Annotated in this window: 45 protein-coding genes and 3 riboswitches (2 of these 48 only partly in view); of the genes, 35 read left to right on the top strand and 10 right to left on the bottom strand. The window is 29.4% G+C overall.

What is annotated here, in order from left to right; genetic code table 11:
• From ACTG45_RS15720 to ACTG45_RS15710, 3 genes are all read left to right on the top strand, one after another.
• Window positions 1-627, top strand: the 3' portion of a protein-coding gene (locus ACTG45_RS15720) for an ABC transporter ATP-binding protein (protein ID WP_479919346.1). 378 nt of this gene lie to the left of the window's left edge; only the last 627 of its 1,005 coding nucleotides appear in the window; its start codon lies beyond the left edge, outside the window; its stop codon occupies window positions 625-627.
• Window positions 608-1,591 carry an ABC transporter ATP-binding protein gene (locus ACTG45_RS15715; RefSeq protein ID WP_479919345.1) on the top strand — a complete coding sequence of 328 codons (984 nt, stop codon included), beginning with the start codon at window positions 608-610 and terminating at the stop codon, window positions 1,589-1,591. Before ACTG45_RS15720 ends, ACTG45_RS15715 begins: the two co-directional genes overlap by 20 nt.
• A 322-nt stretch (window positions 1,592-1,913) precedes the next feature.
• Complete coding sequence (locus tag ACTG45_RS15710) at window positions 1,914-4,688, top strand: calcium-translocating P-type ATPase, PMCA-type (RefSeq protein WP_479919344.1); 2,775 nt, start codon at window positions 1,914-1,916, stop codon at window positions 4,686-4,688.
• Between the two features lie 114 nt (window positions 4,689-4,802).
• Here ACTG45_RS15710 and ACTG45_RS15705 read toward each other — a convergent pair whose 3' ends face one another.
• On the bottom strand, window positions 4,803-5,342 hold the full coding sequence (locus ACTG45_RS15705) for a prolyl-tRNA synthetase associated domain-containing protein (protein ID WP_479919343.1): 540 nt from the start codon (window positions 5,340-5,342) through the stop codon (window positions 4,803-4,805).
• Window positions 5,343-5,492: 150 nt separating this feature from the next.
• Here ACTG45_RS15705 and ACTG45_RS15700 point away from each other — a divergent pair, with 150 nt between their 5' ends.
• The 5 genes from ACTG45_RS15700 (at window position 5,493) to ACTG45_RS15680 (ending at window position 13,933) form a co-directional block, all read left to right on the top strand.
• Complete coding sequence (locus ACTG45_RS15700; RefSeq protein ID WP_479919342.1) at window positions 5,493-6,335, top strand: LysR family transcriptional regulator; 843 nt, start codon at window positions 5,493-5,495, stop codon at window positions 6,333-6,335.
• A 308-nt stretch (window positions 6,336-6,643) separates the two neighbouring features.
• Window positions 6,644-8,263, top strand: a complete 1,620-nt coding sequence (locus tag ACTG45_RS15695) for an alpha/beta hydrolase family protein (protein ID WP_479919341.1) — start codon at window positions 6,644-6,646, stop codon at window positions 8,261-8,263.
• Between the two features lie 232 nt (window positions 8,264-8,495).
• Window positions 8,496-9,674, top strand: a complete 1,179-nt coding sequence (locus tag ACTG45_RS15690) for a cation diffusion facilitator family transporter (protein WP_479919340.1) — start codon at window positions 8,496-8,498, stop codon at window positions 9,672-9,674.
• Window positions 9,675-9,799: 125 nt separating this feature from the next.
• A riboswitch (cyclic di-GMP riboswitch) is annotated at window positions 9,800-9,885 on the top strand.
• 112 nt (window positions 9,886-9,997) lie between these two features.
• Window positions 9,998-12,901, top strand: a complete 2,904-nt coding sequence (locus tag ACTG45_RS15685; RefSeq protein WP_479919339.1) for an SrtB-anchored collagen-binding adhesin — start codon at window positions 9,998-10,000, stop codon at window positions 12,899-12,901.
• Window positions 12,902-13,085: 184 nt separating this feature from the next.
• Window positions 13,086-13,171: riboswitch (cyclic di-GMP riboswitch) on the top strand.
• A 99-nt stretch (window positions 13,172-13,270) separates the two neighbouring features.
• The gene (locus ACTG45_RS15680; protein WP_479919338.1) at window positions 13,271-13,933 is read left to right on the top strand and encodes an anthrax toxin lethal factor-related metalloendopeptidase; all 663 of its coding nucleotides are present in this window, start codon (window positions 13,271-13,273) and stop codon (window positions 13,931-13,933) included.
• Between the two features lie 120 nt (window positions 13,934-14,053).
• Here the strand turns inward: ACTG45_RS15680 and ACTG45_RS15675 are convergent, their stop codons facing one another.
• Window positions 14,054-15,016 carry a DMT family transporter gene (locus ACTG45_RS15675; RefSeq protein WP_479917375.1) on the bottom strand — a complete coding sequence of 321 codons (963 nt, stop codon included), beginning with the start codon at window positions 15,014-15,016 and terminating at the stop codon, window positions 14,054-14,056.
• Window positions 15,017-15,183: 167 nt separating this feature from the next.
• Entirely contained in the window at window positions 15,184-16,374 is a 1,191-nt protein-coding gene (locus ACTG45_RS15670; protein ID WP_479919337.1) for a pyridoxal phosphate-dependent aminotransferase, read from the bottom strand.
• Window positions 16,375-16,678: 304 nt separating this feature from the next.
• On the opposite strand from ACTG45_RS15670, the gene bilQ reads away from it, so the two are divergent.
• The 4 genes from bilQ (at window position 16,679) to ACTG45_RS15650 (ending at window position 20,028) form a co-directional block, all read left to right on the top strand.
• Complete coding sequence (bilQ, locus tag ACTG45_RS15665; RefSeq protein WP_021385790.1) at window positions 16,679-17,125, top strand: bilirubin utilization transcriptional regulator BilQ; 447 nt, start codon at window positions 16,679-16,681, stop codon at window positions 17,123-17,125.
• 1 nt (window position 17,126) lies between these two features.
• Window positions 17,127-18,221 carry a bilirubin reductase gene (gene bilR, locus ACTG45_RS15660; RefSeq protein WP_479919336.1) on the top strand — a complete coding sequence of 365 codons (1,095 nt, stop codon included), beginning with the start codon at window positions 17,127-17,129 and terminating at the stop codon, window positions 18,219-18,221.
• Window positions 18,222-18,306: 85 nt separating this feature from the next.
• Entirely contained in the window at window positions 18,307-18,837 is a 531-nt protein-coding gene (bilS, locus tag ACTG45_RS15655; RefSeq protein ID WP_479919335.1) for a flavodoxin family protein BilS, read from the top strand.
• Between the two features lie 333 nt (window positions 18,838-19,170).
• Complete coding sequence (locus ACTG45_RS15650; RefSeq protein WP_479919334.1) at window positions 19,171-20,028, top strand: MerR family transcriptional regulator; 858 nt, start codon at window positions 19,171-19,173, stop codon at window positions 20,026-20,028.
• A 247-nt stretch (window positions 20,029-20,275) separates the two neighbouring features.
• Here the strand turns inward: ACTG45_RS15650 and ACTG45_RS15645 are convergent, their stop codons facing one another.
• Window positions 20,276-21,637 (bottom strand): hypothetical protein, encoded by a 1,362-nt coding sequence (locus ACTG45_RS15645; protein ID WP_479919333.1) that lies wholly within the window; start codon window positions 21,635-21,637, stop codon window positions 20,276-20,278.
• A gap of 267 nt (window positions 21,638-21,904) precedes the next feature.
• Here ACTG45_RS15645 and ACTG45_RS15640 point away from each other — a divergent pair, with 267 nt between their 5' ends.
• The 3 genes from ACTG45_RS15640 to ACTG45_RS15630 are packed head-to-tail and all read left to right on the top strand — an operon-like array spanning window position 21,905 to window position 24,249.
• A complete protein-coding gene (locus tag ACTG45_RS15640) occupies window positions 21,905-23,077 on the top strand; it encodes a M20 family metallopeptidase (protein WP_479919332.1) in 1,173 nt (390 codons plus the stop codon).
• Between the two features lie 13 nt (window positions 23,078-23,090).
• Entirely contained in the window at window positions 23,091-23,738 is a 648-nt protein-coding gene (locus tag ACTG45_RS15635; protein ID WP_479919331.1) for a nucleoside recognition domain-containing protein, read from the top strand.
• Window position 23,739: 1 nt separating this feature from the next.
• Window positions 23,740-24,249, top strand: coding sequence for a nucleoside recognition domain-containing protein (locus ACTG45_RS15630; protein ID WP_021385742.1), 510 nt, complete (start codon window positions 23,740-23,742; stop codon window positions 24,247-24,249).
• A 230-nt stretch (window positions 24,250-24,479) separates the two neighbouring features.
• On the opposite strand, the gene ACTG45_RS15625 is transcribed toward ACTG45_RS15630, so the two are convergent.
• Window positions 24,480-25,592, bottom strand: coding sequence for an alanine racemase (locus tag ACTG45_RS15625; protein WP_479919330.1), 1,113 nt, complete (start codon window positions 25,590-25,592; stop codon window positions 24,480-24,482).
• A gap of 315 nt (window positions 25,593-25,907) precedes the next feature.
• Here ACTG45_RS15625 and ACTG45_RS15620 point away from each other — a divergent pair, with 315 nt between their 5' ends.
• The 3 genes from ACTG45_RS15620 to ACTG45_RS15610 all read left to right on the top strand — a co-directional run bounded on the left by ACTG45_RS15620 (window position 25,908) and on the right by ACTG45_RS15610 (window position 30,215).
• Window positions 25,908-26,447, top strand: coding sequence for a dihydrofolate reductase family protein (locus ACTG45_RS15620; protein ID WP_479919329.1), 540 nt, complete (start codon window positions 25,908-25,910; stop codon window positions 26,445-26,447).
• A 250-nt stretch (window positions 26,448-26,697) separates the two neighbouring features.
• A complete protein-coding gene (locus ACTG45_RS15615) occupies window positions 26,698-28,425 on the top strand; it encodes an ABC transporter ATP-binding protein (RefSeq protein ID WP_479919328.1) in 1,728 nt (575 codons plus the stop codon).
• Window positions 28,425-30,215: an ABC transporter ATP-binding protein gene (locus ACTG45_RS15610; RefSeq protein ID WP_479919327.1), complete on the top strand. Its 1,791-nt coding sequence runs from the start codon at window positions 28,425-28,427 to the stop codon at window positions 30,213-30,215. The genes ACTG45_RS15615 and ACTG45_RS15610 overlap by 1 nt, the downstream gene beginning before the upstream one ends.
• Before the next feature lie 145 nt (window positions 30,216-30,360).
• Here the strand turns inward: ACTG45_RS15610 and ACTG45_RS15605 are convergent, their stop codons facing one another.
• From ACTG45_RS15605 to ACTG45_RS15595, 3 genes are all read right to left on the bottom strand, one after another.
• A complete protein-coding gene (locus tag ACTG45_RS15605) occupies window positions 30,361-30,669 on the bottom strand; it encodes a hypothetical protein (RefSeq protein WP_021385744.1) in 309 nt (102 codons plus the stop codon).
• A 261-nt stretch (window positions 30,670-30,930) separates the two neighbouring features.
• The gene (locus ACTG45_RS15600; RefSeq protein WP_479919326.1) at window positions 30,931-31,479 is read right to left on the bottom strand and encodes a hypothetical protein; all 549 of its coding nucleotides are present in this window, start codon (window positions 31,477-31,479) and stop codon (window positions 30,931-30,933) included.
• Window positions 31,480-31,573: 94 nt separating this feature from the next.
• The gene (locus tag ACTG45_RS15595) at window positions 31,574-32,245 is read right to left on the bottom strand and encodes a GntR family transcriptional regulator (RefSeq protein ID WP_479917362.1); all 672 of its coding nucleotides are present in this window, start codon (window positions 32,243-32,245) and stop codon (window positions 31,574-31,576) included.
• A gap of 376 nt (window positions 32,246-32,621) precedes the next feature.
• Between ACTG45_RS15595 and garR the strand changes: the two genes are divergently transcribed.
• The 3 genes from garR (at window position 32,622) to ACTG45_RS15580 (ending at window position 36,554) form a co-directional block, all read left to right on the top strand.
• Window positions 32,622-33,527 (top strand): 2-hydroxy-3-oxopropionate reductase, encoded by a 906-nt coding sequence (garR, locus tag ACTG45_RS15590; protein ID WP_479919325.1) that lies wholly within the window; start codon window positions 32,622-32,624, stop codon window positions 33,525-33,527.
• A 136-nt stretch (window positions 33,528-33,663) separates the two neighbouring features.
• Entirely contained in the window at window positions 33,664-35,046 is a 1,383-nt protein-coding gene (locus tag ACTG45_RS15585) for a GntP family permease (protein WP_479917360.1), read from the top strand.
• A 71-nt stretch (window positions 35,047-35,117) separates the two neighbouring features.
• Window positions 35,118-36,554, top strand: a complete 1,437-nt coding sequence (locus ACTG45_RS15580) for a four-carbon acid sugar kinase family protein (protein ID WP_479919324.1) — start codon at window positions 35,118-35,120, stop codon at window positions 36,552-36,554.
• 193 nt (window positions 36,555-36,747) lie between these two features.
• Here ACTG45_RS15580 and ACTG45_RS15575 read toward each other — a convergent pair whose 3' ends face one another.
• Together ACTG45_RS15575 and ACTG45_RS15570 are read right to left on the bottom strand one after the other, a co-directional pair.
• Complete coding sequence (locus ACTG45_RS15575) at window positions 36,748-37,602, bottom strand: putative ABC transporter permease (RefSeq protein ID WP_021385758.1); 855 nt, start codon at window positions 37,600-37,602, stop codon at window positions 36,748-36,750.
• Between the two features lie 265 nt (window positions 37,603-37,867).
• Window positions 37,868-38,197 (bottom strand): DUF1540 domain-containing protein, encoded by a 330-nt coding sequence (locus ACTG45_RS15570; RefSeq protein ID WP_021385749.1) that lies wholly within the window; start codon window positions 38,195-38,197, stop codon window positions 37,868-37,870.
• A 202-nt stretch (window positions 38,198-38,399) separates the two neighbouring features.
• On the opposite strand from ACTG45_RS15570, the gene ACTG45_RS15565 reads away from it, so the two are divergent.
• From ACTG45_RS15565 to ACTG45_RS15500, 14 genes are all read left to right on the top strand, one after another.
• Window positions 38,400-39,029 (top strand): hypothetical protein, encoded by a 630-nt coding sequence (locus ACTG45_RS15565; RefSeq protein WP_479919323.1) that lies wholly within the window; start codon window positions 38,400-38,402, stop codon window positions 39,027-39,029.
• Window positions 39,030-39,281: 252 nt separating this feature from the next.
• The gene (gene ruvC, locus ACTG45_RS15560; RefSeq protein WP_021385741.1) at window positions 39,282-39,791 is read left to right on the top strand and encodes a crossover junction endodeoxyribonuclease RuvC; all 510 of its coding nucleotides are present in this window, start codon (window positions 39,282-39,284) and stop codon (window positions 39,789-39,791) included.
• On the top strand, window positions 39,784-40,386 hold the full coding sequence (ruvA, locus tag ACTG45_RS15555; protein ID WP_479917356.1) for a Holliday junction branch migration protein RuvA: 603 nt from the start codon (window positions 39,784-39,786) through the stop codon (window positions 40,384-40,386). Before ruvC ends, ruvA begins: the two co-directional genes overlap by 8 nt.
• An 89-nt stretch (window positions 40,387-40,475) precedes the next feature.
• On the top strand, window positions 40,476-41,495 hold the full coding sequence (ruvB, locus tag ACTG45_RS15550; protein ID WP_021385734.1) for a Holliday junction branch migration DNA helicase RuvB: 1,020 nt from the start codon (window positions 40,476-40,478) through the stop codon (window positions 41,493-41,495).
• A 317-nt stretch (window positions 41,496-41,812) separates the two neighbouring features.
• Window positions 41,813-42,838, top strand: a complete 1,026-nt coding sequence (gene queA / locus ACTG45_RS15545) for a tRNA preQ1(34) S-adenosylmethionine ribosyltransferase-isomerase QueA (protein ID WP_479919322.1) — start codon at window positions 41,813-41,815, stop codon at window positions 42,836-42,838.
• An 11-nt stretch (window positions 42,839-42,849) separates the two neighbouring features.
• A complete protein-coding gene (locus ACTG45_RS15540; RefSeq protein ID WP_021385759.1) occupies window positions 42,850-43,335 on the top strand; it encodes a phosphate-starvation-inducible PsiE family protein in 486 nt (161 codons plus the stop codon).
• A gap of 78 nt (window positions 43,336-43,413) precedes the next feature.
• Complete coding sequence (gene tgt, locus ACTG45_RS15535; RefSeq protein WP_021385739.1) at window positions 43,414-44,535, top strand: tRNA guanosine(34) transglycosylase Tgt; 1,122 nt, start codon at window positions 43,414-43,416, stop codon at window positions 44,533-44,535.
• A gap of 133 nt (window positions 44,536-44,668) precedes the next feature.
• Window positions 44,669-44,962, top strand: a complete 294-nt coding sequence (gene yajC / locus ACTG45_RS15530) for a preprotein translocase subunit YajC (protein WP_021385756.1) — start codon at window positions 44,669-44,671, stop codon at window positions 44,960-44,962.
• A 57-nt stretch (window positions 44,963-45,019) separates the two neighbouring features.
• Window positions 45,020-45,382, top strand: a complete 363-nt coding sequence (locus tag ACTG45_RS15525; RefSeq protein WP_021385745.1) for a TIGR04086 family membrane protein — start codon at window positions 45,020-45,022, stop codon at window positions 45,380-45,382.
• Between the two features lie 65 nt (window positions 45,383-45,447).
• Window positions 45,448-45,591 (top strand): six-cysteine ranthipeptide SCIFF, encoded by a 144-nt coding sequence (gene scfA, locus ACTG45_RS15520; RefSeq protein ID WP_009891067.1) that lies wholly within the window; start codon window positions 45,448-45,450, stop codon window positions 45,589-45,591.
• Window positions 45,592-45,946: 355 nt separating this feature from the next.
• The gene (locus ACTG45_RS15515; protein WP_479919321.1) at window positions 45,947-47,842 is read left to right on the top strand and encodes a cell wall-binding repeat-containing protein; all 1,896 of its coding nucleotides are present in this window, start codon (window positions 45,947-45,949) and stop codon (window positions 47,840-47,842) included.
• Between the two features lie 483 nt (window positions 47,843-48,325).
• Window positions 48,326-49,729 carry a cell wall-binding protein Cwp9 gene (locus ACTG45_RS15510; RefSeq protein WP_479919320.1) on the top strand — a complete coding sequence of 468 codons (1,404 nt, stop codon included), beginning with the start codon at window positions 48,326-48,328 and terminating at the stop codon, window positions 49,727-49,729.
• A 218-nt stretch (window positions 49,730-49,947) separates the two neighbouring features.
• Window positions 49,948-50,033, top strand: a riboswitch (cyclic di-GMP riboswitch).
• Window positions 50,034-50,154: 121 nt separating this feature from the next.
• The gene (locus tag ACTG45_RS15505; protein ID WP_479919319.1) at window positions 50,155-56,082 is read left to right on the top strand and encodes a M60 family metallopeptidase; all 5,928 of its coding nucleotides are present in this window, start codon (window positions 50,155-50,157) and stop codon (window positions 56,080-56,082) included.
• Window positions 56,083-56,289: 207 nt separating this feature from the next.
• Window positions 56,290-57,671, top strand: the 5' portion of a protein-coding gene (locus tag ACTG45_RS15500) for a cell wall-binding repeat-containing protein (RefSeq protein ID WP_479919318.1). 493 nt of this gene lie beyond the right edge of the window; the window shows 1,382 of its 1,875 coding nt (coding positions 1-1,382); its start codon is at window positions 56,290-56,292; its stop codon lies off the right edge, out of view.

Below are 57,671 nucleotides of genomic sequence, written 5' to 3'. Positions count from 1 at the left end.
TCTGATTGTAAACAAGAGGCAGTTAGACTACTTGAAATGGTACAGATACCAAATGCTGCACTACAAGCAGAGCAGTACCCTCATCAATTTTCAGGAGGTATGCGACAACGTGTAATGATTGCTATGGCTTTGGCATGTAATCCGAAACTACTTATTGCAGACGAACCAACAACAGCTCTTGATGTTACTACACAACTGCAAATCTTGAAACTGATTGCCAAAATCAGAAAAGAGATGGGGACAGCTGTGCTTTTGATTACCCATGATTTTGGTGTTGTGGCAAACTTGGCAGACCGTGTAGCAGTGATGTATGCTGGAAAAATTGTGGAAGAGAGTGATGTGAAAGAACTTTTTAGTAAAGCAATACACCCATATACACAAGCATTGTTAAGAACACTCCCTACATCAGGTGGTATGGGTGAACGCATATATATATTGGGAAGTCCACCAAATTTATCTGATTTGCCAGTCGGTTGTTCTTTTTCAAAGAGGTGTCCATATTGTATGCAGATTTGTTTGAGAGAAGAGCCTCCTTTGTTTAAGGTGTCAAATAGTCATAGTGCTTCTTGTTGGCGTCTGCATGAAAGTTTTCCAAAGGAGGAATTGGATGATGGAAAAATTACTTGAATTAAATAATGTATCCAAGAGCTTTCCTTTAGGAAGAAAGCGCAAAAATATTGCTGTCAATCACGTTAACCTAACTATTTATAAAGGTGAAACTTTAGGGCTTGTTGGAGAATCTGGTTGTGGAAAATCAACTCTTGCAAGAGTTATTATGGGTGTATATCCATCAAGCGAAGGTGAAATATTATTTCAAGGCAAAAAACTAGAGCTACATCGACAAAGTAGAAGAAAGGCATTTGCACAACATACACAAATGATATTCCAGGACCCATATATGTCTTTAGACCCACATATGACAGTGGAGTCTATTATTGCAGAAAATTTGAAGGTTCATGGCATGCTGGATAAAAATACAAGAACACAAAAAGTATATGAATTGTTAGAAATGACTGGGCTTTTGCGAGAGCATGCAGGACGTTTTCCACATGAGTTTTCAGGAGGCCAAAGACAAAGGATTAGTATTGCACGTGCACTCGTGGTTCAGCCAGATTTCATTATATGTGATGAACCAGTGTCAGCACTAGACAATTCTATCCAGAGTCAGATTATAAACCTTTTGTACAAATTAAAGATAGAACTTGGGCTTACTTATCTATTTATTTCACATGACCTAAATATGGTGCGTTATATTTCTGATAGGATAGCAGTGATGTATGCTGGTAGAATCGTGGAGATTGGGAATGCTGAGGAGGTTTACAAGACACCTTTACATCCGTATACACAGATGCTTTTACGTGCAGTTTTGACTCCAAATCCGAATGAGAGAAATACATTAGATGAAGAAATAGACGTACAAGACGAAGTTAAAATTTTTTCAAGTTGTGAAAAAGGATGTCCTTTTGTGGAGCGTTGTCCAATATCAACAGGATATTGTAGGAAAGAAATACCTGAATTATTTGAACACAGGCAGAATCATCTAGTTGCTTGTCACATGACAAGCAAAGGATTTAGCTATTATAAAGAGTAAATTTTTGGTGTAATGATAACTAGTATTTTAACATAGTGATAAATGGGAGACGTGTAAATAGATTTGTTTTTATATAATTTTATCTAAAAATATAGATGCTTTATTTCTTGTACTCAAATTTTTTCAATATTAAAACCTTAAAATATTAATTTAAAAAAGTAGTAAAAAAATAACATGTAAAAAATTTAAAAGAGGAGTTGAACTTAAAATTTGATTGGAAAAAATCAATTTTGAGACAACTCCTTATTTTTTTTGAAAAGTAATATACAAGCTATCATAAGCATATAATTCTCTATAGATAATTAACAAGGGGGATAAAGCTATGAGGTATTATAATAAACCTACCAAAGAAGTATTAAAATACTTAAAGACAAATCCAGAAGTTGGACTTGCTGATGATGAGGTAGAAGAGAGGAAGCTTAGATATGGATTAAATGAATTTACGATAAAAGAAGGACGAACATTTTGGGACGAGTTGGGAGAAAGTCTGACAGAACCCATGATATTAATTCTTATAGGAGCAGCAGTAATAAGTTCATTTGTTGGAGAACTGCATGATGCATTAGGTATTTTAGGAGCTATTTTTATTGGTATTTCTATAGGTATAATAACTGAAGGAAAATCTAAAAAAGCAGCTCATGCTCTATCAAAATTAACAGAGAATATAGAAGTAAAAGTACTTAGAAATGGAAAGATAGTTAAAATATCAAAAAATGATTTAGTACCAGGAGATATCGTATATATAGAAACGGGAGATATGATACCAGCAGATGGAAGGCTTATACAATCTATAAATTTGAAGCTTAGAGAAGATATGCTAACAGGAGAGTCTGATGATGTAGCTAAAAATGCTGATGCTATACTGGATATGGAGGTAGTTTATTCTAAAACAGAAATAATTGAACAGGATACAATACCTGCAAAGCAAATAAATATGGTATTTGGAGGAACTCTTGTAGCATATGGTAGAGGTATAATGGTTGTTACTCATATTGGTGATAAGACAGAGATGGGTAAGATAGCACAGAATTTATCAAATGATGACCAGCAAACTCCACTTCAAATTAAGCTAGGTAAGTTAGGCGCTAAAATAGCAGGAATATCAGGGATAATAGCTACTTTATTGTGTATGTTCATGATTATACAGATGCAGAGAAAAGGACTGTTGATTTTGGATACAAGCAGTATCTTGTCTTTTTTACAATCATTAGAACCAGCTAAGAATGCATATATGGTTTGTATTGCTTTAATAGTTGCAACTGTTCCAGAAGGTCTACCAACTATGATAAATATCACCTTAGCTATAACGATGCAAAAAATGGCAAAGATAAATGCTCTAGTAACAAAGAAAGAAGCCTGTGAAACTATAGGCTCTGTTTCTGTAATATGTTCTGATAAGACAGGTACTTTAACACAAAATAAAATGATGGTAGAAGTAGCATATGTTGATGGTAAGTATATAAATAGTGGAGAATATCAAAGTAATAGCTATTTTGAACAAAACTGTATAGTAAATTCAACAGCAGATATCGAAAAGGAAGATAATTCATTTAAATACATAGGAAGTGCAACAGAGTGTGCATTACTTTTATATCATAATGATAAGAACTATAATGAAATGAGAAAACAAACTTATTTAATATCACAAATACCATTTAGTTCAGAAGAAAAGAAAATGTCAACATTAATCCGTCAAGAGGATTCAGATATACTGCTTTCAAAAGGAGCACCAGAAGTACTATTAAAGAAATGTTCTTATGTACAACAAGGAAAAAGTATTGTTCCAATAACTCCCAAAATAGAAAAAAATATTTTGGATGAAATAAAAAAGCTACAAATTAAATCTATGAGAACATTAGGGTTTGCCTATAAAAAGATGACTAAATCTAGGACAGAAGTTGCAATAACTTCAGAAGGAGAATTGAATTTAATAGGAAATCCAAGAGGCTATGAAAAGGAAGATAATTTGGTATTTAGTGGATTTGTAGGAATAGTAGACCCATTGAGAGAAGGGGTTAAAGAATCTATTGATAAGGCATTTAATGCAGGAGTAGATGTAAAAATGCTTACAGGAGATAATATCAATACAGCCACTGCTATTGGAGATGAATTAGGTTTATTGAGTGATGGGAAAAAGGCAGTTGAGGCAACCTATATAGATGTACTGACAGATGAAGAGTTAAGGGAAGAAATAAAAGGAATATCTATTGTGGCAAGAAGTAAACCAGATACAAAGATGAGAATAGTTTCTGCACTTCAAAAAAGTGGTGAAGTTGTAGCTGTAACAGGTGATGGTATAAACGATGCCCCAGCTCTTAGTCAAGCAGATGTTGGTATTGCGATGGGAATCTCAGGTACAGAAGTATCTAAAAATGCAGCGGATATAATATTGACTGATGATAGCTTTAGTACAATAGTAGAAGGAATAAAATGGGGAAGAGGTATTTATGAAAACTTCCAAAGATTTATACAGTTCCAGCTTACTGTAAATATAGTAGCATTTATAATTGCTATAATATCTCAGCTTACTGGTAAAGATATGCCATTTACCACAATACAACTATTATGGGTAAACATAATAATGGATGGTCCTCCAGCTCTTGCATTAGGACTAGAACCTGTTAGAGATTATGTATTGAAAAGAAAACCAATAAATAGACACTCTGGAATAATAGCTAGGTCTATGTCTATAAATATTATTATAAATGCTATCCTTATAATTACAATTGTATTTACACAATCAGCTTTTAATATATTGGGGGCCGCACCAGATGAGCAAGGTACTGTTATATTTTCTTTATTTGCATTCAGTGCCCTTTTTAATGCATTGAATTGTAGAGAGTTTGGCTTTAATAGTACAATACCGAATTTCTTTAAAAATAAGCTGGCATTACAAATAATTGTTGTTACAGGTGTAATCCAGATAATATTTACACAAGTATTCCAGAGTTTCTTTAACTCTGTTTCTTTAGACTTTAATATGTGGATAAAAATAATACTATTTGCATCAACTATTTTGTTATCAAATGAATTTGTCAAATTAATTCTTAGAACACTAAAAAATAGCAGAACTACGAATCTTAGTATTAAAAGTTAATTTTTGTAAGACCGCAAAGTAGCATATATTATGACTTTGCGGTTTTGTGTTTTATACAAGTATTTTTGAGGCATTTTAATATTATATGGTTTCTTTCTATAGTATTTCATTATATTACAATTCGATTATAGATGGTGTATGATTTACGAAAGGTAAAAAATCGTGAATGATTTGTTTTGTTTTAATTTTCATGTAACTGGTAGTAGTACCATCACTACATCCATACCATTCTTCATTGACAACGTCTTTGTCAAAAACGATTTGTACAGTATTATCACTGTCAAGTATAGCACTGAAAATAGTTGCTGCACCAATTTTAGTTCCTAACATTGTTTCCATGAATTCAGCAGGAGCAAAAGAAACTCTAGACACTCCTAATGCGTTGCTAAAATTAGTTGATTTAAATGGTTTATCCCCTGGCATAATAAATAGATAAAAATCTGTTTTTTGTCTATTACAAAGAAATAGAGTCTTTACCATTTTCATATCCAATTTTTTATCAATCTGAACACAGTCTTCCATTGTAATTGCTTCATCTGTCTCAACGCGTTCAAATTCAATATTCAAATTTTGTAATATTTCGTATACCTCTTTTTGTAATGGAGTATCAAATTTAACTGGTGCTTCTGTATAAATATCACTTATAAAAAACATGATTTATTTCCTTCCTTTCCGTTTAAAATCCTATGGGCATAGTGTATCATAAGGTTATAAATTATAAAAGCGAATGTTTATCATAGAAAATATGACAAAATCAGATGGATGTGAGGTATACATAGTATGGATATGAATATTCAAAAATATATGGCATTTGTTAAGGCTGTTGAATCTGGAAGTTTTACAAAGGCAGCGGATATGTTAAAGTATTCGCAATCTGGCATTAGCCGTATGATTAATGATTTAGAAAAAGAATGGGGGGTATCACTATTAGAACGTAGACGTTCTGGGGTAAAATTAACTTCTGATGGTATGAAATTATTACCTTTTGCTAAAGGTGTATGTAATGAATATTATAAATTACAAATGCAAATAGAGGAATTGAATGGATTGAAATCAGGGATTATACGAATAGGAACCTTTTCAAGTGTGGCAACTCATTGGCTTCCAAATATTATTAGAGAGTTTCAAAAGGACTATCCTAATATTGACTATGAATTATTACTTGGTGATTATACAGAAATAGAAAATTGGATTCTAGATGGTAGAGTTGATTGTGGTTTTTTAAGACTGCCTACGCTTCCAGAGTTTGAAACTATTTTTTTAGAGCAGGATAAATTACTTGTGGTTTTACCTGAAAACCATCCTCTTGTAGAGTGTGAATACTTTCCAATTGATGAACTTTGTAATTATCCTTTTATGTTATTAGAAAAAGGTGCAAAAACAGAGATTTCTGAGATATTTGAACGCCACAATATTTGTCCTAAAGTTCATTTTACAACATGGGATGATTATGCAATTATGTCTATGGTGGAAAGTGGCTTGGGTATTAGCATATTACCTCAGCTTATTTTACAACGTATTCCTTATCGTATTGTGGCAAAGGAGTTGGAAGTACCAGCTTATCGAAATATTGGTATGGTATTAAGGGACAAAAAGAGCACATCACTTGCAGTGAAGAAGTTTATAGATTATATAAAGTATAAATAAATACAAAAAAAATCAATGAAAAAACTGTTTTATATGTAAAAAAATTATATAAAAGTAAAATTTTAGAGCTTTAAATTAAAAGATATCAGAAATAAAAAATAATATTATAAATAATACTTGGGAAAAATAATAGCATGACAATGAATCTATGAAGAAAAGGAACTAATAGTATAAGGTTACTTTAATAGAATTGAAATAGATTATCCGAATAGATAGAAAGATTAATAAATAGATATTAAATTATAAAGAAAATTTACTATAAGTCTAATAAATCAAATCAAAATGGATATATAGAAAGGAATAAATTTATGAAATTTAAAAAATGGATTAGTATGATTTTATCTATATCAGTAATAAGTGCTCTGTTTGTAGGTTGTACAAATAAAGCTAATTCTAATGAAACTTCAAATGAAAAAATATCATACGAAATAAATTCAACAAAAAATAATGATAATAAGATTGAATCTAATAAATTTAGTTTAGGAACATCAGAAATAGTTATAAGAGAAAAGACAATACCTTTTAAGATAGAAGGTATAATATCAGCTCCTAAAGAGATAAAAGAAAAAGCACCTGTAGTATTAATCTTTCATGGACAACATGGAGATGGAGAAAATGATTTTGAAGATGGATTTAAATATCTTACTGAGGATTTAGCGAAAAATGGTATTATAGGAGTATCTATTGATACTTCAGTAAACTATACTTTTAAGTATGGAGAACCTGTAGAAAACGAGAGAATCACATACTTAACTCAGGCTTATATAAAAGCATTTCAAGATGCAAATGATGGAAATAAAAACGGATTTGGAGTATATCTTAAAGATAAAGTTGATTTAAATAATATTGGTCTTATAGGTCATTCTGTAGCTGGTTCCGGTGTATTCAAAATAGCACAAGACCAAATACAAAAAGGGTTTAAGGGAATAAAAGGAATTATATCACTTACACCAGCCTATAATAGTCCGATAGAAAAGTTTCCAGATATACCAACAACAATAATAGTATCAGAGTACGATGGAGATGTTATTCACAGTGGAGATGATATTTTTCATGCTATATCCTTAGATAAAAATAGAAAAAGCCCATTGGGATTAACTTATTTAGTAGGTGGAAATCACAATGCATATAACTCAGTTTTGGGAGAAAAGGAATTTTCTGCACCACGAGATACGGATGGGACTTATCCTGAAAAATTAAGTAAAGAAGAACATAGAGATTTCTTTTCTAATTATGCAGTTGACTATATGAAATCTATTTTTGACTTTGATGATAGCGAATCACCTATTTTTAGTAAAAAGGGATTGCCATATAAAATGTATGGGTATCAGACATTAAACAAAGTTAAATATAATGGTTCTTTAGATTTATTCAATCAAAAATCATTTAAAGATATAGATTCAAGTGATGTTGATACAAAAGAGGTAGTTGAATCAGAGCGATTAGATAAAGATACTGCAAAACTTTTTAGTAATATAAGCTCAAGTGAAGATGTTGATTTATTGCAAGTTGATTGGAAATCTAAAGATGCAAAAATAGAGTTACCCTTAAGTAATAAAAATTTAAAAGATTACTCTGCACTAAAATTTAGATGGGCGTTGAATTCTCCTAGTGAGTTAAATAGTAAAGATAAGAAGGTTTCAGTTAAACTTAGCTTAATTGATTCTAAAGGAAAAGAAAGTAGTGTAATAATGGATAATAATAAAGTGTCTGCTATAAAATATTTTGAGGGTAAAGCTGTGAGAGATGAATATGTAGAAGGAAAATTTATGGAGTTTTGGTCAAGATATACTCCAGTAAGTGATACAATAATACCTATTGAAAAGTTTAAAAACATAGATTTATCTAATGTAAAAGGTATTAAATTTGAATTTGAAAATCCAGATACAGGTTCAATTATGTTAAATAAAATAGTTGGTATAAAATAGTAATATAAGTCCTAGGTAAAATTATAAAATATCTAGGGCTAATTTTGTTAAACTTCAAGAATTTAAACTGAAAATATGTTGCTTTTATAATGGATGTATGAAAATAAGGCTAATAATATCTTATTAAGATAGAGTAACTTTTAAGAATTTTATATACAAATTATGTTATCATAAATAAAGATATAAATTCTAAAATTTGTTAATAAAATAGAAGACAAGGAGGGTAAGTTTTATGTTTTCAAAAATCCTAGTCAAAACATTTATCAAAGATAGTGAAAATGTTCAAAATAGAGATGTTAGAAATAAGTATGGTTATGTAGCTGGTGTAGTAGGTATATTATCTAATTTACTTTTATTTGTAGTAAAGGTGTCTATAGGTATGCTCACAGCAAGTATAGCCATAATGGCTGATGCATTTAACAATCTTTCTGATATGGCATCTTCAGCAATAACTATGATAGGTTTCAAATTAGCAAGTAAGCCAGCTGATAAAGAGCATCCTTTTGGACATGGAAGAATAGAATATTTATCCGCATTAATAGTAGCATTTATGGTGATGTTGGTAGGACTTCAATTTATAAAGTCATCTGTAGAAAGGATAGTAAATCCAGTACCTATAAAATTTGAAGTAATACCTCTTGTACTTTTAATTGCTTCTATAATGATTAAAGTTTGGTTAAGTAAATTTAATAAATTTATGGGAAATAAAATTGATTCTTCAGCATTAAAAGCAGTTTCACTTGATGCTTTAGGAGACGTATTCACATCGAGTTGTGTAGTAATATCATTTGTTATAGCTAGGTTTACTAGTTTTCCTATAGATGGCTATGTTGGTATTGTAGTATCACTAGTAATACTTTATGCTGGATTTTCACTTGTAAAAGATACTATAAATCCTCTTCTAGGAGAAGCCCCAGATGAAGAAATGGTAAAATCCATTATAGAATTATTACTATCTTATAAACATATTATAGGGACACATGATTTAATAATTCATAACTATGGAGTTGGACGATGTATTGCATCTATACATGCAGAAATTCCATCAAATATAGATATAATGGAAATTCATGAAATCATAGATACTGCTGAGAGAGAAATATCTGAAAAATTGGATATATATTTGGTAATTCACATGGACCCTATATGTCTTGAAGATGAAGAAGTTATGTCAGCAAAGGAAGAACTTGAAAAAATACTTAAGAAAAATAGTCTCGTAAAATCTATGCATGATTTTAGAATAGTTGGAAAAGGAAATAAGAAAAATTTAGTGTTTGATATAGTAGTTAATCCTTCTGAGTTCTCTAAAAATATGTCAGAAGAAGATTTAAAAGAAGATATAACGAGATTAGTTAAGGAGATGAATCCTGAATATAATTGTGTAATTGTTGTGGATAAGGATTTTATTTAATGATTACTTAAAATTGTTATAAGGAAAAAAATGTAAAATATATAGACAATAATATATAGTCATTATATAATATAAATATATAATTGTATTTAGTATGAATATAACAATTTTAATTGTTTTTTATAAAATATTATAGAGATGTTGATGTATGTCTTATTATTGGGCGCCTTATGGACATACTGAGTCAGTGGTGCAACCGGCTATGAATATAAATTTATTTATTTTCATAGCTTTTTTTGTATAATTTTTTGATAAAAATTAATTTAAATGGGATATCAATGGAAGTTTATAAACTATAGACAGTATAGAGGGGAGAAATCTATATGAAGAAGGGTAATAAAAGGGCATTATTAATAAGCTTAATTATGATTTTAAGTATGGTAGTATCTACAATATATCCAACTGTATCTTATGCTTCGGAATTAGGAGATAACAGTCAGAGTCAAAATAGCTCAACTAGTTCATCAAGTGGGGAAGAGAAGCCATCAGATAATAAAAAACCAGAGCAGACTCCAGAAGGAGAGAAGCCATCAGATAATAAAAAACCAGAGCAGACTCCAGAAGAGGAGAAACCATCAGACAATAAAAAGCCGGAACAGACTCCAGAAGGAGAGAAACCATCAGACAATAAAAAACCAGAGCAGACTCCAGAAGAGGAGAAGCCATCAGACAATAAAAAGCCGGAACAAACTCCAGAAGGAGAAAAACCATCAGACAATAAAAAGCCAGAGCAGACTCCAGAAGAGGAGAAGCCATTAGACAATAAAAATACAGAGCAGATTCCAAAAGAAGAGAAGCCATTAGAAGATGAAAATCTATTAAAAACTTTAGAAGAAGAACTTAATGAAGAGAATGAAGATTATGGATTCATTATAAAAATTAATAATAGTACAATAGAAACTGAATCAATGAAAAAAATATCATTTAAATTAACTTATACTCCAACATCAAAGGGAATACAAGTAGGTGATTCAATAACTTTCAAGGTGCCAGATGTATTTAATAAAGTTAATTTAGATTATACAAGTGAATGTTTTGATAAAACAGAAAGTAATGGAGAATACACACTTACATTTAGAGAACTACCTAATGGTCAAAGTATAATGCAAGGGAAAATAGGTCTAGAAGCATATGTTAAAAAGGTTGACGAAGAAACAAATACAAAAATTCATATTGAAACTACTGGAAAGATAGAAAGTGGAAGTGGAGATGTGGATGTAGAAATAAAGCCTGGAGATAAGGACGATGTAGAAGAGGCTAAAGGAACACTTAAAAAGCTTGTTGAAGGAAGAAAATCAACTACTGTATTTATGCCAGTTAAAAATAAAGATATAAATTATACTATACAAGTAAATGAAAAACAGGAAGAATTAAAAGACATTACTTTGTATGATGAACTTCCTGAAGGATTGACATTGGTAAATAATTCTGTGAGTGTAGTAGCAAGTGATGGGAAAGAAGTGAGTGATTTTAACATTGAACAGAATACAAACTCTATCTCAGTTAATTTTGGGAATATAGATAAAGCGTATACAGTTAAATATAAAGCTAGAATTAGTGATGAAAATGCAAAACATGATAATAAATATAAAAATGTAGCTAGGATAGAATCTGATGGTAAGAAGGTACAAGAAGACGATGCTACTGTAAGTGTATTTGATAGAGGTAGCGATTATCTTTTGACTAAAGGGCATTCAGGAGCAACAAATATTACTCAAGTTGGTCAAGTAATAAACTATCAGATTTCAGTAAACGATGATAAGTCACCAATAAGTAATGTTGTTATAACAGATAACATACCAGAAGGTATGAGATTAACTACAGCAGGAGAAGCTGGACATGATTTTAGAGTTGTAGAAATTCCAATGAATGGTAGCTGGACTCCTTGGAGTAAAGAAAAAATTGCCAACAACATTTCGTATAAACTAGAAGAAAAAAGAAATGAAAGTGGTCAAGTAGATAAAGTTATAACTGGATTTACAATTAATCTTAGTAAAGAAGAAGTAGAATCAAAGTTTTATATAGCTTATACATTAAAGGTTATTAGTATTGAAGATAGCTATACAAATAGAGCTGTTCTTGACGCAAATAACAGTCAAGTTGATAAAAGCGATGAGATAAGTTTTAAGAAAAACTCTGGATTAATAAGCGCAAAAAAAGAAGTTGATAAAAAAGTTTTAAATAACAATGATAGTCAAATTGTTAAATACAAAATAAATATGTCAACTTATGGTGTTTATGATGCAGGTCAAGTAAATCTTTTGGATGAAGTAAACCCAGCTTTAAAAATATCTAATATAAAATATTCTGATAATCTTGAACTTAAAAAAGAAGCTGGAGATGGAAAAAACACTATAAGATTAGTAAATAAATATGAATTTAAGCAGATAAAAGAAGGCGAACCTGTGCAAAGTTGGGTTACATTTGATGCAGATTTCACAGATGTAAAAGTTGGGGAGACTATACAAAATGTAGCTCAGATTAATGGCTCAAGTCCTCCTGGAGTAGAAACTACTAAACAAGGTTATGCTTTTGAAGCTAAAAAAGTAGATGCTTTAGATAAAAGTACACTTTCAGGTGCTAAATTTAATTTAGAAGATGTATCTGGAAATGTAGTAGTTAAGAATTTAGTTAGTGATGAAGATGGTATAATTCAATCTAGTGTAAAAAAACCAGGAATATATTATTTAGTAGAAATAATGGCTCCAAGTGGATATGAAAAATTAAAGGACAAAATCAAAGTTAATATTGATAGGAAAGATATTGGTAGAATTGTGGATATTGGAAATATAGAAAATGTAAAACAAGAAAATCCACCAGTACCACCAAATCCAGATGAACCAGTAGTAAATCCACCAGTGCCACCAAGTACAGATAAACCAAGTAAACCATCAAAACCATCTGACACAAATGAAATAGTGGTGAATCCACCAGTACCTCCATCAGAGGATGTGGTAAATCCTCCGATACCAGAGGTAGTGAATCCACCAATACCACCATCAGATGATGTAATAGAAAAGCCTGTTAAACCAATTGTTCCAATACCAGAAGTAGTAAAACCATCAGTATCAGAAGAAAAAAATGATAAAGTGAAAGATGATACTTTAGTAAATCCACCAGTACCACCAAAGACAGGAGATAATACTACAATTACTGGAGAAATACTATTAGCTCTAGGAGCTATTATAGGTCTTATTATATTAAGACGAAATAAAAATACAAATTAGACCCTAACATTATAAAAATATAAGTAATATTAAAAAATATCTTCTAAAACAATATTTCATAGTGAGAATATTGTTAGAAGATATTTTTTTTTGGTGGATTATGTAAAAAAATAATAACTTTTTAGAAAAATAATCCAAAAATCTATAGACAATTAGAGAAATATAAGCTATAATATAAATATAAAATTAAATGAGGCAAAACTAGGGAAACCTAGTCACGCAAAGCTATAGGGGCTAAAGTTTAGTAAACCACGCCAGCCAGTTGCCGAAAAGAGTAAAAATTTCTTTTTGTATATACAAAGATACTCTTGGGTATCTTTTTTATTTTGAAATTTATTACTCCCGGCCTAACTCAAAGGAGGGAATAATATGAAACCAAGTAAAAAGTTATTAATCGCTATAATATCAATATTCTTAATAAGTTCAGTTCCAGTAAGTGCACATGCAGATAGTGCAACTATACAACATAATAAAGAAACACTTAATCAAATAGTTGTTCTTCCAACTGGAAATTACAATAAAAATGAAGCTAACGCTATGATAGGTAGATTAGCAAATATAGATGGAAAATATTTAAATGCTTTAAAACAAGATAACTTAAAAATAAAATTATTAAGTGGAAAATTAACAGATGAAAAAGAATATGCTTATTTAAAAGGTGTAGTTCCTAAGGGTTGGGAAGGCACTGGAAAAACTTGGGATGATGTTCCTGGTTTAGGTGGAAGTTCAGTAGCTCTTAGAATAGGATTTAGTAACAAAGGTAAAGGTCATGATGCAATAAACTTAGAATTACATGAAACAGCACATGCAGTAGACCATATCGCATTAAAGGATATTTCTAAATCAGCACAATTTAAACAAATATTTGCTAAAGAAGGACGTTCTTTAGGTAATGTAAATTACTTAGGTGTATATCCAGAAGAATTCTTTGCAGAAGCATTTGCATATTACTATTTAAATCAAGATACAAATAGTAAATTAAAAGCAGCTTGTCCACAAACTTATAGCTTTTTACAAAATTTAGCTAAATAGAGAATTAAAAAAATTTAAAATAAATGTAAAAAAGAGATGCTACTATAATAGCATCTCTTTTATATTTCGTTTAAAACTAATAAATTTACTCTTATGTATAAAACAATAGATTATCAGTTACTATTCTTTATACAATGCTTCAATGTGCTTATTATGTGCTTGAGTAATTATCGTAGGTATGATAGAAATTATTGAACCAAGTACTATAAATAAAATTCCTATAACCATATTAATAGGGATAATCTCTTTAAGTATTAATAAAGCTAGTATTGGAGATATTACTGGTTTAAAGAAGAATACTAAAGATGTAAGACTAGTAGATGTAGCCTCCATTGCCATGAAGTAAAGTGCATAACCAACACCTGTAACAAATACAAATACATAAATCATAATAGGCATATTGTGTAAAGTATAGCCACTAAAAATAGGTATATTTGCAAATACATGAAGTTTATTTTTGTTTAAGATATCTGCTATAAAATTAATTTTACTAAGTAAAACTAATATTAACATTTCTATACTACCAAATATAAAACTAAAACAAGTTACAACTATTCCACCAAATTTTAAAGTTTTTCTTTTTCCAAATACAGTATACATTGAAAAAATGATAGCAGAAGATAATGTCAGGAATATTCCGCTAAGAGTTAACTTTGTATGCAATGGATTTATGATAACTATAATTCCAAGTACTTCTAATATAAGAGAAATTACATTGTGCCTATATATTTTTTCCTTTAAAATTAAGTAAGCTAGAAGCATTACAAATACTGGATTACAACTAAACAAAACAGCAACTACAGATGCTTTTGTGTTTAGAACAGCCAGTTGATACAATGACATACTTACTACTACACACATAAAACCTAGAAATGCAAAGTATTTTAAGTCTGATTTTGTTATAGAAAGATTAAGAGATTTTAATTTTTTTATAGCAAAAGGTAGTAAGACTAAACCACCAACAAAAAATCTTGATAAAGTTATTTGTAAGGGATTAAAGTCATTAGTAACAGTTTTTAGACTAATTTCCATTGAACTAAAAAATAGGGTAGTCAGTATTATATAAACATAACCTTTTTTCAAGTCAAACACCTCCTTGTAATTTATATTAGTACTATATATTACAACATTCAAGTATATTGGTATAATATGGTATATAAAATATAGTACATAAAATTATAAACTACCTTAGTATAGAATACTTAGATTCTATACTAAGGTAGTTAATTATTTGAATTACCTTGATTTAATTATTTTAAATTATAAAGTTTAGCTAATTTTTCAAATGCTGGTAGAGAACTTTTAACTTTATCATAAGATACACAATATGATACTCTAAAGTGACCTGGACAACCAAAAGAAGAACCTGGCACTAATAATAAATTAAACTGTTTTGCATCATTACAGAATTTTTTATCGTCTTCAATTGGAGCTTTTGGGAATAAATAGAATGTACCACTAGGTTTAACACAAGAAAATCCCATATCTATTAAGCTATTATATAGAAGGTCAAAATTCTTTTTATAAATGTTAACATCAACTTCAGCATCTAAACTTCTTGCGATAACTCTTTGGAAAAGAGAAGGAGCATTTACAAATCCAAGTATTCTATTTGCAACATTTAATGAAGACATAACATCATCAAAATCATCCATTTGTCCATTAGCAACAATATATCCTATACGTTCACCAGGTAGAGATAATGATTTACTATAAGAGTATCCTATAAATGAGTTTTTATAGTATTTTAGTACACAAGGAACTTTCGCACCATCATAAATTATTTCTCTATATGGCTCATCAGAAATTAGATATATATTTGTATTTAATTCTTTTTGTTTTGAGTCTAATAGCTCTCCAAGATTTTTTAATAATTCTTCAGAATAGATTACACCAGTAGGATTATTTGGAGTGTTTATTATTAAAGCTCTTGTCTTTGAAGTAATGGCATTTTTTAGAGCATCTAAATCTGGTTCAAAAGTTTCTATATTTGTAGGAACTTCTATTAATTTTCCATCATAATTTTCTGTATAGTTTTTGTACTCACCAAAATACGGTGCAAAAGCAATAACTTCATCATTAGGATTTAAAAGAGTTTTTAAAATAATATTCAGACCACCAGCAGCACCACAAGTCATAATTAGATTTTCTCTTGTAAGGTTTAATCCATCTTTTTTATTTATGTGCTCAGCAATAGCATCTCTTACATCTTCATATCCTGAGTTATTCATGTAGCCATGAACTAGATTTGGAGATTCTTCATTTAAAATATCATTTATAACTGCTTTAATAGTCTCTGGAGGTTCAACACTTGGATTTCCTATGCTAAAATCAAAAACATTTTCTTCTCCATAAATATCGGAAAGTTTCTTTCCTTCTTCAAACATGGCTCTTATAACAGAGCTGTTTGCAACTAAAGTTTGCATTTTATTAGATATCATATGTAACACTCCCTTTTATAGATTTATATTGCTTATGTATATCTTACCATATTTTTACAGAATTTAGACAATTTTCGAAAAATTATTTGTTTGAAAATATAAACTTTTATATAAAATATATTTATGTGAAGTGAGTATTAAAAATTCCAATTTCGAACTTAATCATAGTTATTTATCATAATAACTTTATAAAAAATTAATAAAAGATATATTTATAAAGCAAAATATTCTTGACTATATTAATTGTTTAATATAATATAGTTGATATAGTCAAATATATTGAATTATAGAGGGGAAATTTAAGATGGATTTTAGAAATTTACAGTATGAAAGTTTGTCATATATTATCTGTAACTTACAAAAAAACTTTAAACTTTATTGTGAAAAATGCTTAAAGCCATACAAACTTACGAATGGTTTGTATTTCTATTTAATTTATATCAATAAAAATAGAAATTGTTCTTTGAATGATGTTTCGACAGAATTTGAAGTTGATAAAGCACATACAACAAGAACTATATCTAGATTAGAGCAAGACGGATACATAGAAAAAATTCAAAACCCTAATGACAGCAGGGCTTTTCAGTTGAGAGTAACAGATAAGGGTGAGGAAGTATTAGGAGATATAAAAAATATATTTTCAAAGTGGGATAATAGTATAAAAAAAGAGTTTTCAGATGAAGAGTATAAAGAATTAGTGAAAAAATTACATATAGTAAAGGATATAAAGACAACAGTGGAGGAAGAATAGGATGTATTGCAATTTGTTGAAGCCAATTAAAATTGGAAACTTAGAATTAAAAAATAGAGTATCATTTGCACCTACAAGTATGGGTCTTAAATTTGAAGAAAAAATTAAAAAGTTTTGTGATATCGCCAAATCAGGTGTAGCTCTGATTACTTTAGGAGATGTGTCTGTTAGACCTAGTTTTCATAAGATGGCTTTAAGTTTATCAGATGAAGATGGAGTTATGAAATATAAGAAGATTGTGGATGAGATACACAATTCTGGTGCAAAGGTGTCAGCACAAATATTCTGTTCAGATTATGATATTAATTTAATTAAAGATACTATGAAGACAGGAATTACTTCACATGATGAAATTAAAAAAATTATGAGTGAAGGAGTAAAAGATTACATAACAAATATGTCCAAAGAAGAAATTAAAAATATTATAGATTTATTTAAAGTAGCAGCATTGAATGCAAAAAAAGCAGGGTTTGATATGATTCAAATCCATGGAGATAGACTTGTAGGAAGTTTTTCATCAAGCATATTTAATAATAGAAATGATGAATATGGTGGAACTTGTGATAATAGAAGTAGATTTGCAAGTGAAATAATTAGAAGTATTCGAAATGAAATTAAGGATATTCCAATAGACTATAAACTTGCAATAAGACAAGAAAACCCTCATTATGGTAATGCAGGAGTGCTACTTTCAGAAGTTGGGTATTTTGTAAAAAAATTTGAATCTTTAGGCGTAAACAGTTTTCATGTAACACTTGCAAATCATTCAAAATTAGAAGATACTATACCAACTAAGAATCATCCTTATTTTAAAGATGAAGGATGTTTTTTATATTTAGCTGATGAAGTGAAAACACACACAAATCTCCCTGTATGTGGAGTTGGAAAATTATCTAGCCCAGATTTTATAGAAAGTATTATTTCAAATAATAGGGTAGATATGGTCTCCATGTCAAGACAATTATTGGCAGATAGTAATTGGCTACAGAAATTAAAAGATGGAAGAGTAGATGATATTAAAAAATGCTGTTACTGTAATAAGAAATGTGCAGATGCGTTACAAACACACTCTAAGTTTGGGTGTATATTAGATTAGGATATATTGTAGAAATTAAAATATGCTAATATTAATACATTTTGGTAAGTTTAGATAAGTATCTAGATAAAGAGGAGGATATATCATGAAAAGTTTAATTTTATATTCAAGTTTAACTGGAAATACTAAAAAAATTGCTTATTCTATATATGATGCAATTCAAGGAGAAAAGGACATTAAAAATATAAGTGAAGTAGTTGATGGTAGTACTAACTATGAAAGTTATGATATAGTATTCCTAGGATATTGGGTGGACAAGGGAATTTGTGATAAAAATTCAAAACAAGTGCTTGAAAATATTCACAATAAAAAAATAGCCTTATTTGGAACAATGGGAGCAAGTACAAAAGGAAGTTATGGTGCTAGTATTATAGAAAAGGTAGAATCAATTGTTTCAAAAGATAATGAAAACTTAGGTTCATTCATATGTCAAGGTAAGATAGCAGAAGGATTGAAAGTGAAATATAAAGAAATGTTAAAGCTTAATCCTGAGAATGAACATATTCTTGAACAATTAAATAATCATGAAGAATCTCAAAGTCATCCAGATGAGCAAGAAATATGTGAAGCTGTCATATTTGCAAAAGATGTGATGACCAAGGCGAGTGCTATGTAATAGTTAAACACTAGGTTTATAGAATATATATAATCAATAATCTAATAAAAAGGTATGGCAAATGATTTGCTATATCTTTTTTTATGAAATTAAATTTTATGAAATCAAAAAAATAATAAAAATACTTGACTGTAAACCTTGTTTATAGAGTACTTTATAGGAAATAAGATGGTTTTAAACATAGAATATAGAAAAATAGACTGTTGTATAAAAATTTATAACAAATAAAGAATCTGATTTCAAGATGTTATAAACATGTTGTCATAAAAAATGAATATGTGTGAAACTAGAGTAGATTTATAGGTTATTAGAATGAAAAGGAGGTATTTGAAAATGACAATTAAGGAAGTTGAAGAAAAAACAGGATTGACCCGCTCTAATATTCGTTTTTATGAGAAAGAGTTTCTAATTAAACCTATTCGTAATGAGAGTAATGGGTATAGGGTATATTCAGATGAAAATGTGGAGGACATTAAAAAAATTGCATATTTACGTACACTAGGAATTTCTATTGAAGATATTCGTGATATTATATTACAGAAAGTATCTTTATATAAAGTACTTGAGAAACAGGAGCAAGTTCTTAAAACTCAAATATCCGATTTAGAAAATTCAAAAATTATGTGTGAAAAAATGTTAGAGCGTGATGAATTAACTTATTTAAATTTGAAGGTAGAAGAATATGTAACTAAGTTGCCAGAATACTGGAATAAAAATAAAAGTATTTTCAAGCTAGACTCTGTAAGTTTCTTATATATGTGGGGAGGAACGTTTACTTGGGGAATCATTACTATTGCTTGCTTGTTGATTGCAATAATAATATTTCCAAAGTTGCCATCCCAGATTCCTGTGCAATGGAATAATGGTATAGCTAATTATGTAGATAAAAAATTTATTTATGTATATCCTGTTATTTGTGTTATGATAAGATTTCTTTTACGTCCATTTATATGGAGGTGGCTACAGATACATGCTTTCTATATTGATATTATTGCAGATTACTTAACGAACTTCTTGTGTTTTGTAGCTTTGTCTGTAGAAGTATTCTCTATATTTTTTATTTACAATATTGCTAAACATGTTACAGTAATCCTTTTTATAGATACACTTGTATTTGCTGTTTTACTGATAATAGGATGGTATAAACTGTTTGAAAAAAATAATCAAATTTTAAAAATGAGTAATAAGTAATGATGTAAAAAATAGCCACTACAAATTATGGATTGTAGTGGCTATTATATTTTATTATTTATATATGAAATTATTTTGTTATTTCATAAGTTGATATATCATATAATTTGATATAATTGATGAAACATTTATGTAACTTTAAAGTAATAAGTTGTATGTACTAATGAGATTTGAAGGCTTTAGTTCTTTAAAGTCAAAGAAATATATTATTTTTTATTAAAGAGGTTAACAATTAAGAACTAAATATCTACATCTTATTTAAAAAAGACAAGAAGTCAACTTTATATATTTTTTTTGGTCTTCCTCTTTGATTATCAAGTTTTGTATTTACAATGGTTGCAATTCCAGCTTTATACAATATGCTCAATATTCTATTTGCGCTTCTAAGAGTTATATTCATATAGTCTGATAGTATTTCTGCAGAGACATTATTTGAATTTCTGTCATTAATCATACACATAATTTTAGATACATTTGTATTAGACAGAGGTATAAAAGAAGCAACTTTATTGGCTAATGAACTCTCTTCAGTATCATGAGAATTTTTATTTGAATATAAAGGTCCTATTGTATTATTAGTATCATTTACTATAAAAGTACAGTTTCCACCTAAAGAAGCAGATTTACTATTAGCTTGACGAGCATTCTGTTCTGCATGAATATTTGTATTTCCAATACCCCAACCAATATTTAAGCTATACTTAATTTCCTTTAAATCTTCTGAAATAAAAAAGTCTGTATAGTTGTTGGTTATATTATTTAACATTTCTTTAGTGGTATGTATTTCTATTTTCATATCATTTTTTTTGACTTGAACTCCATAAAAACCATGTCTTGATAGTGAATTTAAGATAGTGTTATATATTTGGTTTTGTATCTCATCATTTTTAAATATTAAATCTTCATTTATATACTCTGAGCTATTTACTGTAACTATACAAGTCGCAGATTTATTTTTATCTAAGTTTTGTAAAGTTATTTCATTTACTAGAGATTTAAATGTATTTAAGATTGATTCTGTAGAGGGAACCATATAAATACAATCATATCCAAGTTTATTAAGTTCGCAACTAATAATGTAATTTCTAGTAAAAGAAAGATTAATCTTATCATTTTTTAATAAATCTAAGTGTATTTCCAGTAATTTGTCATTTAGTTTCTTAAAGTCATACACAGGTTGAGGGATGTTAAAATCTTTAATCGTATATGGGCATTTATTATAATCTATTAATGAATAGATATCATAATAATTATTGTCTTCTCTTAAAAAATCCATAAATGATTTTGTGAAATCAATATCTTTTTGATTATTTAACAGTTTAAATAAGTATTTATAAAAATCCCTTTCATTAAGTTTTAAAAACTTTAATGGTACTTTTATGTCCTTTATGTTTATTATAAGTTCACTATATGGAATTATACCACTACATACAAATCCATCAAAATTATCTACTTGCTCGCTGTATATATTTGGTAAATTGCTAAAAGGATTTTCTCCTTTAAGCTCAATAAATGTAATTTCACAAATATTTTTTAGTTCTTTAAGAGCTTGTTTATACTTATTTGACATAAAATAAGACGTTGTCAAAAATCCAATTTTATATTTCATAAAGCCTCCTTTAAAATCTTTAGAGTATTAAAACTAATCAATCAATTTATATCCTCATTTTATAATAGTAGATAAAACGCGTCAATTTATTTTACAAAATGATAATTGAAAGAAAAATCAGAAAATATAAAAAATACTGAAAAAGATATTGACTGATAAAAATAATTGTGATATTTTGTATTTAAGGACTAGTCTTTTAAAATTTCCTAAAATAGACTTAGATTTTAGGTAAGAAGTATATTTTATTAAAGAATGAAGGAGATTATTATGAATACATATTTAAATGAGATTTCTGAGTTTGTTGATGAGAAGAGAGAAGAAATAGTTTCATTATGGAAAGAGATTGTTAATATAGAAAGCTATACACATTGTAAAGAAAGCGTAAATAAGTTGGCTGATAGATTAAAGCTTGAGTTTGAAAAGGAAGGCTTAGATTGTGAGCTGGTAGACGTTGGAGACAATGGTAGTACATTGATAGGTACACTTGGTTCTAGTATAGATAAAAAGCCAATAATTTTTTCAGGGCATATGGATACTGTGTTTGAAATAGGTACATTTGGGGAAAATCCATTTAAAATAATAGATGGAAAAGCATATGGACCAGGTGTCTTAGATATGAAAGGTGGAATAGTAATTGCTTTATATGTTATTAAAGCTTTAAATAAAATAGGATATAAAGAAAGACCAATAAAAATAGTATTTTCCGGGGATGAAGAGATAGGACATAAGGATTCAACTGGTGGGGAAGTTATATTAAAAGAAGCAAAAGGTGGTCTTTGTGCTTTTAATATGGAAACTGGATTAGTAGATAATAGTTTGTGCGTAGGTAGAAAAGGAAGAATAGGATGTAATGTACACGTAAAAGGTGTAGAGACACATGCAGGTAATGACTTTGAAGGTGGAAGAAATGCTATAGAAGAAATGGCAAATAAGATACTACGCATACAAAAATTGACCAATCTTGAGATTGGAACTACAGCAAGTGTAAGTGTTATTAAGGGAGGAAGAGTATCAAACTCTATTCCAGAAGATTGTAATATAGAAGTAGACCTTAGATTTGAGAAAGTAGAAGAAATGGAGAATGTTAAAGAAAAAGTTAGAGAAATATGTAAAGAAACTTATATAGAAGGGACTTCTACACAAGTTGACTTTATAAGTGAAATGATGGCATTTGAAACTACAGAAGACGTTATGAGATTTCACAAGTTTGTAAATACAGTATCTAAAGAAAATGGGTTTGGAGAGTTAAAGGCTAAGAGACTTGGAGGAAGTTCAGATGCCAGTTATTTGACCATTGCAAACGTTCCTACAATTTGTTCTTTTGGTGTAAGAGGAGAATGGAATCATACATCAAGAGAATATGCATTAGTAAATTCGATGTTTGAGAGGGTGAAATTAATTTCTACAATTGTTTTAAATTTAGATAAATTTGAGGTATAAAGGGGGATTTTATATGGACAAAACAACTGGAGATAATAAGGTAACATGGAAAGGATATTTGTCTTTATTTATATTGATAGTATTATTTTCAGGAATATTTAAGGATAGTCAAGGATTTCTTAAAGCACTAGATTTTGCTAATCTTACAGGCTCATTTGGTACCATATCAGAGGGTGTAGATTTTATGGGGAAAGGAGGAACTGGAGCAAAAGATGGATTCTTATTTTCACTAACTTTGATACCAACTGTCTGTTTTGCTGTAGGGCTTATAGATGTAGTTGAATCTATGGGCGGAATGAAAGCAGCATCAAAGATATTCAATCCATTGCTTAGACCTATACTTGGTATACCTGGTATAGCGGGTATAGCGTTTGTATCTTCATTTACTAGTTCAGATGTAGCTTCAATAATGACAAAAGAATTATATGAAAGTGGAGAAATAACGGATGATGAAAGAACTATATTTGTAGCATATCAATATGCTGGTTCAGCGGTTATATTAAATACAATAAATACTCAAGCTCCACTTCTACCAATAGCATTATTAGCATTAGGTCCAATAATCCTTATAGAGATATTCTGTAAGATACTTGGTGCCAATTTAGTTAGATTAATTATAAGTGTAAAAAATAAGAAGACTAAGACTAAGGAGGCTGTGTAGTATGAGTCAACAAAATACTGGAAATGCAATTGTAAATAGTAAACCTAAGAAAACTGTTGTTGAAACATTTATGGGAGGCGCAAAAAAAGGTTTCTACATAGGTGTGGAACAAATATTACCAGCTATGATAATGGGGTATGTAATAGTACAGTTTTTACAATTAACTGGGCTAGTTGATATTTTAGGAAGTGTTTTCGGTCCAGTAATGGGTATTTTTGGTCTACCTGGAGAATCAGTTGTAGTTTTGATAGCGGCATTCTTTGCTAAGGCAGCAGGAGCAGCTACAGCTGCAAACTTATTTGCACAAGGTCTAATTACTGCACCACAAGCAACTATATTAATTATGCCATGTATGCTAATGGGTACTCTAGTTGGTCATTATGCGAGAATAGTACTTGTAGCAAATGCTAGTACTAAGTATAGAATGTTATTGTTGGCAGTTCCTATATTTGATGCAGTAGTAGGAATGTTGATAGTAAGAGTCTTACTTACTGTTATGGGATTAATGTAGATAACATTATAACTTAATTATAAAGTTTGTACAAGAATCAATATGTACAAGCATTGATATATAATAATTAATATAAAGTAATTAATATTTATATTAATTAAAAAAGAAGTTTACTAAAAACGTATTTTGGTAAACTTCTTTTAATTTATAATTTTTAGAGTTTGTATTTTTTTTATATTTTTAATATGAGTATTATATTAAAAATATTTTTAAATTAATACAAATATATTTTAAAGTAGAATCTGTTTTGAATTTTCACGTATATCTACTTCAATAACTTTCTCTATTGTATCTCCTCTAAAACCTAACAAGTTACTTGTCAAATTTCCAGTGGAACAAGAATGATTAGGTATGATTCTTATTCTATCACCAATTTTTATATTAGTTTCACCATTTACTTTAATTTTTCCGACCTCTTCTGAAAGTGAATCAATAGTAAGCTCTGGATGTCCACAAACTCTACCATAGCCAATAATACTGCTGTTTCCATGTGCACCTTTATCAAGTCCAAGGCACTTACTTCCACAATCTACTAAATAGTATCCACTGCTATTTTTTGAGATTACAGTGCACACAACAGTGAGAGCACACATATCTTCAGTAGCGCAACCTAGACCTATTTGTATAGCATCATAGTATACATAGTTTCCAGGTCTTACAGTAGTTATAGTTTTGGAAGCAGCTTCAGTTTCAACTGTTGGAGTGCTACCAGAAGCGACAATTTCTATATTAAATCCACTATCAGTTAGAGCTTTGTATGCCTTATTCATAGAAGAATCCTCTTGAATACACACATCTGGAACTCCTTCTGGAGAACTACAACCATAGACTTGACCTGGATGTGAGCTTATACCAACGATTTTTATGTTTTCTAATTTTGAAATTTCAGTAGCAAGTTCAACTACTTTTTCTGGTTCAACTCCAAAACGATGTAAGCCACAATCCACAATAATAAGTAATTTACATTCAACCTTAGCTTTAGAGAAAGCTTCACTGTAAGCCTTAGCACATTCTATATTGTCTGTAGCACAGATTAAATTTATTTTTGATGCCATAGTTACAATTCTACTTATATTTGCATCTCCCATGTAAGGATAAGCCAACATAATATCTTCAAAGCCAGATTTCATTAAAGCTTCAGCTTCATCAAGTGTCCCAACGAGAAATCCAGTAGCACCTGCATCTTTTTGAAGTTTTGCAATATAGGTACTTTTATGTGTCTTAAGCATAGGCCAAAGTTGTTTATTATTCTTTGAACAAATTTGTTGAACTGTATCAATATTCTTTTCTAACTGGTCTAAATCTAGCAAAAAACTTGGAGTAGCAATTTCAGAAATTTTCATGTCATTTACCACCTTTCAACAAAAGTAAAATTAATTATAAGTATTAAAGTTATTATATTAAAATACAAGTTTTACAATATTAATAGCTTATAATTATATTATAAATCCAGTGTGAAGTGAGAGCAATATTTATTTAGATTAATTAGAATTTTCAATAAACTATCCTGTTTTTAAATTATTTATATAATAATTTTTGAAATTAATACGAATTTCATTTAATTTTGTTTTAGGAGATATTAATAGGGTATTATTGAATGAGTAAAAAAGTGATATTTACGTAGAATAATCACACTATAGATATTGGAGGTAGTAAATATGAGAAAAGTAGTACTTTACATTGCAATAAGCTTAGATGGATATATAGCCGAGGAAAATGGTAGTGTAAGTTTTTTAGATGAAATATCTTTAGATTTTAAACATGAACAGGAAGAAGATTATAATACTTTTTACGATACAATTGATACTATTATTATGGGAAATTCAACATATATACAGGTTGCAAATGAACTTAGTCCAAACGAATGGTATTATAAGGGTAAGGAGTGTTATGTATACTCAAATACAGTTAGTGGAGCAACTGAAAATGTAAAGTATACAAATTTAGAACCTCAAAAATTAATTGAACAACTTAGGAAAGAGAATGATAAAAAAGATATTTGGATAGTTGGAGGAAGTGACATAGTAAAATTATTTATGAAAGATAATCTAATTGATGATTATTATATCTATATATTGCCAATAATATTGGGTAAAGGGATTCCATTGTTTAAATCTGGTATAAATAAGACTAATTTAAAGTTTAAGAAAACTAGTAATATTGGAGAACTTGTAAAATTAGAATACAGTAAAAAGTAAAAATAAAATACATGCCAATTTGTTATAACATTATGAAATAAAGCATTTAAAAGACTTTTGGCTATATGAATTGACATTACTTGTCAAATGTGTTAACATATAAGCGACTTGTCGGAGGGTGTATTAAAAAGAATATGCTGGAGAAGAGAGTGCGTTAACTCTTTTCTCCTTTTTTTATAAAATCAAGTATTTATAAATTTGGTATGATTACATAATTACACTATCTCAAAAATTAAGAAAGGAGAAAAATATGAAATTAATTTTAAGTTATTTAAAGAATTATAAGTTGTTAATAGTATTAAATATACTGGCTATATTTAGTTTTGCATTAGTTGAATTGGGTATCCCAACAATAATAGCGAAAATAATTGATAATGGTATTGCAAATCAAAATATAGCTTACATAAAGCAAATGGGAATAGTGATTGTTATTATTTCTATTATAGGAGTTGTAGGTAGTATATTGCTGGGTTATTGTTCTGCAAAGGTGTCAACAAGTGTAACTAGGGATATAAGAAATGACATATTTGAAAAATCTCAAGAATTTTCACATACTGAATATAATAAGTTTGGAATTTCTTCAATGATTACAAGAACGACAAATGATGCGTTTCAAATCCAACAATTTGTGAATATACTACTAAGAACTGCTTTATTAACACCAGTCATGTTTATTATAAGTATAATAATGACGATTAGAACAAGTGTAGAGCTTTCAATGGTATTAGCTATATCAGTACCTTTTATAATTATTGGAGTTGCAATAATAGCAAAAGTATCTCAGGCAATATCCTTGAAACAACAAAAAGGGTTAGATAAATTAAACCTTATATCAAGAGAAAATTTAACAGGAATAAGAGTAATTAGAGCTTTTGGAAATGATGATTATGAAACAGAAAGGTTTGAAAAAACAAATACATATTATGCTAATGTTTCTAAAAAATTATTCAAGCTTATGTCAATTACTCAACCAGCATTCTTTTTACTATTAAATATAGCTGTTTTGGCTGTATTTTGGATTTCAAGTGAGAAGATAAATATTGGAGAAATTCAAGTAGGACAGTTGGTTGCATTTTTGGAGTATCTTTTCCATGCTATGTTTTCAATTATGCTCTTTTCAATGGTATTTATTATGTATCCAAGAGCAGAGGTGTCTGCAAATAGAATAAAGGAGCTTTTAAATGAGGAGCCATTGATAAAAAATCCTGAAAATGGAATTAAGGAGACTGAAAATAAAGGTATTATAGAATTTGATAATGTAACTTTTACTTATCCAGATGGAGAGGCTTCTGTACTTAAAGATGTTTCATTTACTGCAAAGACTGGTGAAACAGTAGCCTTTATAGGAAGTACTGGCAGTGGAAAAAGTACTCTGATTAACTTGATACCTAGATTTTATGATGTAACAGAAGGTAGTATTAGGATAAACGGAGTAGATATAAGAGAGTATGATTTGAAAGCTTTAAGAAAAAAGATAGGATTTATACCTCAAAAATCACTGCTTTTTACTGGTAGTATAGCAAACAATATTAGATTTGGTAAACATAAGGCAGGAGAATCAGAATTAGAACATTCAGCCAAGGTTGCACAAGCATATGAATTTATATCAAAAAAACCTAGAAAATTTGATGAATTAATTAGTGAAGGTGGAGCAAATGTATCAGGAGGTCAAAAACAAAGACTTTCTATTGCAAGAGCTATTATAAGAAGACCTGAAATATATATTTTTGATGATAGTTTTTCTGCACTTGATTTTAAAACTGATGCAATACTTCGTTCTAAGTTGAAAAAAGAAACAAAAGACGCAATTGTATTGATTGTCGCACAGAGAATTAGTTCTATTATTGATGCTGATAAGATTATAGTACTTAATGAAGGACAAGTTGTCGGAATGGGAACTCATAAAGAATTATTGAAAAATTGTGAAATATACTATGAAATTGCAACATCTCAGTTGAAAAAGGAGGAATTGGAATAATGAAAAAGTCTAAAGGTTTTAAGAAAACAATTGGTAGACTTCTTCCATTTGTAAAACGATATAAATTTTCCTTTATTATAGCTATTATATGTATAATTTCAGCAGCTACTATGAATGCAATTGCTCCTAAAACAGAGGGATTAATAATAACACAATTGACTAAAGATGTAATTCGTATAGCAAAAGGAATACCAGGAGCATCTGTAAATTTTAATTATGTAATAAAAATATTGGTGCTTTTAGCAGGTATATATGTTGCTAATGCAATTTTTACTTATGTTTCAAGTTTTCTACTTACAAATGCCATCCAAAATACGATGAGAGATTTAAGAAATGAAGTAGAAAATAAAATAAGAAAGTTGCCAATTAGTTATTTTGATAGTAATAGCTTTGGAGATGTATTAAGCCGTATATCAAATGACGTAGATACAATATCAAATGCACTACAACAGAGTTTTATGCAAATTGTAAATTCAATTTTAGTAATAATCTTAGCACTTTCAATGATGTTTACAATTAACACATATATGGCTATTATAGCACTTTTTATAATTCCAATTAGTTACTTTGTATCTAAGTTCATAGTAAAGAAATCACAAAATAGGTTTTCATTACAACAAAATGCCCTTGGAAAACTAAACGGAAAAGTGCAAGAAATGTATACTGGATTTAATGAGATAAAATTATATGGTAAAGAAGAAGATTCTATAAAAGAGTTTAAAAAGGTAAATCAAGAACTTTGTGAAAATGGGTTTAAAGCACAATTTATATCAAGTATGATGAATCCAATGGTATCATTAGTAACTTATTTTGGAATTGCAGCAGTAGCAGTTGTTGGTTCTGTATATGCAGTAAGTGGAGGAATAACAGTCGGAAATTTACAGGCATTTGTACGTTACATATGGCAGATAAATCAGCCTCTTTCACAAATGACACAGTTATCCACTGTAATACAATCTTCTTTTGCAGCGATAGAGCGTGTATTTGAAATTCTAGATGAAGAAGAGGAAATACCTGATGTTGAAAATTCAATTAAAATAGAAAATGTAAAAGGCAATGTTACATTTGAGCATGTTAATTTTGGTTATGGAGAAGAAGCAACTTTAATAGAAGATTTAAATGCAGAAATAAAAAGTGGTCAGATGGTAGCTATTGTTGGACCTACTGGAGCAGGTAAAACGACATTAATAAACTTATTGATGAGGTTTTATGATGTTAAGAAAGGTGCTATTAAAGTTGATGGAGTAGACATAAGGGATATGAAACGTAAAGACTTACGTTCAATGTTTGGTATGGTGCTTCAAGATACATGGCTATTTAATGGAACCATTTTTGAAAATATAGAATATGGTAGATTTGGAGCTACTAAGGAAGAAGTTATACAGGCAGCAAAAGTAGCAAATGTGCATCACTTCATAACCACTCTTCCAGATGGATACAATATGTTCTTAAATGAAGAAGCTTCTAATATATCTTTGGGAGAAAAACAGCTTTTAACTATAGCTAGAGCTTTTATATCAGACCCATCAATATTGATACTTGATGAGGCTACTAGTTCTGTTGATACTAGACTAGAACTTATGCTTCAAAAAGCAATGAGAAATCTTATGAATGGTAGAACTAGTTTTGTTATAGCACATAGACTTTCTACCATTCGTAATGCTGACTTGATTTTAGTTATGAATAATGGGAGCATTATAGAGCAGGGTAATCATGAAGAACTTATGGAAAAAGGCGGATTTTATGAGAAGCTTTATAATAGTCAATTTGCAGATACAGAATCTGAATAGATAGCATAAAAATTTTTATAAAATTTTGTAATAAATTTAAATATTAATCATATAATTAAAAAGAGTATCAGTAAGTTATTTTGTAAATTTACTGATACTCTTTGGTTTTAAGACTAAAGGTACTTATAATTCACAACTAGTCTTGCTACATCTGATAACCAGAATTACAGTACTTTTCTTTTTTACCTTTTTGTTCTCTGACATATAATAATTCGCTTAACTTATCAATGTAATAACAATCATCACTTATACGAATTAAACTAGTCAGATAATAACCATCTTTACTTCTAGGAATCTTTTTATTTATTGCTAAATCAATAGCTGTCTTTGCTGCTTCAAAATGCTTTAAATGTGTATGACCTTCTTCAAAACTCTTTCTAGTATTATAAACTACATAACCTTTTTTAACTTGAAAAACTATAAATTCTTTCTTTTCATATATTTTATTAAACATTCAATCAGCCCTTCTCAAGATAGTTTTATAGCATAACATTAGAAGCTCCTAAAAAATTTTACAAAGAACATAAATATTTTATAAATTATAAACTTAAAACTATAATTTATAAAGATAATTTTCTTATTACTTATATGGTAATACATATAGATTAAAATTAAATTATCTTTAAGTTAAACCAAAGTAAAATAAAAGACTAGTTATAATATTTATATGAAAAAGTACAAAATATAGTATAAGAATATAGAAAATTTAATTTATTTATTTACAATTTTTATTTCCATATGTGTACTTGCCTTCAGATACCTTATCATCATGGAAGTATATTCTTTCACAGCTTTTGTCTCCCCATAGAATATTTTTTGTTATCTTATGGGATGTATCTCCTGTAAATACTTCAGCTACAGTAGTATCTGTAACATCACAATAAAGAGATGCGAATTTTTTAAACCAAGAATTTTCCTCAAATCTTGCAAGCCAGGAAGCTCCATAAGGACAATGTAACTCTTCAAATTCAGGAACCCAACCTAAGAATGGGACATCAGTTGTGCTAATAATATTGTCTGCAATTAATTCATCTCCATTTTCGTGAGCTCTTTCTCTCATAGCAATAGCTCTTTCTTCAGACCTTTCAAACAAAACTTTCTTTAATATTTCGATAGTTTTATCTTCTCCAAATTCTTCAAATAACACTTTGGAAAAATAAAAATATAAGTCACCAAAATGCTTACATGCCATACGAACTTCTTCAATAGCATAATCTTTGTCGATTGTTTCATTAGTTACAACATCTTTGTTCAAAAAAATCACTCCTTAAAATAATATTAGTTACACTATAATTATAGATTATTTTTTATAACTGGGAAATTAATTTAAGATAAATATAATTTTACCAAAGATAATATTAAAATATTTTATTGTTGCAAAAATCTTCTAAATTAATGTATTTAGGAGTTTCCATATGAACAAGTGTCGTTCTGTAAACATCCTCAATACATCCATTTTCTATATTATTAAAAATATCTGTATGTTCTTTTAATGTTGTTTCAAGTCTTCCTTCATGTGACAATGAGTCAAGAGCTAGTTTTTTTATTCTGTACATATAACTGTTAAACATCTTATCAAATTCAGTATTTTGAGCATATGACACTATTGTTGTGTGAAATAATGTATCATATTCAGCAAATGAGTTTAAGTTTTTATCACCTAATAAAATTTCTTTTTGTTTATCTAAAAGAGACTTTAATTTACTTATAGTTTCAACTGCCCTAGGTTCTTTGTATTGACTTGTAATTAAAAAAGTGCAAAACCCTTCTATTGCAGAGCGTATTTGGAATATCTCTACAATTTCATTTGCTGTTATTTGATGAATTCTAAAGCCTTTACTTGGGATTATATCTATAAATCCATCTTGACTAAGTCTTTGAAGAGCATCTCTTATTGGCGTTCTAGAGATGCCTATTTCACTAGCAAGCTTTGTCTCAGAATATATTTCATTTTCTATTATTTCTCCAGACAGTATCAATTCTTTTAAGTAGTCATATGCTTGTTCTTGTAATCTTTTAAATGTAGCCATATCTAATACCCCCTAAACAATGTAAAAATACAAAAACTTATATAATTTTAAGCATACAACATAGTAAAAATAAGGTCAATCTTTTGAAATTCAAATTATATATAAGATGACAAAATATGAAAAATTGTTGGATAGTGATATATGGTTAACACTAGAGCTAGATTAATTAAAATATACAAATTATATGGAAAGTAGAGTGTAGTATTTTAAATTAATAGTATGTATTAAATATTATATAGAATAACTAAATATAATAAAAATATATAAAAAATACAATTTATTGTTAAAATAAATACTTTTACATTTTATATTGACCGGTATACTGGTGTGTAGTATACTCTAAATCATAAAAAACCGTTTTCAAAAATGTGAAGATATGGAGGGAAATAAAATGAAGTTAGGATTTATTGGATTAGGAATAATGGGAAAACCAATGGCAAAAAATTTATTGAAAGATGGATGTAATCTTTTTGTGTATGATATTAATAAATCTGCTGTGGATGAACTTATATCATGTGGAGCAAAATATGCAAGTATTTTAGATATAGGTAACGAGTGTGAGATAGTATTTACAATTCTTCCAAATGGAGCTATTGTACAAGATGTATTATTTGGAGCAGATGGTTTGACAAAGACTCTAAAAGAAGGAAGTATAGTAGTGGATATGAGTTCAGTTACTCCTACAGAATCTGTTTTGTGTGCAAATAAATTAAAAGAAATGAACTTGGAATTTATAGATTCTCCAGTAAGTGGAGGAGAGCCAAAAGCAATTGATGGTACACTTGCTTTTATGGCTGGTGGTAAGGAAGAAACCTATAAAAAAGTAGAGCCATTTTTTAATATAATGGGAAGTTCATCTATTTTAATTGGAGATAATGGAAGTGGAAGTGTTACAAAACTTACAAATCAAGTAATAGTTAATTTAACAATAGCAGCAGTATCTGAGGCATTTGTACTTGCAGCAAAAGCAGGGGCAGACCCAGAAAAAGTCTATAAGGCGATAAGAGGAGGTCTAGCTGGTAGTACAATATTAGATGCAAAGATACCAATGATTATGAATCGTGACTTTAAACCAGGTGGTAAAATATCTATTAATCTAAAAGACATTAAGAATGTAATGCAGACAGCACACAATTTAGATGTGCCACTACCTATGACAAGTCAACTATTAGAAATCATGCAGACACTAAAAGTACACGGACATTTAGAAGATGACCATGGTGGAATAGCACAGTATTTTGAAAAATTAGCAGGAGTTGAAATAAAGAAACACAATAATTAATTTTAAGTAGATTGATATGATAGTAAATACATACTATTAAGATTAGGTTATATAAATACAGCAAAGTTAAGTTATCATAGTAAAAGAAGAATAAGATTGATAAATAATAAAGTAGAATGATAAAGGGGTAAAAATTATGATTACAGGATACGGACTTTTGATAGCATTTGTTATATCTATAGGAATTTTACTTGTATCGATTATTAAATTTAAAGTAAATCCATTTTTGGCATTACTTATAACATCGATAATTACAGGTTTTATGGTTAGAATGCCTATAAATGAAATTTCGACTACAATATCGACTGGTTTTGGAAATACATTAGGAAGTATAGGTATTGTAATTGGACTTGGAATAATATTTGGAAACATTCTTTCAGAGTCAAGAGCTACAGAATCTATTGCTAAGGGTTTGTTAGCTAAAACAGGAGAAAAAAATAGTGCATTAGCTGTAACTACAGCAGGATTTTTAATTTCAATTCCAGTTTTTATGGATGCAGCTTTCGTTATAATGATGCCTATAATTAAGTATGTTTCAAGAGTTACTAAGAAATCTCTAATGGTATTTGTATGTGCATTAGGTGTTGGGACTATAGTAGGACATGCACTTGTAATACCTACACCAGGACCTTTGGCAGTTGCAGCAAATGTAAATGCGAATGTAGGTAGTTTTATACTGTATTCTATAATTGTCGCTTTTCCAGCTGCTATTGTGGGTGGATGGCTTTATGGAAAACGTTTTGAAAAATATCCGTCTTATGCAATTGATGAGAATGATAGAGAAAAAAATTTAGAACAGGGAGAAGATAGTATCAAGCTTGAAAATGATAAATCTTCTGAAGTACCAGGTTTTGGAGTTTCTATGTTCTCTTTATTATTTCCAATACTTCTTATACTTGTATCAAATGTATTTAGTATGTTTGTGGAAAAAGGTTCTAAAATTAGTGGAATACTTGCATTTATAGGAGATAAAAACATAGCAATACTTCTTGGAATATTAGTGGCAATAGTATTTTTAAAGAAATACATAAGTAAACCTATGGGAGATGTTGTTATCGAAGCTGCTGATTCAGCAGGTTTAATACTATTAATAACAGGCTCAGGAGGAGCGTTTGGTAGTGTTATAAATGCAAGTGGTATAGGTAATTTCTTAGTTGACACTATGTCTGGTCTTAGTATATCAGTTGTAGTACTTGGATTCTTATTAAGTGCACTACTTAGGATTTCTCAGGGTTCTGCTACTGTAGCCTTAGTAACTACATCATCAATTTTAGGGCCTACAATTTTGGCAACTGGTATGTCGCCAGTTTTAGTAGGGCTTGCTATATGTGCTGGAGGCGTTGGTTTTTCTCTTCCAAATGATTCTGGGTTCTGGGTACTTTCAAGATTTAGTGGATTATCAGTTAAAGATACTTTGAATTCTTGGACAATTGGAGGAACTATTGCTGGTGTTGTAGCATTTATAATGGTTTTATTACTTAGTGTTATAAATGGAATTATACCACTTCCAGGATTATAAATAATAAACTATTGAGTTATATTATATAAGTTACATTGAGATTATATAAATTACATAAAGGGGCGTTTTAAATGAGAGAAGTAAAACCAATTAGCATAGACATACTTAATACTTTTAAAGAAGTAGACGAGGATAAATTAAATGAACTTCTTGCAAATGAACTTAAAAATTTAGACAGAAAAATAATCGTATTAGATGATGACCCAACAGGTGTACAAACTGTTCATGATATCTCTGTTTATACTGATTGGGATAAGGATAGTATAGAGCAAGGTTTTAATGAACAAAATAGCATGTTTTTCATACTTACTAATTCAAGAGGATTTACTGTTAATCAAACTACAGAAGTACATAGAGAAATATCAAAAAATATTGTGGCTGTATCCAAAAAAACTAATAAGGACTTTATAATTATAAGTCGTAGTGATTCTACAATGAGAGGGCATTATCCTCTAGAAACTGATTTGTTAAAAAGTGAAGTAGAAAAATTATCCGATAAGTTATTTGATGGCGAAATAATAATGCCATTTTTCAAAGAAGGTGGCAGATTCACTATAGATAATATACATTATGTTAAAGAAGAAGAAATGCTTATACCAGCAGGAATGACTGAATTTGCAAAAGACAAATCTTTTGGTTACAAATCTTCTGATATAGGTGAGTGGTGTGAAGAAAAGACAAAAGGAAAGTACAAGTCTAATGATATGATATACATTTCTTCTGAAGAACTTAGAGGGCTAAAGATTGAAGCTATAACAGAAAAACTTAAAATGGTTAAAGGATTCAATAAAGTCATTGTAAATGCAACTGACTATGTAGATGTAAAGGTATTTGCAATTGCATTTATACGTGCAGTAAATAGCGGTAAGGAGTTTATGTTTAGAAGTGCTGCTGCCATAACAAAGGTGCTTGGAGGCGTGAGTGATAAGGCATTACTTACTAAAGATGAGTTAGTTTCAAAAGATAATACCAATGGAGGAATTATACTTGTTGGCTCACATGTAAATAAGACTACTCAACAATTAGAAGAGCTTAGAAATTGTAAATACCCAATAGAATTTATAGAGTTTAATCAACATTTAGTTCTACAAGAAAATGGCTTAAAAAATGAAGTAAAAAGGGTTATACAAGTTGTAGAAGAGAAAATAAGTAGTGGAAAAACCGTTGCTGTTTATACTAGACGAGAGCGTTTTGACTTAGATACAAATGATAAAGATAAACAACTTATGATTTCTGTAGAGATATCAGATGCTGTTACAAGTATAATTGGCATGCTTAATGTAAGACCTAATTTCATCATAGCTAAAGGTGGGATTACATCTAGTGATGTTGGTACTAAAGCACTTAAAGTAAAAAAAGCTACAGTAATGGGACAAATAAAACCTGGTATACCAGTATGGATGACAGGGAAAGAAAGCAAATTCCCTAATATGCCATATATAATTTTCCCTGGCAATGTTGGAGAAGTCAGTACACTTAAAGAATCTGTTGAGATACTGATGGGTTAGAACATTAATGGATTAGAGTATTTAGAGTATAAATATTTAGATTTATTGATTAAAAAATGAATAAGCTAAAATTAATATCTAAAAAATAATAGTACATTAAGCAGTAAGGTTTAGAGTATTTATCAAAAATATTCTAAACCTTACTCTTATGTGTGAGTGTTTTTATTATTAAGTTTATATGATGTTTATTACACTATTTATCTTTTTTTATTGATTTAATGTCTTCTTTGATTTTATTTAAAATATCCTTATGTTTATTAGAGCTTATATTAGGGAATGCTTTGATAATACGTCTATGAAGTAATTTGTGGTTAGACAATAAATTATTAAGTTTATTTTTAAGCTCATCAATGCGGTTTCTAGCATAACGATAGTTTTCTTTTTCCTTAAGTATTTCAAATCTATCCTCTAAAGTCTCAAGTCTATTTTCAACCAAAGATTCGAGTTTGCTTTCAATAGTTTCCTGTGTAATAAGTTTGTAGTATTCCTTTTTATCTTTTAATTCTTTAATTATAAGATTGATTTGTTTTAGTTTGCCATTTAATTGTAAGATTGTATGTACTGTAATTACTAAATCTAAAACAAAATAAACTTCTATAGATATAGCCAGTATAAATAGTATATTTTTAGGTATAGAGTTTATGAAATCAACTACAATAGGATGTACTATAAGCATTACAATTAATGATAATACACCAAACATGAGTGAGTTTTCTAGACAAACTCTTCCATTAATATTAAATTTATGCTTAGAATAATCCCACCAAGTCATATTAAATATTTTTTCTAATACAAAGCTTGTAAGATATTCCATTACACTAGTTATAATTATACTAAATAAAAATAACAAGGGAATATTGTGAACAAAAGGAGTCAAGGTAGCAACTATCGCTAACGCTCCAAATCCATATATAGGGCAAAATGGTCCATTTAAAAATCCTCTATTTACAAATTGCTTTTGTAAAATTGAACAATATGTAGTCTCACAACACCATCCTATAAAACTATAAATTACAAAATAAAGAAATTGAATATAAAATATACTCATAAGCACCTCATTTCTAGTTAATATAATACTATATACTTGATATTTTATTTTTATGACTAATTTATTTAAAATTCAATTTACATATTGATTATACCAATTTATAGGAATTTATCAAATTTAATTACAGTTATAATATTATATATGATTATAATAATGAGATTTTATTTAAAATAAATAAGGGTGTCAAGTATAATCAAACTAATAGTTGTAGATACTCTACACTATGTTAATTTAATCATATTTGACACCCTTATATTTATTTATATTATGATTGTTTACATTTGAAGCTAGAACAACATGTTTCAACATAAAGATTTACTCTATCAGTTTCAGGAGCAACCAATATATTATCAAGTGTACATAAGCTACCATCTTTATTGTATTTGCAAGTTTTTACACTACACACTAATTCTTCACAATTTCTATTATTAACATTACTTGATAGATTACTATAAATAGATTCGTCTAAAAATGAACTACAACAAGTATGTCTATCATTGTGAGCTTGCTCACCATTTATAAAAATTTTATCTGCATAACATATATGGCTGTTATTATGTGAGCAGTTAGTTACATTACAGTTTATTCTTTCCAAAGTTATTACCTCCTAAACGATTATTTACTATAAATTATGTCCATATAATTACAAGAATATAACCTTTAAGAGAAATCTCTCTTTTATAAAATATCTATTCTTAGAGTAATTTGATATGTAAATATATTTTCTTCTAAAATTTACCTAAATTGTATAAAAACTTACAGCTTGGAGAAAATAATAGTAAAAGGAGGCGTAATCAATGTTTGAAAAGAAGAAAAAAGAATTATTTCCTTGGAAAATATCTGCCTTAATACTAGTTGGAGTATTTGTATTAAGTAGTGGAGTTTATATAGGGACAAGATTAAAACATAATGGAGTTCAAACTGGTGAAGTTGTAAGTACTAGTGCGAATATGAATGAAAAGTCAAAAGAAGCTTTTGGATTAAATAAAAATTGTGAAGTTTGGCTTCAAAGTGAAGGCGAAAATGAAACTAATTATAAGAGAACACTTACAATGGCTGGTATAGTACCAGAATCATTATTAGATAAGACAAAATCAGAAATAGTATCATATTTTAAAAAAGAGTATCCAAGTAAAGAAATAAAGAGCATGGATAAAAATGAAATCATACTAGTAGAATCTAAATATAATGATAATAAAGATGTACAAGCAATGAATGCCACTATAAAAGGGAAGTATACGATTGAAAATGATAATGGAAATATAGCATTATATAAATATGATAGTAGTGGAAATAAAACATTAGTAGAAAAAACAAAAATAAGAGTAGATTCACTTCCTAAGACAGTTCAAGATGAAATCAAAAAAGGTGTAGTTATGGATACTGAAGAAGATGCTTATTCAAGATTGGAAGACTTTGCAAGTTAATACTAAGTAAGTTAATATTAAAATTGTAGTCACATTTAATTCCTATAAAATACCATAATTTATTTGTACTAAATATAAAAGTTATACTGAAGTAAAATCTTGCTTTGGTATGACTTTTTTACTTTATTTTATATTTTACATATACCATTTTATGATTTGTTAATATTATTTATGGTATAATGATTTAGAACATAAGTTTTTATGAGAAATACATTTTGGTATTTCTTTTATTTTTAGGGGGAATTTTAAAAAATGATAATATTGGGGATTGACCCAGGTATAGCTATAGTTGGATATGGTATAGTTGAATACAAAAATAGCAAGTTTAAGGTAATAGATTATGGCGCAGTGACAACACCTGCACACATGAATATATCGAGAAGATTAGAACTTGTATATAAAGGAATTGATACAATCGTAAAGAATTACAATATAGATGAAGTTGGAATGGAAGAATTATTCTTTAACAAGAATGTAAAAACAGCTATAACAGTTGCACAAGCTAGAGGTGTTACTATGCTTGCATGTGCTCATAATGGGAAACCAGTGTATGAATACACTCCACTTCAAGTAAAACAAGGTGTAGTTGGATATGGAAGAGCAGATAAGGCACAAGTTCAACAGATGGTAACTTCATTTTTGAGTTTAAAAAAGGTTCCAAAACCAGATGATGTTGCAGATGCTTTAGCTGTGGCTATTTGTCATGCTCATTCAAATAAACTTGAAAAAACTCTAAAGAATATAGGTGGTAAGTATGTATAGTTATATAAAAGGTACAATAGAAGAGATTTATATAGACAATATAGTTATTGAAAATAATGGTATAGGATATAAGATAAATGTGTCATCCAATACAATCATGAATTTAAAAGTGGGAGAGGCTACAAAAATATATACTAAGTTAATTGTGAGAGAAGATGATATGAGTCTTTGTGGTTTTGTAAGTAGGGAGGAACTTAAGATGTTTGAGTTACTTACATCTGTATCTAAGATAGGACCTAAAGTGGCACTTTCAATACTATCATTTGCATCACCAGCACAGTTAGGAGCTTATATTTTAAGTGAAGATATTGGAAAATTATCCAAAGCTCCTGGTGTTGGGAAAAAGACAGCAGAGAGAATTGTCTTAGAACTTAAAGATAAAGTAGATAAAAATAATATAGACTTTGAACCAACATTATTATCACAAAAACCTACTTTCATATCTCAAGATGAATCTATAGATGCACTTGTAGCTTTGGGGTATACCTTAGCCGAATCAAAAGATGCAGTTCAAAAGTGTAAAAAGGATGGTATGGATACAGAAGCCATTATAAAGAAAGCACTTACATATATAATGAGTAAATCTTTGAAATAACATTTACACTTTAAAATAATATTTAGAGTATGAATGTAGATTTCAAAATATCAAAGTAGATTTCCAAAAGTACGAGAGGAGGGGTATAAATGCAAGGCTTTGAAGATGAAAATAGAATAATAACTTCTACAATGAAGACAGAAGATATAGATATAGAAAATAGTCTAAGACCAAAGACTCTAGAAGATTATTTGGGGCAAGAAAAATCCAAAGAGCAACTTAGCATATTTATAGAGGCAGCTAAATCAAGAAATGAACAGTTAGACCATGTGCTTTTATATGGACCACCAGGTCTTGGAAAAACTACACTAGCTAGTATAATAGCTAATGAGATGGGTGTAAATTTGAGGATTACGTCGGGTCCTGCAATAGAAAGAGCTGGGGATTTGGCAGCCATACTTACAAACTTGAATGAAAATGATGTTTTATTTATAGATGAGATACACAGAATCAATAGAAGTGTTGAAGAAGTTTTGTATCCAGCAATGGAAGACTTTTGTTTAGACATAATAATAGGAAAAGGGCCATCTGCAAGAAGTATAAGACTTGACCTTCCTAAATTTACACTTATTGGAGCTACAACAAGAGCTGGTATGCTTACAAATCCACTGAGAGATAGATTTGGTGTTATTTGTAAATTGGATTACTATACAGTTGATGAGCTTTCAAAAATAGTACTTAGGTCATCAAATATCTTAGATGCAGAAATACAATCTAATGGTGCTTTAGAGCTTGCAAAACGTTCAAGAGGGACTCCAAGAATAGCAAATAGATTACTAAAAAGAGTTAGAGATTTTGCACAAGTTAGAGCTGATGGAAAAATAACTGATGAGGTAGCAAAAGATGCACTAGAACTTTTAGGTGTTGACAATTTGGGGCTTGATTTTGTAGATGAGAAGCTTCTTATGACTATAATAGAAAAATTTAGAGGGGGACCAGTAGGTCTTGATACATTAGCAGCTTCTATTGGCGAAGATAGAAATACAATAGAAGATGTATATGAGCCATATTTACTTCAGCTAGGCTTTATAAATAGAGGTCCTAGAGGAAGAGTAGCCATGCCATTAGCATATGAACACTTAAAAATTCCATATCCTAATGAAAAATAAAAATAGATTATATAAATATTTATAAAATAGAATAGTCATTAAATTGAAATATTTCTAAAATGGCTAAAAATTCAAACATATCCACAAAATGGTAATTATAACTGTAGATACTGTGGATAAATACGATAAAAATTGTGTGTACTGTATCTATATATTGTGGATAAGATGTATATATCGTGGAAAAATATCTATATATTGTGGATATGATGTATGCTAAAAAGAGCAATTTCTTGATAGATTATGGTAATATTGTGGAAAATAAGTTGTTTTTTTGATATTATTGTAGCTAGAGAAATTTTAAGAGAGGAAGTTTAACATTGAAAACAAGTGATTTTAAATTTGACTTACCACAGGAACTTATAGCTCAAGTTCCTATAGAAGATAGAGCTAGTTCAAGATTGATGGTATTAGATAAAGAGACAGGAGATATTGAGCATAAAGTCTTTAGAGATGTAATAGAATATTTAAATCCAGGGGATTGTTTAGTCTTAAATAATACTAGAGTTATACCAGCTAGATTAATAGGAGAGAAGCTTGAAACTGGAGGTAAAATTGAATTTTTATTATTAAAAAGAACAGAGGAAGATACTTGGCAAGCTCTAGTAAAACCAGGAAAAAGAGCAAAAGTAGGTACTAAATTTTCTTTTGGAAATGGAAAGTTGATTGGAGAAGTTGTAGATTTATCAGACGAAGGTTCAAGAATTATAAAGTTCCATTACGATGGGATTTTTGAAGAAATCTTGGATGAACTTGGAAATATGCCACTACCTCCATATATAACTGCTAGATTGGATGAAAAAGAGAGATACCAAACTGTTTATTCAAAGCACAATGGTTCAGCAGCAGCACCTACAGCAGGATTACACTTTACAGAAGAACTATTAAGCAAAATAAAAGAAAAAGGTGTGGATATAGCCTTTGTAACTTTACATGTTGGTTTAGGAACTTTTAGACCAGTAAAAGTAGATGATGTTTTAAATCATAAGATGCATTCAGAATATTATATGGTTAGTCAAGAAGCTGCTGACAAAATAAATAGAGCAAAAGAAAGTGGAAATAATGTAATATGTGTTGGAACTACTAGTTGCAGAACTATAGAGTCAGCTTGTAATGAAGATGGAAAGATGGAAGAAACTAGCGGATGGACAGAGATATTTATATATCCAGGTTATAAGTTTAAAGTTCTAGATAAGCTTATTACTAATTTTCATTTGCCAGAGTCTACATTGATAATGCTAGTAAGTGCTATTTGTGGAAAAGATAATGTTTTAAATGCATATAATGAGGCAGTAAAAGAAAGATATAGATTCTTCAGTTTTGGAGATGCTATGATTATAAAGTAGGGAGGTAATTGATGCATAGTTTACAAAAACAAAAAAAGAATAACCCTATATTAAAGATTGCTTTTATATTTGAACGTGTGTTAGCAGTGGTGGTTCTAATAGCTGTATTTCTAGGAACAATAGATGTGTTAAGACTTATGTGGGGAGCATATATAGTTGACTTTCAAAATCCAGTACAATACAGTCAGCTTAATGACTTCTTAGCACAAATATTACTTCTAGTGATAGGTGTTGAACTTGTAGTAATGCTATCACTTCATATACCAGGAGCATTTATTGAGGCACTACTTTATGCTATAGCTAGAAAAATGTTGTTACTTCCTAAAAATGAAGGAATGATAGATGTTTTAATAGGTGTTATAGCTATTGCAGGACTTTTTGCTATAAAAAAGTTTTTAGTAACAAAAGACAAGAGTGCACTTAATATAATGAGTATACATGATGAAGAAGCAATTAAAGAACAACAGGATAAAGACGATAAAGATAAATCTATTTAGAAAATCTATTAGACGAATAGATTATTACAAAGACATTTTAAGAAATAATGAGAAATAAATATTATTAAGGAGAACTTTATGTACGCAGTAAGATACGAATTGATAAAAACTTGCAAACAGAGTGGTGCAAGGTTAGGAAGATTACACACTCCACATGGGATAATAGAAACGCCAATATTTATGCCAGTTGGAACTCAAGCAACTGTCAAATCTATGACACCAGAAGAACTAAAAGAGATTGGTTCACAAATAATACTTAGCAACACATACCATTTATATATGAGACCAGGTCATGAACTTATAAAAAGAGCAGGTGGTCTTCATAAGTTTATGAACTGGGATAAGCCAATACTTACAGATAGTGGAGGATTCCAAGTATTTAGCTTAGGACCTTTAAGAAAGATAAAAGAAGAAGGTGTAGAATTTAGGTCACATTTAGATGGTTCAAAACATTTTCTAACTCCAGAAAAAGCTATGGAAATACAAAATGCATTGGGGTCAGATATAATGATGGCCTTTGATGAGTGTGCGCCATACCCAGCAGATAGAGAGTATGTAAAGAATTCATTAGAAAGAACAACAAGATGGTTAAAAAGATGTAAAGATGCCCATAATAATACAGACAAGCAAGCTTTATTTGGTATAATACAAGGTGGGATGTATAAAGATTTAAGAGAGCAATCAGCAAAAGAAATAACTAGTATTGATTTACCAGGATATGCTGTTGGTGGACTTAGTGTTGGAGAGCCAAAGCCACTTATGTATGATGTATTAGAACATACAACTCCATTTATGCCAAAAGATAAACCAAGATACCTAATGGGAGTTGGTAGCCCAGATGATTTAGTGGAAGGTGTTATAAGAGGTATTGACATGTTTGATTGTGTTTTACCTACTCGTATAGCTAGAAATGGGACTGCAATGACTAGTCAAGGGAAAGTTGTAGTTAGAAATGCAACTTATGCTGAAGACTTTACTCCACTTGACCCTGAATGTGATTGTTACGCTTGTAAAAACTATTCAAGAGCTTATATAAGACATCTTATAAAAGCAAATGAAATATTGGGTGCAAGATTAATAACTACTCATAATCTTCACTTTTTATTAAATTTAATGAAGCAAATAAGACAGGCAATAATGGAAGATAGATTACTTGATTTTAGAAATGAATTTTTTGCAAAATATGGGTATGAAATATAGGTTTTGCACTATTAATTATAATCATTTTAATATATAATATTCAATAGTACTCAAAGCTAAAGAAAGTAGATTGTTATATAAATATTTATTATAATTTACAAAAGAGTATAATTTACAAAGGAGTGAAAAATTAATGCCACAGCAACAAATAATGATGAGTATAGGTCTATGGGTAGTAGTAATAGCAATCTTTTATTTCCTAATGATTAGACCTCAAAAGAAAAAAGACAAACAATTAAAAGAAATGAGAAGTAGCCTAGGTGTAGGAGACAAGGTCGTTACAATAGGTGGAATAGTAGCTAGTGTAGCTAAAGTTGAAGATGATGTTGTAATACTAGAATTAGGACCAAATAGAACTAAAGTTCCATTTGAAAAATGGGCTATAGGGACAGTTCAATCTAGAAAAGAAGAAATAGAAGAACAGTAAAATAGTAATTTAAAAGCCTTTTCTCGAATATATATTAATTTGAGAGGAGGTTTTTTTATGGGAAAATCTAATTATATTTTTAAAGGTCTAGGATATGCGTATATAATAACTTTGGCTGTTTTATTAGTGTATAACTTATTTTTGACATTTACAGATATTGGTGGAGATAATATAACTATGGTTGCATCATTTATAACTACCATTTCTGCAGCTATAGGTGGTTTTTATACTTCAAAACACATGAAAGAAAAAGGTCTTGTGTATGGACTTTTGGTTGGACTTTTGTACATAGTATGTATTTTTTTAACTGTGTTTTTAGCACAAGAAAAGTTTGTGTTTGAAGTAGGAATGATTTATAAGTTATTGTTAATATCAGCAGCGGGAGGTATTGGAGGCGTATTGGGTGTCAACTTTAAATAGAGTTTATATTAGAGTAGTTTTGTGATATAATCAATAGGAAACAATTAGAAATGGAGGCGTTGAAAATGGAAAATAAACATGTAAAAACTTTATCTCAAGCTACTTTAAAGCAAAGTGCTGCAAAAGGTGGATGTGGAGAGTGTCAAACTTCTTGTCAATCAGCTTGTAAAACTTCTTGTACAGTTGCAAATCAAGAGTGTGAAAGATAGAAAATTATTGACTTAGTTATTTTCAAGAGGGTACTTCAAAATGATTCTATTATCATTATGAGGTATCCTCTTTTGTTTTACAATGATTATTGTGATAAATAGTAGTATTAAACTTTGTAAAATAGTATTAAATTAGTGATGTATATTTAATTTAAATATAAAGGATTAATTAGCAAAAACTAGTATGATAGTATGCTCAAAATATAAAATTTTATACGTCGATTTTTAAAATTTAAGTTAGTAAATTATGTAAACACATAAAATATATTGAAAAATAATATTATATATAATATTATTTATATGTGGGAAATACGAATATAAAAAAATCAAAAAATAATATTCGGAGGACATAAATATGTTAAGCAACAAAAAGAGAAGTATGGCAATAGTAATGGCAGGAGCCACAGTTATGAGTGCAGCAGCACCAATATTTGCAGACAACACTGTGTCAGAAAATGTTGATAAAAGTTACACAGTAAGTGCGAAAGATTCTACTAAATTAATTGAAGAAGTTAGAAAAGCATTAGAGATTAAATTTGAAGAGACAAAAGCAGGAGCAAATGTAAATGATAGAGTTTACGATATAAAAGTTGACAATGTAAATTTAACTAATGCAACTCAATTACAAAACAAAATAAACGCATTAGTAGAAGGACAAAGTTTAAAAGTTACTATACAAGACAAAGGTCATCAAACTCTAGGCGGAAAAGTAGTCGACTATAAAATTGAAAATTACAAAACAGCTCAAGAAATAGTAGATGCAGTTAATGCTTTCAATGTAACTTTAGCAGAAGATTCTGATAGCAAATTAACAGCAACAATAAAATCTACAAGTTCAGTTGAAGTAAAAAGAGCGAAAGATTCAAAAAATGTTATTACTATAAATGTGGGAGACCAACACTTAGATTTCTCAAAACAAATAATATCAGAAGAAAGTGCTTTTGAAGGCTATGAAAAGAAATATAGTGATATAGAATCAAAAGAATTACATACAATAACAGTTAAAAATGCAGATTTACAAGATGTATCAGCAGAAGATTTATTCGATGGAGTTAGATTAACTACATCAGGAAGAGAAATAGTTAATAAGGTTAAAAATGGATATTCTTTAACATTTGAAAATGTAGCAATACTTACTCAAGAGCAAGAAGAGAGTGATGATAAAGATAAGCCAGAAAAATCAAGCTTTGATATGATTTTAAGCAAGACAAATGAAAAGCCAGAAACAATGAGTATATCAAGTAAAAACCATAAGTTAGTAAGAGATTTACACAAAGTATTAACTGATGTTAAAGATGGAAAAGAATTAAAGGTGGAAGTTTTATCTGGAGATTCAAGATTTACAACAGCAGTAGAGGTTAGCAAAGAGAGATTTAATGATGGAGTAGCAGAAGCAATAATCTTAGTTGGAGAAGATGCTATAGTTGATGGATTGGCATCAGCACCACTTGCATCTCAAAAAAATGCACCAATACTATTATCAAAGAAAGATTCATTACCATCAGAAATAGAAGCTGAGATATTAAGAGTACTTGGAAGCAACTTATCTTCTAAGAAAATATATATAGTAGGTGGAGAATCTAAAATATCAAAAGAAACTGAAGAAAAACTTGCTAAGTTAGGTGTAAGTAAAGTTGAAAGAGTTTCTGGAGAAGATAGATTTGAGACTTCTTTAGAAATAGCAAAACAATTAAAAGATACATTTAAAACTGCTTTTGTAGTGGGTGGAAATGGAGAAGCAGATGCTATGAGTATATCTGCTAGAGCTGCTCAGTTTGGTGCTCCAATAATAGTTACAGGTAACGAATTGGATGCTAAAGCTGAGAAGTTATTAAATGGAAAAGAATTAGAAATAGTTGGTGGAGAGAACTCTGTATCAAAAGACGTTGAAAATAAATTAGTTGAAATAGATTTAAATAATAAAGTTGAAAGATTAGCAGGAGAAAACAGAAAAGATACTAATGCTAAAGTAATCAACAAGTACTATGCAGGAGCAACTAAAGCATATGTTGCAAAAGATGGTTATGTAGGTGGAAATGGACAATTGGTTGATGCACTTACAGCAGCACCACTTGCAGCTAGTGCAAAAGCACCAATAATATTAACTACAGAAGAACTTTCTAAGTCACAAGAAGAAGTAGTTGAATTAAGACTTAAGAATACTACTAAGTTAGTACAAATAGGTGAAGGAATAGCTAAAAATGCTATTGAGAAAATAGCAGAAAAGATAAACTTATTTACTAGAAACTAATAGTATATAAAGTTTAAATTTGTAAGTTTATTTAGATAATGTTTAGCTAAGTAAGATATAATATAGATAATAAATAAGTATAAACAATTAAAATAGAAATAATGACAAGATGGTATCTTAAAATAAGTTGGGATACCATCTTTTTATTGTTTTTGATTATTATATCTTGTAGTCAATGTATCTTAAGATGTCTATTTAAAAAACTTTGTACATAAGAAAGTTTATAGAAAATAAATACTTATTAAATTATATTGTTTTGAGTGTATAACTTAATAAAACTTTTGAGACTATCACTTAATTAAAGAAAATAAGTTATAATGTTTTGAATTTATGAATAATAAAAACTTTAATTATATTGTTTGAGTTAGATGGATAACTATGGTATCATATATAAAATATGGTAACAAAATTGTAACTTTTTATTAAGTTTAAGTAAAATCAATATAACAAAATTATAAAAACTAATATTGGGGGTAAAAAAATATGAAGAATAGTAGAAAGATATTTGCTATAGGACTTACACTATTTTTAGTAATGGTAAATACTCCTAGAGTAAATGCGCTCACATCAGTTGAACAAATAAAAGGAACTGACAGATATGAGACAGCAGCAAAAATAGCAGACAAACAAAACTACAATACAGCAATACTAATCAATTCGGATAATAGCTTGTCAGATGGCTTGAGTGCAAGTGGTTTAGCAGGAGCATTAAACGCGCCTATTTTAATGACAAAACAAAATCAAATCCCAAATACTACTATGGAAAGATTAAACAAAGCAAATACTATATATATAATAGGTTCAGAATCGACAATAAGTAAAAATGTTGAAAATCAGTTACTATCTAAAAAGAAGGTTGTACAAAGAATATTTGGTGAGAATAGATTTGATACAAGCATAAAAATAGCTGAAAAAATCAAAGAAATCAAACCAATAGATAAAGTAATTATAGCTAATGGATTTACAGGAGAAGCAGATGCAATAAGTGCATCACCAGTAGCAGCAAGAGATGGAGTACCTATAATACTTACAGATGGAAACAGTGTAGGATTTGATACAACAGGATTAAAAAGTTATGCACTTGGTTCTAGTGAGATAATAAGTGATGAACTGGTTAAGAGTACAAATTCTGTTAGATTGGGTGGGAAAGATAGATTTGATACCAATAAGAGAGTTATACAAGAATTCTATAAAAACAGTAAAGAATTTTATTTAAGTAAAGGTATGCAACTAACTGATGCATTGGCAGCTTCTACAATAGCAAAAAATGCTCCTGTAGTTTTAGTTGAAAATGGTAGCAACAAGAGTATTTTAAGTGGTGCAGATAAATTGACTGTACTAGGAGGAATAAATCAAAATGTCATCAAGCAATGTATAAATCAAGCTTCACCAAATCAACAAGGATTGTACTATAATCCAAATGATAAAGTATTTAAGGATAGAATAAAGGGAAAAATATATGCTCTTACAAAACAATACAGAAAAGAGAATGGAGTAAGAGAGTTATCTGTAGCAAGTAGATTAGAAGGTCTAGCAAATGACTGGTCTAATTTAATGGCAAATAAAAAGACCTTATCTCATACTATAAATGGTAAAAATTCGTATTCTACTTTTTTGAAGTATCTAGATTGGAGTGAGATTAAACCTGGATACATTTCTGTTCAAGGGGAAAATATAATTAAGTATAAAATCCCAGATAAGCCTGTATATACAAATAGGGATGCAGATGATATAGGAAACTTTATTTTTAATGAGTGGAAGACAAATCCTGAGGAAGGTACAAATATGTTACATAAGGGATATGAGATAATGGGATTTGGATTAACTATGACAGGTGATAAGACTATATATGCAACACATGAGTTTTATGGAAGATATAAAGAATAAGTATTTATCAAGATTTAGATATTTTAATAATAATATATATAAGCGCTGGAAATATATAATAAGATAATAATTAGAAAATAACGTATAAGTAATGTATTTATAATGATAAAGAATATTTATATTAACATAATAATATAAATATTCTTTTTTTGTATTTTAACATAAAAAAATTGTATTAAAAAGTTTAAATATAGTATAAAATGGGTATAAAAGCATTGAAAATTAAATGGCAAAATTAGGGAAATCTAATGACGCAAAACTATAGGGATTAAAGCTTATAAAGCCATATCAGCCAGTTGCTAAAAAGAGCAAGTTCTTTTTATTTATAATAAAGATTCTCTTTGAGTGTCTTTTTTTATTGTCTGAAACTATAGCATTTAAATTCATGGAAAATTAAAGATTTATTGAGGGAGGATTGTTATTTCATGAAAAAGGCAATATCTTGTGTACTAGCAGTGTCCATGTGTAGTGCACCATTGAATGTTTTTGCAGAGCCTATATTAGAGGGAAAACTAAGGGCAGTTGAAAAATCAGTTACAGAAAAGCTAAAGGGGAATCTAGAAGTGGATTTAAATTTTTCACTTCCAATCAAAAATAATGAATCAGAAAGTATAACTGATATACAGCTACAATTAAAAGATGGTAGTAATAATAGTGGGATAATAAAACTTGGAGGTAAAAATTCAGGAAGTATAAATATAGGAACAGATTCTATAGACTATACTATCAAAAAATTATCTGCAAATAGAAGTGAAATAAAAGAAAAAGATGAAAATATATCATATTACAATATTATGTTCAGCAATTTACCTGTTGGAAAATACAAGGTAGAAGTCTCTGGAAGTGGATTTAAGAATAAAGAAGTTAACGATATTGATATATCAAGTTATTCTCAAAGGGTTTTATTAAGTAATAGAGCAAGTGTAGATAGTAAAAATAAACCTTTAAACTATGAACTATTCTTAATAGGTGATGTAAATGGAGACGGAAAAGTAGATAAAAATGATTATAATGAAGTTTTAGAAAATATAGATTCAAATAAAAAAGAATATGATTTAAATAGAGATGGAAAGGTAGATATTGCTGACCTAGACTATGTACATAAAAATCTAGGACAAAATGAAAATGCAAATAGTCTAGAAAGTATAGTACCTACCAATCCTATAGTAGATACAAGTAAGGTAACATTAGAAGAAAATAGTGATACAAATATTCAAGGTACTGTAGAAGATTTGTTTAGTGGAGAAAACAATGGAGTTACAATATCTCCAGCAAATAAAGATGATAAAATATCAGAAGAAAAACCAGCAGTAATGGATATAGCTTTATCAGAAGCACTTGATATGGAAGTCATAAATATTAAAGCTCCTGAAGGGAGTGCTCCAGCAAAAGGAATAGTTGAGGTTACGGATAAAGATGGTAATGTTCAACAGATTCCTTATGAAAACAAAGAGTATGTGAAAACTTTAAAAGAAGAACAACAAGAAGAAGTAAATAATAAAGAAGAAAATACAGAGCAATCTGATAATAACTCAGATAATACTCAAGAAGAAAACAATGATAAAGAAGAATCAGATTCTAATACAAATGAACAAGAAAACAATGATAAAGAGAGTAATGATAAAGAAAGCTCATCAACTGATAAATCTGATTTAGACAAAAATACACCAAAAGAAGATAATAATATTAGTAAAGATGATAACTCTACGACATCTACATATAGTAGGTCAGCTTTAGAAACATATGCAGATGTTCAAAATAGCGATATAGTGATAAATCTTGGCAAACAAGTAGCAGTAAAAAAGATAACTATAAAAATAACAGCTACAACTGCTAATGATAGAAATCTTGCAGAAATATCTAAAGTTGAGTTTTTAAATAATGTTTATAAAGAAATACCAAAGCCAGAAATGAATATACCAAAAATTAATAAAATAGCAACTAGTACTGCTGTTGGAAATGAAAAGGTATCTTTTTATTGGAACAATGAAGTAAATGTATCTGCATATGAACTTATATTAGATACGATTGATAGTAAAGGTAAAGTATTATCAACTAAAAAATTACAAACTAGCAAAAATACTATAGAAGTTAGAGATATAGAAGCATATGGATTATATAGAGTTAGCATACAATCTTTAAATGGAGATTGGTCTAGTGGATACAAAGATGCAACATCAGAGAATTTAGATGGAGTACCAGAAAATGTAGACTCAAACTATAAGCCAATACAATTTAGCCCAGATAGTATATTAGAGTTTCAAGTTGTTCCAGATACAAAACCAGAGCCACCAGAAGGCATAAGCATTAAAGGAAGATTTAAAGCTCTTGATGTAAGTTGGAAAAATCATAAACAAGCTAAAGATTTTGACTTATATTACAGAGAAAAAGGTTCTAATGGCTCTTGGATAAAATACAATGATAAGCTTATTCGAGGAACAAGCTCAAAAATAGAAGGGCTTAAAGATAATACAACGTATGAAGTTAGAATGACAGCTACTAACCACTTGGGAACTAGTGGAATGTCTAAAATATATCTAGGCACAACTGAAAGTGTAGATGCTCCAACAACGCCTAACTACAGATTGATTAATACTCCTAAATCTGATGCTGGATTTGGAATACCAACTAATCATATAGTTGATGTCACTTATCCAGCTAAATATGATGCAAGTGAATATAGTGATAAAAATCCATTTGATAAATTTAATATAGTAGATGGAGACTTTACAACACATTGGACTTTCTCAGAATACAATGCTGCTGAGGGAACAAATAGAGGTCCAATCATAACTTTTGATAAAGCTTATACTATGGATACTTTTATGGCTACACCTAGATTTGATATTTCTGATAAGACAATTAATGACTTTGAGATACAGTATTGGGATGAAAATGGTCAATTACACAATTTAGGAGATGTACCTTTTGAAACAAAGACAGACCCTGTAAATAATAATAAATACGTGATGGTTAGATTAAAAGAACCAATAAATGCGACTAAGATACAAGTTAGTGTTTGTTCTTCTTATTCCTATAAAGCTAATATATCAGAGATTAAATTCTATGAGTATGACAGTATAGAAAAAGAGGTAAGAGACTTATTTACAGACGATTTACAAGTTGAATTAAAAGAAGGTATAACTCAAGAAAAAATAACAGAACTAAAAGATAGACTTAATATTCCAGATACAGCAAGTGGAGAATATCATCCATATAAGACTGTTATAGAAAGAGAATTAAAATTAGCTCAAGACTTATATAATGATAGAGCAACGCTTACTGATGTGACTACTGTCAATCAAGATATAAATGTATCAGGAAAATATAAAGATAAGAGTGGAAAATATACTGTTAAGTCGAATAACTTAGGTATGGGAAATGACTGGCAGGCATTGGGAGTAGCTGCTAGGGCTGGAGATGAAATTACGATATATGTTGGAAGTAAAAGTGGTAAGACTCCTAAGTTAATATATACTCAATATTATGGAGAGTCTGGAGCATATAAGAGTGGAGAAATAAATCTTAGCACTGGTAAAAATGTAATTCAGCTGAGTAAGCTTCACAGCTTAGATGCAGAACGTGGAGGAAGCTTATATATAAGATACCCTTATGATACTCCAAGTGGTGGAGATATAAAAGTGCGTGTAGCAGGAGCTACTAAGATACCACACCTTAACTTAAATGGAATGATAAATGACAATAGCCCTGAGGGAGTTTCTAAGTCTAAAGAAAAAATAAAAACTTATATAGAAGAATTAACTAAATATAAGGATGAGATAAAAGGAGAACCATACTATCCAGGAACCAATATTGGTAATTCATATGGATATTCAGAAACAACAGGTGTATTAAATACTACTGACATTGAAAGTGACAAAGTAACATTAAACGTTCCAGCAACAGCTGTATATCAAGGAATATCAAAAGGAAACTCTGATTTAAATACACAAGTAGATAGACTATATAATAGTATGCTTGCATGGGAACAAATTATGGATTTAATATACTCTGAAAGAGGAGTATTTAAAACACAAGATTTAGATGGTAATGGAACTATAGATGATAATGAGTTTAATATAACTAAAAATGATATGGCTCCAAAATCTCGTATGAACATAAAATATCAAAGAATGTTTATTGGAGCATTTATGTATGCTTCTGGTCTACATGTAGGAGTGGAATACGGTTCAGTTCCAGGGCTTATGAACGGAGTGCCTTTCCAAATAGATGCTAATGGAAAAGCTAGTGGCGGAAGTTTATTTGGATGGGGAATAGGTCATGAGATAGGGCATGTTACAGATATAGGTAAGATGACATACAGTGAGACTAGTAACAATGTACTTGCACTACTTGCTCAGACATTTGATGATGAGACACATTCAAGACTTGAAGGTTCTACAATGGACAAGATATATGAACATGTTACTTCAAATAGTTTGGGGATACCAAGTAACGTATTTGAAAGACTTGGAATGTTATGGCAATTACATTTAGCATATGATGATGATTTTACTGGTTCAATGTTAAAGAATAATTCAGATGCTGATTTAGGTAATGATTCATTCTATGCTAAAATTTCTAGAAAATACAGAGCACTTTCAAGTGATGACCCAATAAATAACTTGCCAAAAGACCAAATGCTAGTTGCTATGGCATCAAGTGTTGTTGAAAAAGATTTAAGAGACTACTTTAAGGCATGGGGAGTAGAGATTACACCAGAGCTAAACAGTATAATGGATAGTAAGAAGTTCGAAAAAGAGACTAGAAAGATACAGTATGTAAATGATGAGGCTAGAAGAAAGATTTTAAATGAAAACATATCTAACATGGCAGAAGATACTAAGGTAAGTGCTAGTTTTACTGATGGAGTGCAAAGTGGCTCTTTAGTTAAATCTAATAAGATATCTATAGATTTAGATGTTGATAAAGATAAAGATAAAATATTGGGATATGAAATAATAAGAAGTGATGGAAACTACTTAGATGGAGAAAATGGAACTCAAGTAAAATACAGAACAGTAGGTTTTGTGGATGCAAAAGGAAATAGTAAAGCTCAATTTACTGACAATATATCTCCTCTTAATAACAGAGCATTTACATATAAAGTAGTTGCATATGACTATCACTTAAAGCCAACAGCCGAGTTTGAAGTTGGTACTGTAAAATTATCTGATGAAGGAAAAATTAATAAGTCAGCATGGTCATTTATAACAAATACTGTTTCTGATGGTGATATTAGAACTGAAAATGACTCACATGGACCACTACAAAATCCTGAAATTGATAATATAAAGGATAATGATGCAAGCACTACTTATAAAGGAAAGAGAATTAGTAAAGCTGAATGGAACAAAGACCCACAAAAAGACCCAGATATAAATGTAGAAGAAAATCCATATATAATAGTAGATATGAAAGAGACATTACCTATAGTTGGATTAAAGTATATAAAACCAAAGACAGAAGCTAGAAAGTTTTCACTAAAAGGACTGTTTAGTCTTAGAAAGGATACTAGCACAACATACAGTCCATTGACTACTTACAAGATACAAGTAAGTAATGATAAAAAAACTTGGGAAGATGTGAGTAAAGGAACTTTTGAATATGGACAAGACTTAGTTGGTGGAGGAAAAGACCAAGATAATGAAGCTAGAGTTACATTTAATAAAGATGGTAATCTTTGGACTTATCAAGCTAGATATGTAAAATTAATATCAAACAATAAGTCTAATATAGAAGTTGCAGAGCTTGATGTAATAGGGCCTCCAGGTGATAATATAGAGATTGGAACAGTGAATAGTGCAGACCAAACTCGTACTAATGGAATTGGAAGGTTAGCAGAGGATTATATCTATCAAAGTGATGACCCTGATACAAGCGAAGATGAAACAGCTAAGATTCCAGCAGGTTCAATAGTAATTACAGGGGAATATAGTGGAAATCCAGCATTTAATTTACCATTACTTGTAGATAAAAACAATAAAACTATCTCTGGAGAAGCTCTTTTATTTGCAGAGGTGCCAAAAAATGGACAATTAGGTGAGATAAGCAAAGGTACATGGGTTTATTATATGCCAAAAGAAGACTTCAACTCTTTAAGTGATAAGGTTAAAGCAGAACTTTATAGATACAATGACCTTCAGGGAGATATTCCAGTAGGTCAAAGATTTGTAAGTGATACAATGTATGTACCTGTGGAAGCTAAAACTTATGATGAGTTAAAGACGATAAATCTTACTGATAGTAATAGTAAAGCTAGAAAGGTTACCAGAGGTATTATTGATGTGAGTGATAAGAAGGTAGTTACTGTAAATAATAAAGTAAAGAGCAATATTGTCAGAGACAAATAGTATGTGAAAGTCTGAAAAGACTAAGATAGCAGTGTGATATTGGGCATTTTGTGTGAGTAGTGGCTAAAAAATAAAAAAGTAATTTGTCAAAAATAAAGTATGTATAATGTAACTATAAATTTAGGGTAATTTATAAATTAAATATAAGAAGCTAGATGGATAAAGGATTTTATTCATCTAGCTGATGATAGATAAGGACGGGTGTTGATGAGTAAAGGAAAATCTTTTATAAGAACTATCGCAGTGTCGAGTATGGCAGTAGCTATAACTGGAAGTGCGACATGTGCATATGCTGCTCCAGTGTTGCAAGGAACAAAGTCATATGAAAAGGTGAATACTATAGATATTTCTGTGGAATCAGTAGAGAATATAGTGTATTCGTTTCAAGCTAGTATAAAGGTGCAAGGTGAGGTTGAACTAATAGATAATGAACCAGGTCAAAAGATTAAGTGGTCTGATAATATATCAAAGCAGATAAAAAATGGAAATGCTAATGCTAGTTATGTACCAACATATGATAAAATAAGTAATACAACTACATTGGATATATATGTAACATCAAGTGAGAATCTTTTGGATGGAAATACATTAAATATAGGAAAAATATCAGTAAAGAAATCTAGTGGAAATACAAATATAACATATAAGATTGTAGGAAATGGTACAGATAGTAAACCTGCATTAAAAATTGTAACTTATAATAGTAAGACTATAGACTTTAAAAATATAACTTCTAGTGATGGAGAAAGTTTTAGTATTGTTGAAGAGAATGAAATTAAACCAACAGGAGGTAGTGGAGCTAGTAAAGTTGACCCAGAAAAGTATGAAATTAGTCAAGGAGATGCTTTAGAATATCTAATAAATAATTTTGGTACAAGTTATTATCTTGTAAATAGTACAATAGAAGAAAATAGTTCAGATTTAATCACAAAACTTGAACTATCTCAGAAAAGAACAAAACTTAGAAAAGCCGTAGCAAATAAATATGTGGAAATTAAAACTCCTAAATCCTTAAAATCTATAGTTGAAAGTGAACTATCAAAACTAGATGCAAATTCGACTACATCTGGAGGTTCAAATAATACAGATAATAGTTCAGATGGAACTTCTGGAGGAAATTCAGGTGGTGGAAGTTCGAGTAATTCTGCATCTAATGTAATGGTAAAAAAATTAAAAGGCTCAGATAGATTTGAGACAGCGGTTAAAATTTCTCAAAGTGGTTGGGAAAAATCAGATACAGTCATAATTGTAAATGGAGAAGACAAAAGTATGGTGGATGGGCTTACAGCTACGCCACTTGCTAGTGTAAAAAACTCACCAATTCTTTTATCTTCAAATGATAAGCTTCCTCAGAAAACTATAGAAGAGATAAAAAGATTGAATCCATCAAAAGTAATTTTAATAGGTGGAAATAATTCTATGCCAAATGCAGTGATTGAATCAATTAAGGCTATAAATTCAAAAATATCAGTACAAAGAATAGGCGGAGATACAAGATACCAGACTTCTATTAATATAGCAAAAGAAATTGATAAGACAAATAATGTAAGCAAGTTGTATATAGGAGCAGGAAATGGAGAAGCTGATTC

Source organism: Clostridioides sp. LIBA-7602 (assembly GCF_056688945.1).
The sequence above is the reverse complement of the archived record's forward strand: the minus strand, read 5'-3'. Positions and strand labels throughout refer to the sequence as shown.

What these genes read in the sequence shown, in the direction of transcription:
- bilR (WP_479919336.1), top strand. Translation starts at nt 17,127, where the DNA reads ATGTATTGCAATTTGTTGAAGCCAATTAAAATTGGAAACTTAGAATTA.
- ACTG45_RS15630 (WP_021385742.1), top strand. Translation starts at nt 23,740, where the DNA reads ATGAGTCAACAAAATACTGGAAATGCAATTGTAAATAGTAAACCTAAG.
- tgt (WP_021385739.1), top strand. Translation starts at nt 43,414, where the DNA reads ATGTACGCAGTAAGATACGAATTGATAAAAACTTGCAAACAGAGTGGT.
- yajC (WP_021385756.1), top strand. Translation starts at nt 44,669, where the DNA reads ATGCCACAGCAACAAATAATGATGAGTATAGGTCTATGGGTAGTAGTA.
- ACTG45_RS15710 (WP_479919344.1), top strand. Translation starts at nt 1,914, where the DNA reads ATGAGGTATTATAATAAACCTACCAAAGAAGTATTAAAATACTTAAAG.
- ruvA (WP_479917356.1), top strand. Translation starts at nt 39,784, where the DNA reads ATGTATAGTTATATAAAAGGTACAATAGAAGAGATTTATATAGACAAT.
- ACTG45_RS15680 (WP_479919338.1), top strand. Translation starts at nt 13,271, where the DNA reads ATGAAACCAAGTAAAAAGTTATTAATCGCTATAATATCAATATTCTTA.
- ACTG45_RS15615 (WP_479919328.1), top strand. Translation starts at nt 26,698, where the DNA reads ATGAAATTAATTTTAAGTTATTTAAAGAATTATAAGTTGTTAATAGTA.
- ACTG45_RS15715 (WP_479919345.1), top strand. Translation starts at nt 608, where the DNA reads ATGATGGAAAAATTACTTGAATTAAATAATGTATCCAAGAGCTTTCCT.
- ACTG45_RS15510 (WP_479919320.1), top strand. Translation starts at nt 48,326, where the DNA reads ATGAAGAATAGTAGAAAGATATTTGCTATAGGACTTACACTATTTTTA.
- ACTG45_RS15540 (WP_021385759.1), top strand. Translation starts at nt 42,850, where the DNA reads ATGCATAGTTTACAAAAACAAAAAAAGAATAACCCTATATTAAAGATT.
- ACTG45_RS15515 (WP_479919321.1), top strand. Translation starts at nt 45,947, where the DNA reads ATGTTAAGCAACAAAAAGAGAAGTATGGCAATAGTAATGGCAGGAGCC.
- ACTG45_RS15595 (WP_479917362.1), bottom strand. Translation starts at nt 32,245, where the DNA reads ATGGCTACATTTAAAAGATTACAAGAACAAGCATATGACTACTTAAAA.
- ACTG45_RS15575 (WP_021385758.1), bottom strand. Translation starts at nt 37,602, where the DNA reads ATGAGTATATTTTATATTCAATTTCTTTATTTTGTAATTTATAGTTTT.
- ACTG45_RS15685 (WP_479919339.1), top strand. Translation starts at nt 9,998, where the DNA reads ATGAAGAAGGGTAATAAAAGGGCATTATTAATAAGCTTAATTATGATT.
- ACTG45_RS15670 (WP_479919337.1), bottom strand. Translation starts at nt 16,374, where the DNA reads ATGATATCTAATAAAATGCAAACTTTAGTTGCAAACAGCTCTGTTATA.
- ACTG45_RS15635 (WP_479919331.1), top strand. Translation starts at nt 23,091, where the DNA reads ATGGACAAAACAACTGGAGATAATAAGGTAACATGGAAAGGATATTTG.
- ACTG45_RS15585 (WP_479917360.1), top strand. Translation starts at nt 33,664, where the DNA reads ATGATTACAGGATACGGACTTTTGATAGCATTTGTTATATCTATAGGA.
- ACTG45_RS15645 (WP_479919333.1), bottom strand. Translation starts at nt 21,637, where the DNA reads ATGAAATATAAAATTGGATTTTTGACAACGTCTTATTTTATGTCAAAT.
- scfA (WP_009891067.1), top strand. Translation starts at nt 45,448, where the DNA reads ATGGAAAATAAACATGTAAAAACTTTATCTCAAGCTACTTTAAAGCAA.
- ACTG45_RS15695 (WP_479919341.1), top strand. Translation starts at nt 6,644, where the DNA reads ATGAAATTTAAAAAATGGATTAGTATGATTTTATCTATATCAGTAATA.
- ACTG45_RS15700 (WP_479919342.1), top strand. Translation starts at nt 5,493, where the DNA reads ATGGCATTTGTTAAGGCTGTTGAATCTGGAAGTTTTACAAAGGCAGCG.
- ACTG45_RS15605 (WP_021385744.1), bottom strand. Translation starts at nt 30,669, where the DNA reads ATGTTTAATAAAATATATGAAAAGAAAGAATTTATAGTTTTTCAAGTT.
- ACTG45_RS15610 (WP_479919327.1), top strand. Translation starts at nt 28,425, where the DNA reads ATGAAAAAGTCTAAAGGTTTTAAGAAAACAATTGGTAGACTTCTTCCA.
- ruvB (WP_021385734.1), top strand. Translation starts at nt 40,476, where the DNA reads ATGCAAGGCTTTGAAGATGAAAATAGAATAATAACTTCTACAATGAAG.
- ruvC (WP_021385741.1), top strand. Translation starts at nt 39,282, where the DNA reads ATGATAATATTGGGGATTGACCCAGGTATAGCTATAGTTGGATATGGT.
- garR (WP_479919325.1), top strand. Translation starts at nt 32,622, where the DNA reads ATGGAGGGAAATAAAATGAAGTTAGGATTTATTGGATTAGGAATAATG.
- ACTG45_RS15620 (WP_479919329.1), top strand. Translation starts at nt 25,908, where the DNA reads ATGAGAAAAGTAGTACTTTACATTGCAATAAGCTTAGATGGATATATA.
- ACTG45_RS15625 (WP_479919330.1), bottom strand. Translation starts at nt 25,592, where the DNA reads ATGAAAATTTCTGAAATTGCTACTCCAAGTTTTTTGCTAGATTTAGAC.
- ACTG45_RS15505 (WP_479919319.1), top strand. Translation starts at nt 50,155, where the DNA reads ATGAAAAAGGCAATATCTTGTGTACTAGCAGTGTCCATGTGTAGTGCA.
- ACTG45_RS15705 (WP_479919343.1), bottom strand. Translation starts at nt 5,342, where the DNA reads ATGTTTTTTATAAGTGATATTTATACAGAAGCACCAGTTAAATTTGAT.
- ACTG45_RS15640 (WP_479919332.1), top strand. Translation starts at nt 21,905, where the DNA reads ATGAATACATATTTAAATGAGATTTCTGAGTTTGTTGATGAGAAGAGA.
- ACTG45_RS15565 (WP_479919323.1), top strand. Translation starts at nt 38,400, where the DNA reads ATGTTTGAAAAGAAGAAAAAAGAATTATTTCCTTGGAAAATATCTGCC.
- bilS (WP_479919335.1), top strand. Translation starts at nt 18,307, where the DNA reads ATGAAAAGTTTAATTTTATATTCAAGTTTAACTGGAAATACTAAAAAA.
- ACTG45_RS15580 (WP_479919324.1), top strand. Translation starts at nt 35,118, where the DNA reads ATGAGAGAAGTAAAACCAATTAGCATAGACATACTTAATACTTTTAAA.
- ACTG45_RS15525 (WP_021385745.1), top strand. Translation starts at nt 45,020, where the DNA reads ATGGGAAAATCTAATTATATTTTTAAAGGTCTAGGATATGCGTATATA.
- ACTG45_RS15690 (WP_479919340.1), top strand. Translation starts at nt 8,496, where the DNA reads ATGTTTTCAAAAATCCTAGTCAAAACATTTATCAAAGATAGTGAAAAT.
- bilQ (WP_021385790.1), top strand. Translation starts at nt 16,679, where the DNA reads ATGGATTTTAGAAATTTACAGTATGAAAGTTTGTCATATATTATCTGT.
- ACTG45_RS15650 (WP_479919334.1), top strand. Translation starts at nt 19,171, where the DNA reads ATGACAATTAAGGAAGTTGAAGAAAAAACAGGATTGACCCGCTCTAAT.